47 protein-coding genes and 3 tRNA genes (1 of these 50 running past the window's edge) are annotated in these 57671 nt (G+C 36.9%); 27 read left to right on the top strand and 23 right to left on the bottom strand.

Annotated elements, in window-relative coordinates:
• From IC610_RS17940 to IC610_RS17925, 4 genes are all read right to left on the bottom strand, one after another.
• Positions 1 to 4088, bottom strand: partial view of a GEVED domain-containing protein gene (locus tag IC610_RS17940; protein WP_191738066.1) — the 5' portion only. Its footprint begins 970 nt before the window's first position; the window shows 4088 of its 5058 coding nt (coding positions 1–4088); its start codon is at positions 4086 to 4088; the stop codon falls past the left edge of the window.
• Positions 4089 to 4420: 332 nt separating this feature from the next.
• A complete protein-coding gene (locus tag IC610_RS17935) occupies positions 4421 to 5041 on the bottom strand; it encodes a hypothetical protein (protein WP_191738065.1) in 621 nt (206 codons plus the stop codon).
• A gap of 854 nt (positions 5042 to 5895) precedes the next feature.
• Complete coding sequence (locus IC610_RS17930; RefSeq protein ID WP_191738064.1) at positions 5896 to 6384, bottom strand: Hcp family type VI secretion system effector; 489 nt, start codon at positions 6382 to 6384, stop codon at positions 5896 to 5898.
• A gap of 279 nt (positions 6385 to 6663) precedes the next feature.
• Positions 6664 to 9417, bottom strand: coding sequence for a fibronectin type III domain-containing protein (locus IC610_RS17925; RefSeq protein ID WP_191738063.1), 2754 nt, complete (start codon positions 9415 to 9417; stop codon positions 6664 to 6666).
• Positions 9418 to 9722: 305 nt separating this feature from the next.
• On the opposite strand from IC610_RS17925, the gene rimP reads away from it, so the two are divergent.
• The 11 genes from rimP to pckA all read left to right on the top strand — a co-directional run bounded on the left by rimP (position 9723) and on the right by pckA (position 28246).
• Entirely contained in the window at positions 9723 to 10190 is a 468-nt protein-coding gene (gene rimP / locus IC610_RS17920; RefSeq protein WP_191738062.1) for a ribosome assembly cofactor RimP, read from the top strand.
• Between the two features lie 70 nt (positions 10191 to 10260).
• Positions 10261 to 11496 carry a transcription termination factor NusA gene (gene nusA, locus IC610_RS17915; protein WP_191738061.1) on the top strand — a complete coding sequence of 412 codons (1236 nt, stop codon included), beginning with the start codon at positions 10261 to 10263 and terminating at the stop codon, positions 11494 to 11496.
• Between the two features lie 73 nt (positions 11497 to 11569).
• Positions 11570 to 14557, top strand: coding sequence for a translation initiation factor IF-2 (infB, locus tag IC610_RS17910; RefSeq protein WP_191738060.1), 2988 nt, complete (start codon positions 11570 to 11572; stop codon positions 14555 to 14557).
• Between the two features lie 306 nt (positions 14558 to 14863).
• Positions 14864 to 17722 carry a SusC/RagA family TonB-linked outer membrane protein gene (locus tag IC610_RS17905; protein ID WP_191738059.1) on the top strand — a complete coding sequence of 953 codons (2859 nt, stop codon included), beginning with the start codon at positions 14864 to 14866 and terminating at the stop codon, positions 17720 to 17722.
• Between the two features lie 66 nt (positions 17723 to 17788).
• Positions 17789 to 19285: a RagB/SusD family nutrient uptake outer membrane protein gene (locus tag IC610_RS17900; protein WP_191738058.1), complete on the top strand. Its 1497-nt coding sequence runs from the start codon at positions 17789 to 17791 to the stop codon at positions 19283 to 19285.
• A 124-nt stretch (positions 19286 to 19409) separates the two neighbouring features.
• On the top strand, positions 19410 to 21338 hold the full coding sequence (locus IC610_RS17895; protein WP_191738057.1) for a putative porin: 1929 nt from the start codon (positions 19410 to 19412) through the stop codon (positions 21336 to 21338).
• 11 nt (positions 21339 to 21349) lie between these two features.
• The gene (gene bshC / locus IC610_RS17890; protein ID WP_191738056.1) at positions 21350 to 22936 is read left to right on the top strand and encodes a bacillithiol biosynthesis cysteine-adding enzyme BshC; all 1587 of its coding nucleotides are present in this window, start codon (positions 21350 to 21352) and stop codon (positions 22934 to 22936) included.
• Positions 22937 to 22976: 40 nt separating this feature from the next.
• The gene (locus IC610_RS17885) at positions 22977 to 24674 is read left to right on the top strand and encodes an amino acid ABC transporter substrate-binding protein (protein WP_191738055.1); all 1698 of its coding nucleotides are present in this window, start codon (positions 22977 to 22979) and stop codon (positions 24672 to 24674) included.
• A gap of 35 nt (positions 24675 to 24709) precedes the next feature.
• A complete protein-coding gene (fabD, locus tag IC610_RS17880) occupies positions 24710 to 25585 on the top strand; it encodes an ACP S-malonyltransferase (protein ID WP_191738054.1) in 876 nt (291 codons plus the stop codon).
• Between the two features lie 12 nt (positions 25586 to 25597).
• Positions 25598 to 26500, top strand: coding sequence for a GYDIA family GHMP kinase (locus tag IC610_RS17875; protein ID WP_191738053.1), 903 nt, complete (start codon positions 25598 to 25600; stop codon positions 26498 to 26500).
• Between the two features lie 129 nt (positions 26501 to 26629).
• The gene (gene pckA, locus IC610_RS17870) at positions 26630 to 28246 is read left to right on the top strand and encodes a phosphoenolpyruvate carboxykinase (ATP) (RefSeq protein WP_191738052.1); all 1617 of its coding nucleotides are present in this window, start codon (positions 26630 to 26632) and stop codon (positions 28244 to 28246) included.
• 45 nt (positions 28247 to 28291) lie between these two features.
• Here the strand turns inward: pckA and IC610_RS17865 are convergent, their stop codons facing one another.
• A complete protein-coding gene (locus IC610_RS17865) occupies positions 28292 to 29134 on the bottom strand; it encodes a hypothetical protein (protein ID WP_191738051.1) in 843 nt (280 codons plus the stop codon).
• 8 nt (positions 29135 to 29142) lie between these two features.
• Entirely contained in the window at positions 29143 to 29562 is a 420-nt protein-coding gene (locus IC610_RS17860) for a type II 3-dehydroquinate dehydratase (RefSeq protein WP_191738050.1), read from the bottom strand.
• Between the two features lie 198 nt (positions 29563 to 29760).
• Between IC610_RS17860 and IC610_RS17855 the strand changes: the two genes are divergently transcribed.
• The 4 genes from IC610_RS17855 to IC610_RS17840 all read left to right on the top strand — a co-directional run bounded on the left by IC610_RS17855 (position 29761) and on the right by IC610_RS17840 (position 32052).
• Positions 29761 to 30123, top strand: coding sequence for a hypothetical protein (locus IC610_RS17855; protein ID WP_191738049.1), 363 nt, complete (start codon positions 29761 to 29763; stop codon positions 30121 to 30123).
• 217 nt (positions 30124 to 30340) lie between these two features.
• Entirely contained in the window at positions 30341 to 30616 is a 276-nt protein-coding gene (locus IC610_RS17850) for a YHS domain-containing protein (protein WP_191738048.1), read from the top strand.
• Complete coding sequence (locus tag IC610_RS17845) at positions 30603 to 31289, top strand: SCO family protein (protein ID WP_191738047.1); 687 nt, start codon at positions 30603 to 30605, stop codon at positions 31287 to 31289. Before IC610_RS17850 ends, IC610_RS17845 begins: the two co-directional genes overlap by 14 nt.
• A gap of 88 nt (positions 31290 to 31377) precedes the next feature.
• Entirely contained in the window at positions 31378 to 32052 is a 675-nt protein-coding gene (locus IC610_RS17840; protein ID WP_191738046.1) for a superoxide dismutase, read from the top strand.
• A 112-nt stretch (positions 32053 to 32164) separates the two neighbouring features.
• On the opposite strand, the gene IC610_RS17835 is transcribed toward IC610_RS17840, so the two are convergent.
• The 6 genes from IC610_RS17835 to IC610_RS17810 form a co-directional block, all read right to left on the bottom strand.
• Positions 32165 to 32236, bottom strand: a tRNA-Glu gene (locus tag IC610_RS17835).
• Positions 32237 to 32339: 103 nt separating this feature from the next.
• Positions 32340 to 32411, bottom strand: a tRNA-Glu gene (locus IC610_RS17830).
• Positions 32412 to 32421: 10 nt separating this feature from the next.
• The gene (gene rpsT, locus IC610_RS17825) at positions 32422 to 32676 is read right to left on the bottom strand and encodes a 30S ribosomal protein S20 (RefSeq protein ID WP_056035301.1); all 255 of its coding nucleotides are present in this window, start codon (positions 32674 to 32676) and stop codon (positions 32422 to 32424) included.
• Positions 32677 to 32743: 67 nt separating this feature from the next.
• On the bottom strand, positions 32744 to 33064 hold the full coding sequence (locus IC610_RS17820) for a hypothetical protein (RefSeq protein WP_191738045.1): 321 nt from the start codon (positions 33062 to 33064) through the stop codon (positions 32744 to 32746).
• Positions 33065 to 33077: 13 nt separating this feature from the next.
• Positions 33078 to 33149: transfer RNA gene (locus IC610_RS17815), tRNA-Glu, on the bottom strand.
• A gap of 54 nt (positions 33150 to 33203) precedes the next feature.
• The gene (locus tag IC610_RS17810; RefSeq protein WP_191738044.1) at positions 33204 to 34493 is read right to left on the bottom strand and encodes an N-acetylmuramoyl-L-alanine amidase family protein; all 1290 of its coding nucleotides are present in this window, start codon (positions 34491 to 34493) and stop codon (positions 33204 to 33206) included.
• A gap of 54 nt (positions 34494 to 34547) precedes the next feature.
• Here IC610_RS17810 and IC610_RS17805 point away from each other — a divergent pair, with 54 nt between their 5' ends.
• The 3 genes from IC610_RS17805 to IC610_RS17795 all read left to right on the top strand — a co-directional run bounded on the left by IC610_RS17805 (position 34548) and on the right by IC610_RS17795 (position 38103).
• On the top strand, positions 34548 to 37169 hold the full coding sequence (locus IC610_RS17805; RefSeq protein ID WP_191738043.1) for a putative LPS assembly protein LptD: 2622 nt from the start codon (positions 34548 to 34550) through the stop codon (positions 37167 to 37169).
• A gap of 113 nt (positions 37170 to 37282) precedes the next feature.
• The gene (locus IC610_RS17800) at positions 37283 to 37663 is read left to right on the top strand and encodes a RidA family protein (protein ID WP_056074412.1); all 381 of its coding nucleotides are present in this window, start codon (positions 37283 to 37285) and stop codon (positions 37661 to 37663) included.
• On the top strand, positions 37663 to 38103 hold the full coding sequence (locus tag IC610_RS17795) for a hypothetical protein (protein ID WP_191738042.1): 441 nt from the start codon (positions 37663 to 37665) through the stop codon (positions 38101 to 38103). Before IC610_RS17800 ends, IC610_RS17795 begins: the two co-directional genes overlap by 1 nt.
• Before the next feature lie 66 nt (positions 38104 to 38169).
• Here the strand turns inward: IC610_RS17795 and IC610_RS17790 are convergent, their stop codons facing one another.
• Entirely contained in the window at positions 38170 to 39693 is a 1524-nt protein-coding gene (locus IC610_RS17790; protein WP_056074408.1) for a trypsin-like peptidase domain-containing protein, read from the bottom strand.
• Between the two features lie 327 nt (positions 39694 to 40020).
• Between IC610_RS17790 and trhO the strand changes: the two genes are divergently transcribed.
• Positions 40021 to 41385 carry an oxygen-dependent tRNA uridine(34) hydroxylase TrhO gene (gene trhO / locus IC610_RS17785; RefSeq protein ID WP_191738041.1) on the top strand — a complete coding sequence of 455 codons (1365 nt, stop codon included), beginning with the start codon at positions 40021 to 40023 and terminating at the stop codon, positions 41383 to 41385.
• Between the two features lie 4 nt (positions 41386 to 41389).
• Positions 41390 to 41965, top strand: a complete 576-nt coding sequence (locus IC610_RS17780) for a 5-formyltetrahydrofolate cyclo-ligase (protein ID WP_191738040.1) — start codon at positions 41390 to 41392, stop codon at positions 41963 to 41965.
• Here the strand turns inward: IC610_RS17780 and IC610_RS17775 are convergent.
• Both IC610_RS17775 and IC610_RS17770 read right to left on the bottom strand, forming a co-directional pair.
• Entirely contained in the window at positions 41914 to 42495 is a 582-nt protein-coding gene (locus tag IC610_RS17775; protein ID WP_191738039.1) for a hypothetical protein, read from the bottom strand. The two genes, IC610_RS17780 and IC610_RS17775, sit on opposite strands and share 52 nt — an antisense overlap.
• Complete coding sequence (locus IC610_RS17770; RefSeq protein WP_191738038.1) at positions 42479 to 43648, bottom strand: hypothetical protein; 1170 nt, start codon at positions 43646 to 43648, stop codon at positions 42479 to 42481. The genes IC610_RS17775 and IC610_RS17770 overlap by 17 nt, the downstream gene beginning before the upstream one ends.
• Positions 43649 to 43830: 182 nt before the next feature.
• Between IC610_RS17770 and IC610_RS17765 the strand changes: the two genes are divergently transcribed.
• Positions 43831 to 44061, top strand: coding sequence for a hypothetical protein (locus tag IC610_RS17765; RefSeq protein WP_056074397.1), 231 nt, complete (start codon positions 43831 to 43833; stop codon positions 44059 to 44061).
• 76 nt (positions 44062 to 44137) lie between these two features.
• Here the strand turns inward: IC610_RS17765 and IC610_RS17760 are convergent, their stop codons facing one another.
• On the bottom strand, positions 44138 to 44905 hold the full coding sequence (locus IC610_RS17760; RefSeq protein ID WP_191738037.1) for a TrmH family RNA methyltransferase: 768 nt from the start codon (positions 44903 to 44905) through the stop codon (positions 44138 to 44140).
• Positions 44906 to 45069: 164 nt separating this feature from the next.
• On the opposite strand from IC610_RS17760, the gene IC610_RS17755 reads away from it, so the two are divergent.
• A complete protein-coding gene (locus tag IC610_RS17755; RefSeq protein WP_191738036.1) occupies positions 45070 to 45807 on the top strand; it encodes a trypsin-like serine protease in 738 nt (245 codons plus the stop codon).
• A gap of 21 nt (positions 45808 to 45828) precedes the next feature.
• Here the strand turns inward: IC610_RS17755 and IC610_RS17750 are convergent, their stop codons facing one another.
• From IC610_RS17750 to IC610_RS17720, 7 genes are all read right to left on the bottom strand, one after another.
• Positions 45829 to 47205, bottom strand: a complete 1377-nt coding sequence (locus tag IC610_RS17750) for a DNA recombination protein RmuC (protein WP_191738035.1) — start codon at positions 47203 to 47205, stop codon at positions 45829 to 45831.
• Positions 47206 to 47290: 85 nt separating this feature from the next.
• Positions 47291 to 47749: a hypothetical protein gene (locus tag IC610_RS17745; RefSeq protein WP_191738034.1), complete on the bottom strand. Its 459-nt coding sequence runs from the start codon at positions 47747 to 47749 to the stop codon at positions 47291 to 47293.
• Between the two features lie 2 nt (positions 47750 to 47751).
• Complete coding sequence (locus tag IC610_RS17740) at positions 47752 to 48507, bottom strand: DUF5995 family protein (RefSeq protein WP_191738033.1); 756 nt, start codon at positions 48505 to 48507, stop codon at positions 47752 to 47754.
• A gap of 56 nt (positions 48508 to 48563) precedes the next feature.
• Positions 48564 to 48770 (bottom strand): hypothetical protein, encoded by a 207-nt coding sequence (locus IC610_RS17735; protein WP_191738032.1) that lies wholly within the window; start codon positions 48768 to 48770, stop codon positions 48564 to 48566.
• Positions 48771 to 49037: 267 nt separating this feature from the next.
• Entirely contained in the window at positions 49038 to 49379 is a 342-nt protein-coding gene (locus IC610_RS17730; RefSeq protein WP_191738031.1) for a YciI family protein, read from the bottom strand.
• A 308-nt stretch (positions 49380 to 49687) separates the two neighbouring features.
• Positions 49688 to 50866, bottom strand: a complete 1179-nt coding sequence (gene pncB / locus IC610_RS17725) for a nicotinate phosphoribosyltransferase (RefSeq protein ID WP_191738030.1) — start codon at positions 50864 to 50866, stop codon at positions 49688 to 49690.
• Positions 50867 to 50960: 94 nt separating this feature from the next.
• The gene (locus IC610_RS17720) at positions 50961 to 51437 is read right to left on the bottom strand and encodes a Dps family protein (protein WP_191738029.1); all 477 of its coding nucleotides are present in this window, start codon (positions 51435 to 51437) and stop codon (positions 50961 to 50963) included.
• Between the two features lie 106 nt (positions 51438 to 51543).
• Between IC610_RS17720 and IC610_RS17715 the strand changes: the two genes are divergently transcribed.
• From IC610_RS17715 to rpsJ, 5 genes are all read left to right on the top strand, one after another.
• Positions 51544 to 53127, top strand: coding sequence for a glycosyltransferase family 39 protein (locus tag IC610_RS17715; protein ID WP_191738028.1), 1584 nt, complete (start codon positions 51544 to 51546; stop codon positions 53125 to 53127).
• A gap of 111 nt (positions 53128 to 53238) precedes the next feature.
• A complete protein-coding gene (rpsL, locus tag IC610_RS17710) occupies positions 53239 to 53652 on the top strand; it encodes a 30S ribosomal protein S12 (RefSeq protein ID WP_027383325.1) in 414 nt (137 codons plus the stop codon).
• 23 nt (positions 53653 to 53675) lie between these two features.
• Positions 53676 to 54152 carry a 30S ribosomal protein S7 gene (gene rpsG, locus IC610_RS17705; RefSeq protein WP_034962875.1) on the top strand — a complete coding sequence of 159 codons (477 nt, stop codon included), beginning with the start codon at positions 53676 to 53678 and terminating at the stop codon, positions 54150 to 54152.
• Between the two features lie 6 nt (positions 54153 to 54158).
• Positions 54159 to 56276 carry an elongation factor G gene (gene fusA, locus IC610_RS17700; RefSeq protein WP_191738027.1) on the top strand — a complete coding sequence of 706 codons (2118 nt, stop codon included), beginning with the start codon at positions 54159 to 54161 and terminating at the stop codon, positions 56274 to 56276.
• A 17-nt stretch (positions 56277 to 56293) separates the two neighbouring features.
• A complete protein-coding gene (gene rpsJ, locus IC610_RS17695; RefSeq protein ID WP_002661363.1) occupies positions 56294 to 56599 on the top strand; it encodes a 30S ribosomal protein S10 in 306 nt (101 codons plus the stop codon).
• The last annotated feature ends 1072 nt before the right edge of the window (positions 56600 to 57671 follow it).

Here is a 57671-nt window from a genome sequence, read left to right as displayed (position 1 = left end):
AATGTTGCTTTGGTGATATCCAAAATCGTTGTAACAGATGGGTCTTCTCCACCACTATACGGGACAACCTTTGTAAATTGCACCGCTTTGTTTGTTTCCACAATTTCAGCTGTATTCACATTCTGAATATAGTTATAGGTATCACCTGCATTTAATGTTGACATCACAGCGCCGTTAACTTTTATAAGCGTATTATTCTGGGTCGCCGTAATTATCATTTTCCCTTGGTGAGCTGAACTTTTTGTTAAAAATTTAGTTCCCAAAAGCCGATCAGGTAAAAGGTATTCCAACGTGTTATCACATGTACTTCCAGGACTGTTTGCACACGAAACTGCCACCATTACACCTACATTTTGGCTGGATGTGATTGTGTAACCATTTATATCCACAGTACCTCCTTGATTAAAAACATAGTTTTGTCCGTCATTCAAGGTGAAGGACGCAATTGTTGCACCTGCTTTATTTTTCACAGTCACTGCATTATTATTTACAGCGCTAATAATCGTAAGACCGGTGTTATTCTGAGCATTGCCAGTATAATAGTGCGTGTTAACGGTGTATTTTGTTCCCCATACTGATTTTGGGTAAACTACAGCTATATCCTGTGCAAAGTAAGGGTCTCCAAAAATTTCCTGTAAAATAGAGACAGGAGCAGAAGATGTAAGGGACACATACTTTCCGCTTGTTACCTGATTTAAAGGCCAATTGGGTACCTGCGAACTGCTTAAAGTAATGGGTAAAATTCCTGATACTGGTATGGTTGCTGTGGTAGCAGAACCATTGTACGGGGTATAAGTTACAACTGTACCAGCAACTCCTGTTACATATATTACCCACTTTTCTGCTGTAGTACCTTGGTAATTGACTGTATTATACAGTCTGAAAGCAGAATCATTAAAAGAAACGGGGCCTTCAGTGCTATTGAGAATCCCGTCATTATCCGAATCCAGATCATTTACATCTTTTACTCCATCTCCATCCGAATCCAGATTAGGATCCACTACTACTGGTGATGGAAGTGGTACCGGATAATCCTCAATCTCACCATTAGGATAGACCGTACCATGATTTCCTGTGCTTAAGCCATCTCCGATGGAGCGCTCATCAAATAATGGTGTTGCTGTATTATCTGTGAGGGTTGCCGTAGTAAATCGAAGTCTCATGTAGCTGCGTGCAGCTGATGTGTCAAAATAATATGGTGAAGCCCAGGTAAGGGCAACTGTTTGAGCTCCTGTAGTTCCTGTAACTGTAGCTGAGGTGTATTCGGAGGTGGAAAAACGGCCATCTCCGTCCATATCAATCCAGCCGTGTAGTGTCGCAGTTCCTGCTGCCGTTTTATAAACATTTACATTCACACTGTAGCTGGTCGTATTACTGTTGAATTGAGGCAATATTCCACTGATTCCATCTTCATCTGCTCCATCACCGTTTGTACCTCCATTATCTGCGCCCGGTACTACTGCATTCTTTCCGGATTCAATATCAAATGTACTTCCCAGATAAAGTGTAGCATCAGGAAGATGTCTGGCCGGTGTGATGGTAATATTATTATTAAACTCAAATGTATTCGGGGCATCTCCAAAATCAAAAACAGCATTTACAGACAGACGGTAATCCTCAACTTCCCCATTGCCAGGAGCTGTGCTGTAAGCACCTGTAGATAAACCATCTCCAATAGCCCTTTCATCATAGAAAGCTGTAACAGAATTGTCTGCCAAAGCGATATTAGTAATTCTCAAACGTAAGTACACATTTGAACTTGAAATCAGTCCTGTCTGTGCGGCAGTCCAGGATAAATTTACAGTGGTGGAATTATTGGGAACACTGATTGAAACAGCTTCTCCAACTTCAAATACACCATTGTTATTAAGATCAAGCCATCCGTGTAATGTACCTGTTGCTCCGGAAGTATTTCTAACACTGACAGGTAGAGTGAAAACTGAAGCAGGTGTTATGGTATACGATGCCGGGTTTATACCATCCTCGTCGGTACCGTCGCCATTACTTCCATTATTATCAGTTCCGGTAGCCACGCTTTGTACTGTACTTTCTACATCTGCAGTTGCACCAAGGCCTAATGCACCACCCGGTAACTGACGTGCCGGAACCAAAATACCTGCCGGCTGGTCGTAAGAAACAGGTGTATCGCCAAAATCATACACCGGAATGACGGCAACTCTATAGTCTTCAATTTCTCCTATTCCGGGAGCTGATCCATAGATACCGCTATTCAGACCATCTCCAATAGCTCTTTCATCATAATTTGCTGTAACACTATTGTCAGCCAATGCGGCAGAACTCATTCTAAGCCTCATGTACAGGTTTGTACCAATAGCATTTACGGTAGATGTTGCAGGCCACGTTAATGTAGCCGAAGCAGCATTATTGGGAACATTTGTAGTAACAGCTTCTGTACTTTCAAAAATGCCATTGTTATTAAAGTCAATCCATCCGTATAATATTTTTGGAGAACCTGTGGTATTGGTCACCAATATATTTACTGAATATGGTGTGTTTGGGGTAATAGGATTGGGCACGGTATTTATCCCGTCTTCATCATCCCCATCACCATTACTTCCGTTGTTATCTGCTCCGGCTGTAACATTCAGTGGATTGCTTTCAATGTCCATGGTTGTGCCCAGCATTAATGTTGTATTTCCCAATTGACGTGCAGATACCAATGTTCCGGCTGGCTGGTCGTAAGACAAAGGAGCATCTCCAAATTCATATGTATTAACCACATCAATCTGATAATCTTCAACCTCTCCCGTAGAATATGAACCTGCATCTGCAGAACTGTTGCTGGCAGCTGCACCGTTTCCGATACTTCTCTCATCTAAAGTGGAATCAGAGGTATTATCCAGCAGGCTGACCGTAGATAACCTGAGTCTCATATAGAGTTTCGTTGCTCCCGCGGAAATCAAAGAAGTCTGAGCAGGAGTAAATGTCACCGTCTGATTAGTGGTTCCTATTGAAGCAGGAATATTGACAGTTTGTACTTCTCCTGATTCAAATTTTCCATCTCCATCAAAATCAATCCAGGCATATAAATATCTTGAGGTGGCTGACGGATTAGTAACGGGAACTGAAATAGCATAAGGTAGCCCTTTTCTGATAGGATTTGATGCAGGTGTGAAAGCATCTTCATCTGTGCCATCACCATTATTACCGTTATTATCGGCTCCTGAAGGTACATTTGCAGGACTAAATTCAAGATCAGGGGCTATGCTTCCCAAAGATAATCCGGAAAGAAGAGAATGGTTAGCCGGAATAAAAACATTGTCTTTGCTGGTGTCATAGCTCACCGGTGTATCTCCGAAGTCATGAATTGGAGTTGTAATTCCTGCCCAGCTTGTTGCAATATTTAACCCATCCAACTGAAGGGTGGGGGCATTGGCAGCAGTACCTTGCCAAAGGACTACATAACTAAATGAATTATTATCGTTTCCGCTACCAGCTCCTGTGGTGGTATAAGAAACATCTGGTGTAGATGGCTCTGCAGCGGTAGCAGGATTTACGTACAATTTAACCAAATCGTTTGTTGTACCGGATACAAATTCATACTTCAAAACGACAAGTAAATTGGTGTTGAAAGGTCTTACAGTAGATTCATAGACTACAGTTCCGACTCCGGCAACCTTTTGAATACCAAAACTAAATCCTGAACCGTTGGATTTAATATAGAGGGCAGCATTAGTATTATTTAATGTTAAAAAATAGTCGCCTGTAGCATTTGCTGTTGTAACATTTACCGTGGCACTGGCGTATAATGCCTGTGTAGTTGCGTTTAAAGCGGTACTGGTAAATATACGGTAAACATCCTGTCCCGTATTAGACAGTTGAGTTTTATTTCCAATCCCATTTCCAATGGTGTTTGGATATAATAAATTTCCGGAAGATACAGATACTGCAGGTGTTCCAGTGCTTAGCTGAATCCAGTTAGCAGATGTAAGTGCTGTTCCGTTAGGGTAATTAAAACTCTCCGTTAAAAGGTTTTGCCCCATCATCTGAGGCACTCCGTAGAGTACCATCCACAATCCCAGCAAAAGCCGGATTTTTTTGTGTGGAAAATTGTAAAGGTTTTTCATCTTTTTTTTAATGTTAGTTAAATCTTAAATTTTAGTTCGGATTTTAGAAGTCAATATTTACGTTATTTAGTATCTGTGTTAATTACTAGGCTTCATCTTTACAAAGCACGCAGGTTTTTAAACTGGTAATAATATTGTATGCATCGTTCTTTAGAGTAACCTTGGCCTATTTGTTTTGCCTTTTCTATTGCACTATAAATTACCACGTCGAATTGATGGTCTTAAAACAATGAGAAAGGATGTGTGTCTACATTTATGTAGTTATGTGCTGGGAAATATCTGATTTCCCTTTGCTGTAAAATATACAGCAGTGATTTTTAATAATAAGGAATCTATGAAAATGCAGGAGGTGGCCTTACAGAATAAGACTCAGAATAGATCTTACCTGTGAAATGCGTAAGACCGTTTGGTATTTTCATTTTAGAGGAATCTAAAACATAAGTATGAAGGTAAGTAAAACCGATCTTAAGAAAATGTTTAAAAACCGGATTCTGTGTTTGGGCAAAAGCAGTGCTGTGATGCTGATGAGCACAGAAAGCGTAATCTGATTCAGATCCTGAAGTGAATGTTTCCTCATTTTTCGGCAGCTTGTGAGCCACTTCTTGTTTTGCGGGCTCAGCTTCTGCCTTTTTATGCTTTAGTTTTGCAGTTGTTTTGCTTTTGGAGGTAATGCGTTTTTCAGCATTACTGATTTTTACAATCTCAAAATTGTTTTCTGAGTATTCTGAAACTGTTGCACCTGACGTAACGTATATTTTGGCTTGCTCTAAGTTTTCAGTCTTGTTTTCTGTGACGATTTGTGCACCGCCGTTAACGTGAATAACGTTATCGTCTGAAAGATTCCTGGCACTGTGAAAATTAAAAAAACACAGAAGTGAAATACTCAAAGTTTTTATCCAGACAGATAAAAACTTTGAGTTGATGCTCTCATCATTTGTGTTGTTTATTTTCATGGGTGAATATCAAATTGATATGCAAATGAATAACACCTAAATAGATCAGGCAAAAATGGCGTACACTATCATTACCCCATTTTGTGTTAATGTATTGTTTACCAGTGATTAAACATTGAGGTCTCTCCTTTTTTGAAAAATTCCTTTTTTGAAAAATCAATTCAGTTTGTTGACGAAACAGTCACAAAGTATTTTTTCGAAAGGGATGTTTTTGGGTCAGATTTCGGTAGAGATTGACTTGTTTAGTGATAAAAATTTGGTAAATGATTTATAGAAAAATCCTTCAAAAAAGTATTTCGAAAATGAATTGAATACATTAAAAAGTGATGAAAGAAAATGTTTTTTTGCAATTTAAACTTTCTGCTGTATAGTTTTTTGATAACCAATTTTTTGACGGAAAAAGATTTTGCTACACATGTTTTTTTTAATAACCCGAGTCCTTAGTATTGAAATGTTCAGGCCTGCAAATTATCTCTCGCCGGACAAATTTCTGACAGGATTCCTTATTTTTTTGGATTTAATTTAAAAGAGCTGATTATTATGGACATGTGAAATTTTTATTTCAGCGAACCAGCTGAAGTTTGGCTGTCCTAAATCACCACATTTTGCTTAGTGTTGGAGTGCAGAATAAAAAATAACGATGCTGAAGTGATCTGTTTTTTGTCTTAAAACCTGCCCATTTTTTACTTCGGCTTGAAAGGCATGGTAAAGGCATGGTAAAGGCATGATAAAGGCATGATAAAGGCACCATAATACCACTGTAATTTTTGCTGAAAAAAAACAGAATCAAAACAGATGATGATAAGAACTGGAGATTTGCGTACAGAATTTTCCTCTCCTTATATAAGGTCAGTTCACCAATCATCCATTGCTGTGATAGAGCCGTCCATCCAGGTCCACTCAATTTTCTGATATGTAAATGAGATCTCTTCGAACTCTGTAAAAATGGCTAATTCAGGATTTTTGTTATTCAGCATCCTGAATTTTATATCCGAAATGCTGGCGTTGGTCAGCCTGATTGTATAATGTTGTTTTTCTTTTCCGATGCCGGCTGAGGCTGAGGTCTGCGGCGTCCAGAATTGAAGTTCAAACTCAGTTATAGCTTCATTATTTACCAGAGCATTATACAGCAGAGGACTGGCTTTGTCGGTTTCTTTGGTAATAATAAATGGTTTATGCATTCTCCTTCCTTTGGCGAGACCTGTCGCGGCGTCCCGTGGAGAACTGAGGTCGTGGCTCACGGCAATCACCTGAATCTTGTTTTCTTTGCCTTTTTGTGTTACAGATCCTTTGATGTCTCCCTGTTTCTGTCCTTTCAGTTTTAAATATGCATTTAGTGCCATGGTTATGATTTTAGTTTAGTTAAAATTAATCATAATTCTGATTTTCTGCAAAAAAATCAGGACTTATTTTACTGTAATTATTTCTTTTCTAAATGATTAGGCTTTGCGGCAACTGTTCTCAAAATAAGATCAACTGAAAAAAAATCCGCCCTGCAAAATTTACTGCAAAGCGGATTGATATTGATTTAATGATTTAATGAATCAGATATGTTTTAAATCTGAATTGAATTCAGCAATTGCTGAAAATAATATTATTTTAAATACGGACTATACTTTTGACTACTCCACAATCAGTTTTAAAGTAAATAATTTTCTGGTATGAACTTTCACGAAGTAAACGCCTTTCGGTAGATTTTCATTGACTAAAGTAAATTTCTGATCGTTCACATTTTTCGTTTCGTACAAAAGCTGTCTTGCAGCGGACAAAAGCTGAATTTTTTCGATAGGATAGTCGCTTTTAATGAAAGTAGGCTGTCCCGGCTTTGAAGGATTCGGATAAAGGATCACATTCTTTTCGGTGGAGCTGTGAGCTTCGTTTGTTCCCAAATTAGCGTTGATGACCTGAAAAGAAACTCTGTTTGAAACTTCTGTGTAGGAATCATTGGTAAACATCACCATGTAATAATTTCCGGTAGTTGTCGGTACACCGTTTACGTTTCCTGTGATGGTTTTGTTGCCCTGTGTAACGCCGTCAAAATAAGTATAAGACGTAAACTGATCGTTTGGAGTCTGTACAGATTGTGGGTAAATTCCCAGCCAGTCTTTGATGATTCCCGGAGAATCGGTCCATGAAGCGGTGATGTTTTCTCCTAAAGTATAGACAGGTTTGTTGATCCAGAGATCAGTAACAATATCTCCAACTTTAAAGAAAACTTTTTCTCCGATCTGCGTGTAGCCGTCTTCCAGAAGGTAAGTTGCGTAGTAATATCCTTTCGGCAATCCTGTGAAATTCTTAGTTCCTGCAGCGGTGGTTACATAGCTCCAGGTTGCAGATGGATTGGCTGATCCAGGAACCTGTCCCATTTTATAGATTCCGATCCAGTCATTCGTCAAATTCGGTCCGTTGGAGTAATTTACCACTACTGTTCCGCCTACCGGATAAGAATCTGCGGTAGTTTGAAGAACTACTTTTGGTCCAACGTAGAAACTTTTTCTTCCTGTAATTTCTGTATATCCGTTATTGGCAAAGAAACCTGCAAAATATTGTCCTTTTGTAGCAAGACCAGTATTGAAATTGGCTGTTCCGGAAGTCTGTCCGTTGGTGTATTTATATCCCTGAGATGTTACTGCGGATGGATTTTGTCCTTTTTTATAAATTCCTACCCAGTCCTGCTGATTTCCGGGACCGTCGGTGTAAGTGGCAAGGATGGCTTCATTCTGCAGATATTCTGTTTTATTTAAAGTTAAAGCAGGATTCGAAACAACACTTCCGGTTACTTCAAAAGATTTCACATCACTCCAGTCGCTCCATTCAAGATTACGGTCTCTGTATCTTACTTTTACATAATAAATCCCGTTGGTAATAGAGTTGGCCGCAATGGTGGCTTTCGTAATATCTACACCTGCATTCTGGTTTTTGGTGACATCAGGGTTTCCGTTTCCGTCTTTCCCGTACCAGTTTTCAAAATCACGGTAGAATTCTTTGTCAATCACAGAGAAATCAGCCGTTTTACTGATAAGAAACTGTGTCGTATTAAGTAATTCTGGAGTAGTGGTAGCAAAAGCGCTTCCGTTCAAAGTAAGTGGGAGTGTCACTGGTGCTGTAAACGTATTGGTGACAGATGGTTTAGACGGTTTAGCCTGATTTTTATATCTGTGAAAGCTGTCGACAGTCACGCTGTTTTTCTGCTGGTAAATACTTCCTATGGAATAACTTTCAATATCCATCTTTCCGGTGTTTACGTCAACTTCGATAATTTGGTAAGTCCAGTCTGTCAAAGTTTTTTGTACATCGTCAAAATCCTGCTCGTTAGACATTCCCCAATATTGATCCCACGCAGTTCCACCAGAAATAATCTGGTAATTGGGAGAATTTTTCAGTTGACCTCTGTGATAAAGGTGGTGGTGAGCGCCGATGTGCATTACATATTTATCTGAAGCTGTTAACATTGGTACGGCTGTATTTCTCACCCATGTAGAAATATCTCCTACATATTGTTCTGCCTGGTAAGGTCTGTGGCTTAAAGAAATAATCCACTGAACTGTGCTGTCAGTCGCTGCGGCTGCAAGAATCTGTTGAAGCCACTGTTGTTGTGCAGATCCGGTGTGTTCTGAGCATAAACTTACAAACAAAACATTTCCGGCCTGTTGGGCATAATAATTTTCATTTCCTGAACTGATATTTTTATAACTCAGCTCGTCAATGAAAAAATGTGCGTAGTAAGAACTCATTCCTAAAGTTCCATACGTTTCATGATTACCAACAGTGGTTTGAATCGGAAGATAAGGCGAAAGTTTTTGGTTTTTCTTGAAGTGTACATTTTCATAATGATCAAGTGTACCGACATCCACCTGATCTCCCACCATGAAAGTAAGAGCAATATTGTCTGAAGGATCATTATTTGCTCCAAATCTTTCTTTAATCTTTTTGTAGGCATGGAGGTTTAAAGAATCGTATCTCGGCTCGTTCTTTAACTGGTTGTCTCCCATAATCAGGAATCTGATTTTTCCGTTGGCAGTTACAGCCTGTCCCGGAAGTGGAAGCGTACGGAAATTGTACACTGCAGATTCAGAGGTTCCTGTTTTGGTTTTGTAATAATATTTTGTGTTGGGTTGCAGGTTGGTAATTTTCGCGGTGTGATAATAATAATTGTTGCTGTATCCGGTATCTGTAAAGATATTTGTGGTTCCGGTAACAGTAACGTTGAGGTTGGTGGGTGAAGTTCCGTAGAAAACCGTTGTCTCATTGTTGGAAGACGTTTTCCAGTTTACAATCATTGAATTGGGGGTGGGGTTTTGAAGATACGGAACTATGGTTTGCCCAAAGCATAAGCTTGTGACAAAGCAGCACAGCAGCAGTAGATAATGTTTCATAAAAGCGGTTTTAGGATTTAATTTTTGATTGGCCAAAACTACCATCCTGAGATTACGGCACTGTTACAAAGCTGTTAAATGATATTTAATTAAAGTGATGATTTTTGGCAAATGGCTTTTTTATTATGAATTTTAAATTAAATTTGAGGAAACGGCTGATATCTCGCTACATATATCATTCTGATAATTAGACTTATTTGTATTTTCTTAAAAAATATCTTATATTTGCACAAGATTTACGGGAAAAAATGGAAAGGCTTCGAAAAGAAAGCCTTTTTTCGTACTGTAAACCAGTAGTATAACGTATGGAGTTTAGAAAAAAAATTGAAGACTTATTAAATGAATTTCTCGCAACAAGAGAAGATCTTTTTTTAATAGATTTAAAAATCTCAACAGGAGACGATATCACGGTAATCCTGGATGGAGACAACGGAGTTTCGGTGCAGGACTGCCTGGATGCAAGCCGCGCGATTGAATTTAACATGGACCGTGAAGAGCACGATTTCAGCCTTCAGGTAATGTCTGCGGGATTGAGCGAGCCCTTGGTAACGCCAAGACAGTTTCAGAAAAACATTGGAAGAGAAATCGAAGTGATGTTTGAAAATTCTGAAAAAACTGAAGGTGAACTGGCAAAGGTAGACGGTGAAAAAATTACATTGATTCTCCGTTACAGAAAACCGAAAGAGGTAGGTAAGGGCAAAGTGGATGCAGTGGAAGAAAAAGAAATTCTTTACACTGAAATCAAAAAAGCACTGGTAGTAATTAAATTTTAACTAAAAAGGTGAACGGTTATTGATTTAAAAGAAAAATAATCATTCATCATTTATCAATTATAATACAGATATGGATAATATAGCGTTGATTGAATCCTTTGGTGATTTTAAAGACGAAAAAGGGATCAGTAAGATTGATCTTATGGCAATTATTGAGGATGCTCTGAAGACTCTTTTGAGAAAAAGATATGATTCTGATGATCATTTTGATGTAATTGTAAATCCTGATAAGGGAGATTTTCAAATCTTTTTGAATAAAACAATCGTGGAAGACGAAATGTCTGAAGATGATGATCTTGAAATTGAAATTTCTGAAGCAAAGAAAATTGACCCTACATTCGAGGTAGGCGAAGATTTTACAATGGAAATTCCTGTAGCTCAGCTTGGAAGAAGAAATATTTTAACTTTGAAGCAGATTTTGGCAACAAAACTGCAGGAGCACAACAACGCCATGTTGTATGAGCAGTTCAGAGACCGTATCGGGGAAATCGTGATTGGTGAAATTCACCATATCCGTCACAAGCACGTTATTCTTCTGGATGATGAAGAAAATGAGTTTATCCTTCCAAAAGAAAATCAGATTCCTTCAGATTTCTTTAAAAAAGGAGAAAGCATCAGAGCTATTGTTGAAAGTGTTGATTTTAAAGGTTCTAAACCGCAAATTATCATTTCAAGAACAGCACCTAAATTTTTGGAGAAATTACTTGAACTGGAAATTCCTGAAATCCAGGACGGAACAATCATGCTGAAAAAGGTTGTGAGAATTCCAGGTGAAAAAGCAAAAATCGCCGTAGATGCCTACGACGACAGAATAGATCCGGTAGGAGCGTGTGTTGGTGTAAAAGGTTCTAGAATTCACGGAGTTGTAAGAGAATTGAGAAACGAAAACATCGACGTTATCCAATGGGCAAAAAATCCTGAGCTTTTGGTAAAAAGAGCGCTAGGGAATGTAATTATCAATAAAATAGACATCAACGAAGAAACCAATTATGCATTGGTTTATACACCGGTGGAAGAAATTTCTAAGGTGATTGGTAAGCAGGGACAAAACATCAGATTAGCTTCTTGGCTGAGTGGCTTCGAAATTGATGTGTACAGAGAGGCCAGTGAAGATGATGACGTAGAATTGAAAGAATTTGATGACGATATCGAAGCATGGGTATTGGAAGAATTCAGGAAAGTGGGTCTTACCACGGCAAAATCGGTATTGGATAAAGATACATCGACTTTACTGAATATGGTAGATCTTGAAGAGGAAACAATTGAAGATGTGAAGAGAGTTCTGAAAGAAGAATTTGAAGACTGATCATGAGTTGATATCCTGATAAAAAGTAGAAAGTACTTTAATTTTAAAAATTAGAAAACAGTAAAAATATTAGATGCCAAAAATTAGATTAAATAAAGCGGTAAAGGAATTCAATATTTCAACATCCAGATTAGTAGAGTTTTTACAGTCGAAGGGTATTGAGGTTGAAGCCAATCCTAACGCTCAATTAGAAGAAGCGGCATATTCTGCATTGGAAGCTGAGTTTGCCAAAGACGGCGAGCAGAGAAAGGCTTCCCATGAGGTGGTGATCACCAAAGTTCCGGAAGAAAAACTGGAAATCGAGGAAAAGAAAACCCCTGAAGTAATAAGAGCTAAATCAAACAGACCTGAAACTAAAATTTTAGGTAAAATAGATCTGGAAGGTAAAAAGCCAGAGCCGGAAGCTGTGACTCCGGAACCACAAAAAGTGGAAGAAAAGGTTGAAGAACCTGTGCAGCAAAAAGAAACTCCTGAGCCGAAAGCGGTTCCGGAAAAACAGGAATTTAAAGTTCTTGATAAAATTGATCTTTCACAAATAGAGTCAAGAAACAGACCGGCTAAAAAAGAACAGCCTAAACAGGAAGAAAAGAAAGCAGTTGAAAAACCGGCTGAGCCTGTAAAGGAAACTCCAAAACCTGTTGAAGTGAAGGCGGAAGTGAAACCCGTGGAAACAAAGCCTGCAGAAGTGAAGCAGGAAGGAACAAAAACTGAAACTCCTGCTGAACCGGAATCTCAAAAAATTGAAACCGTTTATCAAAAACTTGACGGACCTAAAATCGTTGGTGAAAAAATTGACTTAACTCAGTTTGCACCAAAAACAGGTCCGGGAGCCAAGAAAAAACGTAAGAGAATAGAAAAACCAGGCGGTCCTAATCAAAATACAGGAAACAACCAGCAAGGTGGAAATAATCAGGGTGGACAAAACCGTCCTCAAGGTCAGAATGGTCCTGGAGGAAGCCGTCCGCCAGGTCAGGGTGGCTATCAGGGTAACCGTCCAGGCGGTCCGGGTCAGGGTGGTCAGAACCGTCCGGGTGGCCCTCAGGGTAACCGTCCTCCAGGACAAGGTGGAAACCGTCCAGGCGGTCCGGGTCAGGGTGGCGGAAACCGTTTCGGAAACAACAACAGACCGGGTCAGAGAACCATGCCTGTTGAGTTAACAGACGAGCAGGTTAAAAACCAGATCAAGGAAACTCTTGAAAAATTAACCAATAAAGGAGGTAAATCTAAATCTGCTAAACACAGAAAAGATAAAAGATCTTACCGTAGAGAACAGGATAATCTTCAGCAGGAAGCCGATGCAAGAGACACTTCATTAAAAGTTACTGAATTCATCACAGTAGGTGAATTGGCAAGTTTGATGGACGTGAGTGCAACTGAAGTAATTTCAGCTTGTTTCTCTCTTGGAGTAATGGTTACCATGAACCAAAGATTAGAAGCTGATACATTATTATTGGTGGCAGACGAATTTGGTTATAAAATTGAATTCTCGGATGCTGATCTTGAAGATACAGAAGCTGATGATGAAGTCGATTCAGAAGATACTCTTGTTTCAAGAGCTCCAATCGTAACGGTGATGGGTCACGTAGATCACGGTAAAACTTCATTACTGGATTACATAAGAAAAACCAACGTTATCGCTGGTGAATCTGGAGGAATCACCCAACACATCGGAGCTTACAATGTGAAACTGGAAAATGGTCAGAGAATTACATTCTTAGATACACCGGGTCACGAAGCGTTTACCGCGATGAGAGCAAGAGGTGCACAGGTTACCGATATTGCAATTATTGTGATCGCTGCTGATGATGACGTGATGCCACAGACGAAGGAAGCAATTTCTCACGCACAGGCTGCAGGTGTACCAATGATTATTGCAATTAACAAGGTAGATAAGCCAAATGCAAACCCTGATAACATCCGTCAGCAACTTTCCGGAATGAATATTTTGGTGGAAGAATGGGGTGGAAATGTTCAGGCACAGGAAATTTCTGCTAAAATGGGTAACAATATGGATGTCCTTTTAGAGAAAGTTTTACTTCAGGCTGAAATGCTTGAATTGAAAGCTAATCCTGAGCGTTCAGCAAACGGAGTTGTAATTGAGGCATCTTTAGATAAAGGTAGAGGTTACGTAGCAACAATGTTAGTACAGACCGGAACTTTAAAAGTTGGAGACTATGTAGTAGCAGGTAAAAACCACGGTAAAGTGAAAGCTTTACTTGATGAAAGAGGGAAAAATCTTGAAGAAGCAGGTCCATCTATTCCGGCAACAATCTTAGGTCTTGACGGAGCGCCTACAGCTGGTGACAAGTTCAGAGTTTATGCCGACGAAAGTGAAGGTAAAGCTATTGCTAACAAGAGAGAACAGCTACAAAGGGAACTTTCTATCAGAACCAAGAAACATACGACACTTGAAGAATTGGGTAGACGTATTGCTTTAGGAGAATTCAAGGAATTGAATATTATACTTAAAGGTGACGTGGATGGTTCAGTGGAAGCACTTTCTGATCAGTTACAAAGATTATCTACAGAAGAAATCAGCGTGAAAATCCTTCATTCAGGTGTTGGACAGATCACTGAATCTGATATCAACTTAGCGGCAGCATCAGATGCTATTATCATCGGATTCAACGTAAGAGCTGGAGCAAATGCTAAAGAACTTGCAGACCGTGAAGAAATTGAAATCAGAACGTATTCTATTATCTACAAAGCTATCGATGAAGTAAAAGAAGCGATGGAGGGAATGCTTTCTCCGGAAATTCAGGAGCAGGTGATTGGTAACGTAGAAATCAGAGAAGTCTTCAAAATTTCTAAGGTTGGAACTATTGCAGGTTGTATGGTTCTTACCGGAAAAGTAACGAGACAGTCTAAGGTAAGATTGCTGAGAGACGGTATCGTGAAATTTGACGGCGAACTTGAAAGTTTAAAACGTTTCAAGGACGACGTAAGAGAAGTGACAAAAGGCTACGAATGTGGATTAAACCTTAAAGGTTACAACGACATTGAGCAAAATGATATTCTTGAAGTATACGAAGAGGTAGCAGTGAAGAAAAAGCTGAAATAAGCTATTCATCGCATAAATAAATGATAGACCGCAATCTTAGGATTGCGGTCTTTTTTTGAATTGAACCTAATTTAGAATAATTCTTGATAATAAAAATATGTTTAGTTAAAAACTGTTAATGTTTTTTAGCAGTTGTATGATGTTAAAAATTATTCAATCTGATTGGTTTTTTGTTAAATATTTCACACTAATCAACTTAAATGCTTGTTTAAATTGTTTAAAATTATTAATTATCACTAAATAATGAATTTTTTCTGTAAATAATTTTTAACATATTTGCAGGGTTAAATATTAAAATTTGTTAATATGAATGTGAAATTAAAAGTATTGAGTGCTGGTGTAATTTTTTTTATGGCAAGCTCAATGCAAGCTCAGAAAAAAAATGATACCTTAGGTACAGAGCAGAAGATTGAGGAAGTGGTTATTTTGGGATATAGTAAAACCACAACTAAAGCTAGAACGACGGCAGCTTCAACAACTGTCAGTGCAGAAAATTTTGAAAATCGTCCTAACATTTCATTTTTAAGTTCGCTACAGGGAGCAGCTCCGGGGGTACAAATTAACCAAGCTTCAGGTTCACCTGGTTCTGGTAGAACAAACGTACTTATCCGTGGTCTTTCATCATTATCAGCTGCCAATGACCCTTTGTACATTATTGATGGTCTTGCAACATCTGGTTCGGAATTTAGAAACCTGAATGCTAACGATATTGAATCTGCGAGTGTTTTAAGAGATGCGGCAGCTACATCTATTTATGGAAGTAGAGCTGCAGGTGGAGTTATTATTATTACTACCAAAAGCGGTAAGTATAAAAGCCCATTAAAGTTTTCTTATGATGCTCAAACGTCTTTTTCAAGTTATCCGGATACGAAGTATAATCCTGCTAATGCAAAGCAATATCTACAGGTACAGAAAAATTTTGCAGCGGGAGGTTTAGGTACTACTCTTACACAAGATCAAATTAATAACTACGCTATCGATACTGACTGGAATAGAGAATTTTTCCGTGTTGGCGTAACTCAACAGCATAACGTAGGAATTACCGTAGGAGGCGAAAATGCCAGATTCTTCTCTTCATTAGGATATCTTAATAGTGAGGGAGCTATAAAATCTACAGATTTCCAAAGATTTACATTTAGAAATAATCTTAATGGAAAATCTAAAGATGGAAGATTTGAGTATGGTGTAAATTTAGGATTAGGTTATTCCAAAAGAAACCAGCTGGATGAGGAAGAAAACTCAGCAAACGTAGGTTCTAATTCATTGCAAAATGTCTTGTTCGGGGGTATTTTGAGTGATCCTTCTATGAGGCCATATTATTTTATTAATGGTCAGGATATGTATAATCAGTTAGGTGGTAATAGTGCTGCATTTAGACCATACATCCTATATGACAATATCAGAGGCGGGGTTAGAAATAGATATACGCAAACAAGTGTTACGTCCAATGTTAACGCTAAGTACAAATTAACACCATGGTTATCTGTAGGTAACAGAACCGGTCTTGAATTCAAAGAAAATGACAGGATATTCGCAAGAGATCCTGTTGGATATCTTTCAGTGGTAGTAGCCGCAAATGCGGGTATACAGTATGGTGGATCAGAAGTACAGGGTAATATAAAAGATTTTACTTTTAACTCGGTTACAGATGTGACCTTTAATAAGACTTTTGGAAGGCACTCGGTTACAGCTTCTGTATTTTTTGATTATTTGAAAGCTCACTACATGTCTAAATCATATACGCAAAATGGTTTAAATCCTCTGAATTGGTCTTTTGGTGCGGGTACAGGTTATATACCTTTCAATCAGGCTACTCCCACAATTTATAACCCAGCAGTAAGTGCTTTAAAAATTAATGCAGGTACATTGGCTTATGTTGCTACTTTAGATTATGATTATGATGGTAAATATGGTGTAAGTGGTACTGTAAGAAGAGATGGTTCTTATCGTTTTTCTTCAGAAAATAGATGGGATAATTTTTACGCGGTTGCTGCCAGATGGAATATCGATCAGGAAGATTTTATGGCAGATTCTAGCTTTAGACTGTTAAAACTTAGAGTATCTCGTGGAACGCAAGGTAACCAAAATGTGAGCCAAGCTGCAAATAATACTAACTTGTTGTTTTTAGATGCCAACTTAGCAAGTACTATTAATAATTCTAACACCGGTTACCAGAATCTACCAGGATATGCTTTATCTGTGCTGGGAAATAATGGCTTAAGATGGGAGCAGATCACACAGACAAATTTTGGTTTAGATTATAATTACAAAAATATTATTGAAGGTACTGTAGACTTGTATGAAAAAACAACATCTGATATGTATACTGATATAAGTTTATCCGGACCAGTTGGGCAGCAAACGTTGAAAGGTAATTTTGGTAAAATGAAAAATAGAGGTATTGAAGCGTTAATTAGAGCGAATATACTGAATAAGGCAGATTACAAATTATCAGTGTACGTAAATGGTTCTTACAACAGAAACAAAATTATCACAATGCAGAATGAAAATTTATCTGGTGATAACGTAAATGCTATAGGCGGTGTTGCTGCACAATGGAATCTGTATCACTATGTAGGAGTAAATTCTGCAACTGGTGAACAACAATTCTTAGATACAAACGGAAATATTACGGAAGCGCCAACGTCAAATGATAGAAAACTTACTGGCAAATCTATATACGCTCCATATACCGGAGGATTTGGTCTAAATGGTAATTATCATGGTTTCTTTGCTGATGTAATGTTTACATTTCAGGCAGGAGCTTGGTCGTATGATAACTTGTATTCTTGGATGATGAATCCCACCTATGCAGCTAATGGTTTGAATGTTTCAAGCGACCTGTTAAATTCTTGGACGCCTACGAATACAAATACAGATATTCCAAATATGAAAGCAGTCAATATTGGAAGTTCTGGTTCGTCTGACAGATTTTTGTACAAAACAGATTTTATAAGACTGAAAAATGTTTCTATAGGATATGCTTTTACAAAACAGCAGTTACAAAATTTACCAATCAAAGGTCTGAAAATTTTTGCGCAAGCAGAAAATCTTCTTACGTGGACAGATTGGAAAGGGTTTGATCCAGAGCCTGTAAGAACATATTCATTAGGTATCTATCCAAATTCAAAGACAATTTCAGTAGGTGCTAACGTTGAATTTTAAAAAAGTAAAAAAATGAAAAAAATAATATTTAGTTCGGTTGTTGGTTTAGGTCTATTGTCTACAACAATGTTTTTAAATAGTTGTCAGGATTCAGTTGAGTTAGAACAACCGGGAATCATTACAGATGATGTATTGTTTACCAGTGCTACAAACCTTAATTCTTATCTTGTAGGTTCCGTTTATGCAAGTATGGAACCTAGTTATGAAATGTATTTAACAGCAGTTCTTACCGACGAAGTAAAACCAGGAAGAGGCAGTGGTGGACAGGAGTTTCAGCTCCACAGACTTTTTTTAGATAATACAGATCCTTATACAAGATCAATCTGGTATCAAAATTATAGAGTAATTAACAGGGTAAACAGACTTTTGGAAGGTGCAGCAAATTTTACACCTCCAGCAACAGATGTAGCTTTATATAACAGGGTTATTGCTCAGGCAAGAGCGATTAGAGCGTATAGCTATTTGCAGTTAGAGACCTATTTCTCACCAGATATGGCAAATCCTTCTGCTCTGGGAGTTATTATCTCCACATCTGTAGCAGAATCAACAGACAGAACGCCAAGATCCACTAATCAGCAGGTTTATGATGTTATAAATGCTGATTTAGATTACGCTAGAAGTATTCTTACCTACTCATCAGACAGGTATTATGTTGATAGAGGATTTGTTAACGCCGTGTCAGCAAGATTTAATTTGTACAGAGGAAACACAGTTTTAGCTAGACAGTATGCTCAAGATGTAATTACTAACTGTGGATATGGTCTTGCGTTAGCAACGCCGATTACTACAGCAAGTAGTGGTGCGATTGGTAGTCCAACCTGGAATGCAGCATTTTATGCTACAGCTTCTTCATTTAATCCTTATAGAAATATGTGGACAGATAATGCGAGAGGCGAATCAATTTTTTCTTTAAACAGATTGGTTAATGGTGTGGGAGTAGCTGTAGGTACATATTATAATACAAATGCATCAAATTATAGTGGAGTAAATATGTGGAACTGGGGTAGAAATCTTTTTAATTTATTCTATAAAGATGGAGATATAAGAAGATATTCTTATGTAGATCCATCATCGGTTGTAGATAATAACTACATGACCAGTCCAGATCCTAGAAACAGCGACGTATTGGTTGTTGATAAATACCCAGGTAAAACCAGTACTACAACAAGAAATGATTTGAAAATATTCAGACTTTCTGAGATGTATTTTATTTTAGCAGAAAGTGCTGTGCCTGCTGATCTTACACTAGCTGCAAGTTATGTACAATCAGTAAGAGCTGCCAGAAACTATTTAGGAACTGCTACTACGCCTGTTTATACAAGTGCACAAGTTGCTTATGCGGATATCTTGAAAGAAAGAAGAATCGAATTGGCATTGGAAGGTCATAGATACATAGATTTGAAACGTCTTGCCATAAAAGCAGGTGTTACCATGGATAGAAATCAAACAGATGATATCGTTACGGTTTCAAATTTAGCAAATGGTAGCCACAAGTATACATTGCCAATTCCTCTTGCTGAGATAACAGCAAATCCTAATGCGCAACAAAACCCTGGTTACTAAAGAATCATATTTTTGAATTATTTTTTATACCGCCCTGCAAATTTTTTGCAGGGTTTTTTATTGCGCTTTATTTCTTATTTTTGCCTCGTCAATCTTATTCAGAAAAGTTTTGATTTTAAATTCAATGAAATACCTATTTCTCTTAATTATATTTTTTGGTGTAAACCTGCATGCTCAGATTGTGAGGGACACTTTGGTAGGAAAGACCGATTCAGACACTATTATTGTGGACTCAGGAAAAAAAGACTCTCTTGAGATCTTCAAACCTACCATCAACGATTATCTCATCCAAAAGCAGTTTGGAGAGAAAAAAATCTTTGATACAATCATGACCGCCGACAAAACCTATATTTTTTCACAATACAACAACCGCGATAATTTTGGTAAAGTACAGTTTTCAAACATTGGGGCTGGATTTAATCCATTGTCTTATGAAGTGATGGCTGAGCAGAATCTTTCGCTTGTGCCTACCAATAAAGCCTACAATCTTTTAGGTGCGGATGATGTTTTGTATTACGATGTAAAAACGCCGACAGCATCATTCATTTATCATAACGCCATGCGAAATGGTGCTGCGCTTCGTTCTACTTACACGCAGAATATCGGGAAACAATTCAATTTTGCTTTAGAATATTCAGGATTAAGATCTCAGGGAATTTACAGAAATTATCTTGCTTCCAATAACAACACCATTTTTTCGGGTCATTATATCTCAAAAAGTGGTAAGTACGAATTGTTTGCACATTACCTTCATCAGAATGTCAACAATCAGGAAAACGGTGGAATCGTGGATGACAACCTTTTTCAGGCGGGAGATTCAGATTACAGCAACAAATGGAATGCACAGGTCAATCTGCAGAATTCAAGTTCGCAGTTTTCATACAGAAGATATTATCTGAGCCATCAGTTTTCGCCTTTCAATTCGGAGAAATTTCCGTTCAGCATAAGACATACACTCTCACATCAGGGTAACAAATATTACTATACCCAAGGAGGTGCAGATCCTTTCTGGTATGATCTTCCGGCGCAGCTGGTGAACAGTTTTCCTGCTTCCACCAAAAAATATTCTGACAATTTCAGCAATACTGTAAGTCTGGTTTTTGATAATACCAAATTTAAATTGGATGCCGGACTTCGTTATCAGATGCTGAAGTTTGGTTTAAATGAAATTAATCTTTCTAACCTATCGGTTCCTGCCGAAATGAAAGAAAGCAGAATAGGAGCTGTAGGAAATCTTCAGATTAATCTTTTTGATAAATTTGACCTGAAATCATTTCTGGAATTCTCCAACGGAAGCCAGTTTGGAAGCTATCTGAAAACGACAAACAATGTGAAATTTGAACCCATCAAAGACTATTTTGTAGATGCCCATGTCAATTTTCAGACAGCAACACCTTCATTTAATTATCTCGCAAATACTTCCATTTACAGAAGATTCAATTACCTGATGCAGGATCCGAGGAATCAGGCAATCACAGATATTGGTGGAAGTGTAAATCTGAAATGGTTTAAAACACAGCTCTTTGCCAACTATTTCAGAATCGACAATTATGCCTATTTCAACTCTTCTTCACAGCCGATGCAGAGCGATGCATCAGTGAATGTTACTCAGATTGGAGGCGATGCCACTTTCAGCTACGGTAAATTTCATTTTAATACAAGACTGCAGTTTCAGGATGTTTTATCTAACGGAGATCTTCTGCCTCTGCCATCTTTTATCGGTCGTGGAAATCTTTTCTTCCAGTCCAGAGCATTCAAAAATGCTGCAGAAATTCAGGCCGGCGTTAAGGTATATTATTTTACTAAATTTGCTTCGAGAGAATATTTTCCGATCTTAAACGAATATATTCTTCCGGGGAGCGATTCTTTCTCCATCGGAGGGAAGCCGATTGCTGATGTTTATTTTAATTTAAAGGTGAAAAAAATGTTTTTCTTCATCGAAGGACAGCAGATCGGAAACCTTATCGCGCCCAACACAGCGTACGCTTTTCCACATTATCCGGTATATGATTTCAGACTCAATCTCGGAATCGTCTGGTATTTGTTCAACTAAAAACTAAAAAGTTGAGAACTTTAAAAACATTAGATTTTAAAAATATAGAAAGTATTCCGCAGCTGATTAAAGATTTTGTCGGTAGCCAAATCGAAGGATTTGAAGAATATACTTTTTCAAAAAATAATTTTCAGAAGCAGATTCAAAACAAAAAAGCATCTTTCTCAGATGAGCAGAGACAGATTTTATTTGATGAATTAAATGCACAGCTTTCAGATTTAAAACTTTCAGATCTTCAGAAAAGAAATCTTGATTTAATTAAAAATTCTGAAACTTTCACCATCACAACCGGGCATCAGCTCAATCTTTTTACAGGTCCGGCATTTTTCATATATAAAATTTTACAGACCGTAAAAACGTGTGTCTATCTGAAGGAACACTTTCCGGAGCAGAATTTTGTGCCTGTCTACTGGATGGCTTCGGAAGATCATGATTTTGCTGAGATCAATCACTTCAAAACGAAAAACGGTTTCTACGAAATTAATGAGAAAAGTGGTGGCGTTGTTGGCAAAATCAAACTGACAGACACTCATTTTATTTCAGAGTTTGAAAGTGAGTTTAAAGATCATATTTTTGGAACCGAACTGATTTTAATGCTGAAAGAAGCTTATCAGTCTGGGAAAACTTTAACTGAATCTATTAAAATTTTAGTCAACAGACTTTTTTCAGAATACGGATTACTCATTATTGACGGAGATTCGAAAGCTTTAAAAGCTCAGATGACCGGTATTTTTAAAGATGAAATTTTAAATTCTTCTTTAAATAAAAAATCAAAAGAAAAAGTTGATTTTCTGACAGAAAAATATGGTAAAGTACAGGTAAACCCCCGGGATATCAACCTTTTTTATCTTTCTGAAACCCGAAACAGAATTGATCCTTTTCAGGATAAATTTTTGGTGAATGACACTGAAATTTCTCTTTCCGGAGATGAAATTGTTGCAGAACTGAATAGTTTTCCGGAAAAGTTCAGTCCAAATGCTTTAACGAGACCGGTTTATCAAGAAAAGATTCTTCCCAATCTGGCTTACATCGGCGGAAATGCAGAAATCATGTACTGGCTGGAGCTGAAAGATTATTTTGACTCATTACAAATTCCGTTTCCAATTCTTATTCCTAGAAACTCAATGGTTTTTGTTGACGGAAAAGTATTGGGGAAAATTGATCATTTAGATTTAAATATCGAAGATTTTTTCGGAAATTTCACCAAGGTTATCAACAGAAAAATCCTTGATGATAATGAAATTTTAAAGACTTTGAATGAAAAGGAGAAACTGTTGAAATCTCATTTTGAAAACCTTAAACTTCTTGCTGAAAAAGCCGAAAAGTCCTTTGGAAACATGGTGAAAGGTGAGGAAGTGAGACAGATGAAATCTTTTGACAGGCTCAGAAAAAGATTGTTAAAGGCTGAAAAAATCAAGCAGGGCGAACTTTTAGACAGGCTTGAAACTCTGTTCATGGAAATCAATCCCGCAAAAATCTGGCAGGAAAGAGTGCTTAATTTTAGTGTATTTTTTGCGGATCACGGCACACAATGGATTGAGACGTGCTACAGAGAAATGGATGTGACAGAATCAAAACTAATAATTGTTGCCATTTAATTTTAAAGAAGTATTTTTGTAAACTATTTAAGATCACAGAATGATTAAAAAGCTTTTCGTTTTATCCGGATTAATCGCATTTATTGGGCTTTCTGCACAGAAGACCCATAAAGTCGTAAAAGGTGATACTCCGTACAATGTTGCAAAAAAATACGGCATCACCATTGACGAGTTTTATAAATTAAACCCAAAAACCAAAGACGGATCTCTGGCAATAGGGCAGGTTCTTAATGTGAAATCTTCTTCCGCTACAGCACCGAAAGTTCAGACTTCTGAGCCTAAGGCTAAAGAGTTTGGGAAAATAGTTCTGCAGCCAAAGCAGACCATTTACGGCATTACAAAACAGTACAAAATTTCCGAATCAGATCTCAGAAAACTGAATCCCGATCTTGATTCGCACACAAAAATAGGAGACGAGATTACGCTTCCCTTAGACAGCATTAAAAAGTATGGAGGAACTCAGACAGCCGTTGTTGAACAGCCTGTTACTGTTACTCCTACAAATAACAGAACAAAAATTGACAGCGGAAACGAAAGAACTTCTTCATCTGTTCAAAACGACGAATATGTAACTTACACCGTTGAATCCGGCGACACTGTTTTCTCCATCGTTAACAAATACGGAGTTACAATCGATGAACTTATAGCCCTCAATCCCGATCTGGCAAAAGGTCTGAAAACCGGAATGGTTTTGAAAATCAAAAAGCTTGATCCTGCTTATGTAAAGAAAAACGGAGATGCTTTAAATGTAGTATTGATGCTGCCTTTCGGATACAGTGCAAACGATTCTCAGTACAGAGCCATGGCCTTGGATTTTCTTACAGGTGCTAAATTAGCCATCGAAAGAAATGCAGGAAACGGACAGAAATTGGATGTAAAAATCGTTGACTCAGGAAGTGAAGCTTCGTTCAGAAATTCGCTTACTCAGATCAATCCAAACAATACCGATTTGGTCATTGGGCCGTTCTTTAAATCAAATGTCGTTGATCTTCTTGATTTTACAAAAAATCAAAAAATCCCTGTTGTTTCTCCATTTGCGAATGCTCCGGAACTGCATAATTACAGCAATCTGGTGATTCTTGAAACAAGCGATCAGACTTATGCCGACAAAATTGTTGAAGAAGTAAAAGCGGTGTACTCCAATCAGAAAATTTATATCGTTGCCGACGCCAAGAAAGACAATGCCAATTATCTGAAGGCCGGTTTCGAAAAAACACTGAAAAATGCCACGGTTACTGTTGTAAACTCAGCAGCAGAAATCCAGTTGGATCAGAATATGATGACGGGACAGTCTGCCCCGGTAATCGCCGTACTGGCAAATGATAACGACGCTGTGGGAGAAGCATTTGCAAACAGAGTAATTGCACTTTCCAAAGAAGTTCAGGGTTTGAAAGCATTCAGTATGTATTCAGTGTCAAGCTTCGAAAAGAAAGCTGATGATTTGGTGATGGCAAATCTTGTTTATCTAATGGACAGAAAGATTGATCCTGACGGAAATTTTGAAAAAGAAATTCTTGCAGCTTACAAAGCAAAATACTGTAAAACTCCTGGCAAATATGCGGTAATCGGGTTTGATGTAGTAAATGATATGCTGACGAGAGAAAATAAAAAAGGAGAAATCTTTAAACAGATGAATAAGGTACAGACTCAGCTTGCTACCAAATTTGAGTTTGAAAGAGTGAAAGCCAACGGAGCCTATATCAACAAAGGTTTCAGAGTCATTAGACTTACACCGTAATTTTAGAAACTATTTTATAATATTTAAATAAATACATGAAAGCACTTGTATTTCCTGGGCAGGGTTCACAGTTTGTCGGGATGGGAAAAGAATTATACGATTCCCGAAAAGACATCAAAGACCTGATGGAGTATGCCAACGAAATCCTTGGATTTGATATTGTTTCCATTATGTTTAATGGAGCAGATGAAGATCTTAAGAAAACAGAAGTTACACAACCTTCAATTTTTATACATTCTGTTGCTGCTCTGAAAGCGGTAAACGGTCTTGGCGCCGAAATGGTTGCCGGTCATTCTTTGGGAGAATTCTCAGCCTTGGTTGCCAACGGAGTATTGTCATTTGACGATGGTCTGAAGCTGGTTTCTGAAAGAGCAAAAGCAATGCAGGCGGCTTGTGATGCCAATCCAAGTTCCATGGCAGCGATTTTAGGTTTAGATGATGCTAAAGTGGAAGAAATCTGCGCATCCATCAGCGGAATCGTGGTTCCTGCAAATTACAACTGTCCGGGGCAGTTGGTGATTTCCGGAGAAACTTCTGCGGTTGAGCAAGCTTGTGCAAAATTAAAAGAAGCCGGAGCAAAAAGAGCTTTGCTTCTGCCTGTAAACGGAGCTTTCCATTCACCTTTGATGCAGCCGGCGCAGGAAAGACTGGCGGCAGCAATTGAGAAAACAAAATTCAGAAAAGCAACCATTCCTGTTTATCAGAATATCACAACGACTGCAGTTACTGATCCTGAGCAGATCAAAAATAATCTGATCGCACAGTTGACAGGCCCTGTAAAATGGACTCAGTCTGTACAGAATATGATTAAAGACGGTGCAACCAACTTTGTGGAAGTGGGTCCCGGAAAAACTCTTCAGGGATTAATTAAGAAAATTGACAGCGAAGTAACATCAGCTTCGGCAATTTAAAATTTAAATAAAATGGGCGAGATCTATTCACCGGGAAAGCTGATGCTTACTTCAGAATATTTCGCTGTAGACGGAGCTCTTGTCCTGGCGGTACCTACCAAGCTGGGACAGGAGTTTTTTTTTGATGAAATAGCAGATGCAAAATCGCTCATTTTCTGGGAGGCGTATCATCAGAACAAATTATGGTTAAAAGCTGTCATCAATTATAAAGACTGGCAGATCCTCGATACCAACATTACTTCAAGTGCTGAGTTTATTCTTAAAACGTTAAAAAATGTTCAGAGTCTTTCTGAAATTAAATTTAAAGGCACAGATTCCTACAATTTAAAAACAAATCTTCAGTTTCCCGCAGATTACGGTCTTGGAAGCAGTTCTACTTTAATGAACAACCTTGCTGAATGGTCTGATATTGATCCTTTCAATTTAAATACCATCAGTTTAGGCGGCAGCGGTTACGACATTGCCGTGGCAAAAGCCAAATCGGCGGTTCTCTTTCAGAACAAACCACAAATCCATTTTGAAAAGATAGATTTCAATCCTGAATTTAATAATGAACTGATTTTCATTCACTTAAATCAGAAGCAGGACAGCCGTGCAGCAATTGATCTTTACAGGTCTAAAATTAAGTCTCAGAATTTGGTCGATGAATTTTCTAATCTCACAAAGAATATTTTATTGTGTGATGAATTAGATAATTTTTCTGAACTAATGATGATACATGAACAACGTATTTCTGATTTTATTGGAATTCCGACAGTTAAATCGATTTTCTTTGAAGATTGTGCAAAATTTGTCAAAAGTTTAGGTGCCTGGGGCGGAGATTTTGTGATGAGTGCAAAATTTGACGGCTACAAGGACTATTTTTGGGGCAGAGGTTTTACTACTATTTTCGAATGGAATGATTTAATTGATTGATTTTCAATTTATTAAAAGGTCTGTTTTTTATTTGCCATTTTCGCTTATATGTTTATATTTATCGAAGTTTAACAATTAGTTAATATGAATTGATAAACCAACAAAAAGCAAAAAGAAAATATAAGTAAAATGAAAAACGCTAAAATCATCCAGGATTTAGAAAAATTAGGGATTAAAGGAAATTATCATTTAAGCTACAATCCTTCTTATGAAGAATTGTATCAGGCTGAAGTTTCATCTGAGAACCAAGGTTTTGAAAAAGCTGAACTCACAGAATCTGGTGCTGTCTCTGTACAAACAGGAATTTTTACAGGCCGTTCTCCAAAAGACAGATACATCGTTCAGGATGATATTACGAAAGACACTATTTTCTGGGACGGTAAAGTAAATTTGCCAACTACTCCCGAAATTTTCGAATCTTGTAAAGAATTAGTTTTAACCCAGCTTTCTGATGCCAAAAAAATCTATGTTGTCGATACATTTTGCGGTACCAATGAAGATACAAGACTAAAAGTGAGATTCATTGTTGAAGTAGCTTGGCAGGCACATTTCGTTACGAATATGTTCATCCGTCCTTCTCATTATGATTTAGAAAACTACGGAGAGCCGGATTTCACGGTGATCAATGGTTCTAAAACAACCAATCCGAACTGGGAAGAGCAGGATTTAAATTCTGAAAACTTCGTGATGTTCAATCTTACTGAGAAACTTCAGATCATTGGTGGTACCTGGTACGGCGGAGAAATGAAAAAAGGAATGTTTGCCATGATGAATTATTATCTTCCACTGAAAGGTATGGCGTCGATGCACTGTTCTGCAAACGTAGGTGAGGAAGGAGACGTTGCGTTATTCTTCGGACTTTCAGGAACAGGAAAAACAACTTTGTCTGCAGATCCTAAAAGATATTTGATTGGTGACGACGAGCACGGCTGGGATAACAACGGCGTTTTCAACTATGAAGGCGGATGTTATGCTAAAGTAATCGACCTGTCAGCAGAAAAAGAACCGGATATCTTCAGAGCAATCAAAAGAGATGCTCTTCTTGAAAACGTTGTAGTGAACGACGGAATTGCAGATTACGCAGACGGATCAATCACAGAAAACACGAGAGTTTCTTATCCGATTTACCATATTAATAAAATCGTTTTACCTTCAAAAGCAGGTCACGCAAGTAAGATTGTTTATCTTTCTGCTGATGCTTTCGGAGTTTTGCCTCCGGTTTCTATTTTAGATGAAAATCAGGCTCAGTACCATTTCCTTTGCGGTTACACTTCAAAATTAGCCGGAACAGAAAGAGGAATTACAGAACCGGAACCATCTTTTTCTCCTGCATTTGGCGAAGCATTCTTAACATTACACCCAACAATGTATTCTAAAACACTGATTGGTAAAATGAAAGAACACGGTGCAAAAGCATATTTGGTAAACACAGGATGGAACGGAACCGGAAAGAGAATTTCTTTAAAAGATACAAGGGCAATTATTGATGCGATCATCGACGGATCTATTGAATCTGCGGAAAAAACTACGATTCCGGTTATGAATCTTGAAATTCCAACTTCGTTACCAAGTGTTTCTGAAGGAATTTTAGACCCAAGAAATACTTACAGCGACGTTGCAGAATGGGAAGAGAAAGCAAAAGATCTTGCTGCAAAATATATTAAAAACTTCGAGCAGTACTGCGGTAATGACGAAGCCAAAAAGCTGATTGCTTCTGGTCCTCAATTGCAGGAACAGACCATTTAGAAATAGTGAAATGAAGCCTCATCGATTGATGAGGCTTTTTTATGTCTATAAAAAAAGGCTTGTAGGTAATTTATTTTGAGCGGTTATCTTATCTTCGTCATATCTGAAATCATATGGAAATAAATCAGAATCATCTTTTGTTGAGTGAATAAAGTGTCTTACTTTAGTAAGTTCAATGGCTTCACCAATGCTTAAATCATCCAATTGATCCGAATATTCTTCCTTTGGATGATTTAGATTTATTCTTCCTTGATAATTGTAAATGAAATTTTCTTCGGTTTCAATATCCAGTCTAAAATTTGTTCTCCATTGTGAATTGCTTCCCCATCCGATTGAGAGGTCATGAAAATGTCTGTTTCTGCGCCGCGATGTCCAATAAATTTTTGAATTGTTCACACGGTTAAGATCAAAATTTTCATTATTAAGGAAAACTCTTAATCCCGCACGTTTTATGACTAAATTTTTTAATTTGATTGCCGGAAATAGGCATTCATCGATTTGAAAATTAATTTTGCCCGACTTTGCTTCAATTATTTCACAATCAAAATCATGAAATGAACTTGGAGTTGATACCTGTAATCCAATAAGGGTACAGAATTTTATGTATTCTAAAGATGATAAATCTGGACCATGCCACTCTGATTCATCTGAGTTATTATTGGGCTGTAATCTAAGGGTAAGAATATCAAGCACTCGTGACAAGGCATAAAGTTCCCAAAAATCCTCTTGAGAGAAAATGTGTTTCTCCGCAAAAATTTTTTCGGAAAGTTGTATTATATAATTTTCATAGTCGTTTTTGACTGCCCATATTTTTAGCAGATTTTCGTAAATATATTCACCTTCAAATTCCAGTATTTTAAAGTAAAGATCCTGAATACCTAATTTCATATTGAGAATTATTTCAAATTCAAATTCAGACTCAAAATCGCCAACCGATATCCATCCATCCCAAAACCAGACAAAACCGCATCAGTACAGGCTGCCGTCACAGATTTTTGCCTAAACTCTTCACGCTTGTAAATATTGCTGATGTGAACTTCCACTTTTTGCTTCTGAATATTTTTTAAACAATCCGCAATCGCATAAGAATAATGCGTAAAAGCTCCGGGATTAATAATCAGAGCATCAAAATCATCTTCCTGCAAACGGTTGATGATTTCCCCCTCAATATTGGATTGATAATAAAGGATTTCGTGAGAAGAAAATTCAGATTTCAGCTTTTCCAGATAATCCTCCATAGAAATATGACCGTAGATTTCAGGTTCTCTGGTGCCTAATAAATTGAGATTCGGACCGTTTACAATTAAAACTTTCATTGGATAAATTTAAATAATTTAATTTAAAAATCAATTGCGATTGCAAGTTACCGGTTCTTTAAAAAAAACATCACATACCGCATCCCGGAACTCATACTCCGAATCTCGAATCTCGAAACCCGCACCCGCGACTGACATTCATCATAAATAAACCCTAAAATCAATTTTCTACACTATATTTGTAGTAAAGATTTTTGTTTGAAGTTCTTAGTATCCTTTTTCATCGTGTTTACCATCGCCATTCGTCCCGTTTTGCCGATGATCAACTACGCGATGAATTATGATTATATCGTAAAAAATCTTTGTGAAAAAAGAAACGTAATTGATTCCGATTGTAAAGGAAAATGTTATATTGGAAAAGAACTGGCAAAAACTGAGAAGCAAACTAATAATTCTCAGAATGTGAAAATGGCAGGTTTGGATGTATTTCTTTCAAACGAAATTCTGTCTTTTTCAGATTGTTTAAATCTTGATTTTCAATTGAAAAATCCAAATTCGGACTACCTTAACTTTAACACTTCAGAATATCACTTCAGAATATTCCATCCTCCGTTAGCTTAAATCTATTTAAACTAAATTCTTCGTTGGAGTTCAATATCTCCTCCATAGCATTGAATCTACAGACTAATCTGCATCTTGCTTAAATCGATATGATTTTCTTAAAAAAACTTAACCATTTAAATTTCTTAATGGTTCAGATTTCCAATTCATATTAAATTTAGTTTAAACATTACTCAGTTTTATTCAATCAATTTATTAATTTCAATTTAAAATAAAAATGAAATCAAAATTCTTTTTAACAGCATTTTTGTCTGTTTCTTTAATTGCCTGTGCGCAGGAAACCCCGAAAGTAAAACATAAAGTAAAAAATACCAAATCAAAATCCGCTACCCAGCCTGTGAAGTTTGCCAACGCAACCGATCCGATCTGTGATATGAAAACCGAACCGGATATGAAGCATACTCTTGTTTATAAAAATAAAACGTACGGTTTTTGCAGTGCTTACTGTAAGGACGAGTTTAAGAAAAATCCGGAGAAATATGTCCAAAAATAAGATGGCGGAAAGCAATACAAAAAAGAAGATTATTCTTCCGCTTGTAGTGATCGCACTGTTGTTTTTTGGAATCGGTTTTGGAATAAATTATTTTAAAACCAACCTTTTTACGGTGATGAAAGTTCCTGATTTTAAATTAACAGATCAGAACAATCAGCAGATCACTAATAGAGGTATGATTGGAAAGGTGTATCTGGTAGAGTTTTTCTTCAGCAAATGTCCCACAATCTGTCCGGTGATGAACAGCAATATGAGATTTATCGAAGATCAAATCAGCGACAGTAATTTTGGAATCATCTCAATAAGCATCGATCCTGAAAATGATACGCCTGAACTGTTAAAGCAACATGCCGAAAAAATTGGAGGTAAATCTCCCAACTGGCATTTTCTCACTGGTGATCGGGCGTATATTGGAAATTTAGCCGATCAGTTTGATATTTATGTGGGCGATAAGGAGGATGAAAGCGAAAACCTTAATCACAGCGGTATGATTGCATTGGTAGATAAAGATGGAAATGTGCGTTGCCGTTATGATAAAAACAACAAACCAGTCCTCTATTATTCAGGATTAAATTATGGCGATCCGGAAGGAACAAATCCACAGCTGAACGGGAAATTTCATCCCGACAGAGAAAAACTGATTACAGATATTAAGAAATTATTGAAAGAATAAGAAGTAGGAAGAGGGGAGTTGTAAACTTCGGTTTTCCAGCACTCATCTTCCAGCAAATTATAAAAGTTTAACCTTACATAAAAACGTTATGAAGATTTTTAAAGTAGCTGCATTCACTGCAGTATTTGCGGCGCAGTTTGCGTTTGCACAGTTCAAGCAAACGCCTTTGCCGTACGCTTACAATGCCTTGGAAGGCAATGTAGATGCGGAAACCATGGAAATTCACTATTCAAAACATGCAGCAGCATATGTTGCCAATCTGAATAAAGCCATCGCGGGAACTCCACAGGAGAAGCAGACTTTGTTTGAGATTCTTTCAAAAGCCGGAACTCTACCAATGGCTGTAAGAAATAATGCCGGTGGGCATTACAATCACGAATTATTCTGGACGGTTCTTACGCCACAGAAAGACACCAAACCTTCAGAAAAATTAGCAAAAGCGATTACTTCAACTTTCGGAAGCATGGATGCTTTTAAAGAGAAGATGAGCAAAGCAGGTGCAGACCGTTTCGGTTCTGGTTGGGCCTGGCTTTCTGTAGACAAAGGTGGGAAATTATTTGTTTCTTCGACAGGAAATCAGGATAATCCTCTGATGGACGTTGTGGAAGAAAAAGGAACTCCAATCTTCGGAATAGATGTTTGGGAGCATGCCTATTATTTAAAATATCAAAACAAAAGAGCTGATTATTTAACTGCGATTTGGAACGTAACCAACTGGAAAGAAATCAGCAGAAGATACGATGAAGCTTTAAGCAAAAAATAGTTTTAAAAACCTGAAATTTTAAAACCGCAGTTCAATAATTAACTGCGGTTTTTTATGCCTTACAAGTATTTATCTAAAACAAAAAAACCATTGAAATAAATCAATGGTTTTGTAGCCCGTAGGGGAATCGAACCCCTCTTACCAGAATGAAAATCTGAGGTCCTAACCGATAGACGAACGGGCCATCTACCAGACTGTAAAGAAATAAATATTTACAGGGTTAGTTTTTTGTTTTTATAAGTTTCAACTCTTATTTTATTTGCCCGGTTAGAAGCAATTAAGTTTAGTAGCCCGTAGGGGAATCGAACCCCTCTTACCAGAATGAAAATCTGAGGTCCTAACCGATAGACGAACGGGCCAGCTATATAATTACGCTAATTTATTAACGTGCTTAGTCAATTTGCTCTTCAAGTTAGCTGCCTTATTCTTGTGAATAATGTTTTTCTTAGCTAATTTGTCCAACAAAGCGATAACTTTTGGCAATTGCTCAGTAGCCGCTGCTTTATTTTCTTCGCTTCTCAAAACTTTTAATGCAGTTCTTGCAGTCTTGTGGTAATATCTGTTACGAAGTCTTCTTACTTCGTTTTGTCTGATTCTCTTAAGTGCTGATTTATGATTTGCCATATCGTTCAAATGTGAGTGCAAAAGTATAGACTTTTTTTTTATCTGCCAAATTTATTTTTAAAAATTTTTAATTTTCTTCAGATAAATATTTTCTGAGCTTTTCTCTTGCGATTTCTATTTTTAAATTTTCGTTTTCTTTCTCTATTTTTCTGATTGTGCTTTTAAGCATAATCACTGCATTGTTCCAGTCTCCAGTGGTGTTGGTAAAGGTGAGATTATCGATAATAACCTCAAAAATAATCCTGTCTCCTTCCCGTTTCAGCCTGAAACTTATTTTCTCATCATTGCCTGTAATCCCTTCTTCATTGATTTTTAAATCATAACTTTTTGGGTCTGAGTGGATTTTCTTAAAAAGCAACTTGGCTTCCTGAATTTTAAAATCCGGCATATCTGATAATTTGTAGTCTATAGGAGAATCGAACTCCTGTTGCAAGGATGAAAACCTTGAGTCCTTACCACTAGACGAATAGACCAGATTTTGAGGTTGCAAAAATATATATTAACTTTTACATTTCAAAATTTTTCTTCTATTTATACATCTTTTGGATAGTAGTATTTTTAATTCCTTTGGCTTCCAGATCTTTCTGAAGCTTTACAGCGTCTTCCAAAGAATACTCCTTTCCGTAGGTGTAATAGAATACTCCGTTCATTTTATTTCTTTCTACATCTTTCAGGGTCTGCAAAATATGGGAATTGGCGCTCAGTTTATCTTTTCCTACGTATACTTCAATATTGTAGTATCCGGTGTTTAACTTTTGATTTGGCATAAAACCAACAGCATAAGCGTTTTTGAATCCGGCATCTTTAGCTGTTTTGATGTTTTGATCCTTAATAGAAGCCATGTTGGTTACGCTATAGTAATATTTGTAAACACCGCCTTCTTTCAGAGTTAAAATATAGTTTAAACCATGCAATGCAGGATCGTTTTCATCATACTTCAGAGATGTGGTCATTAATAAAATTCTGAAATCATTTTTTAACGGAACTTCTGCCGGTTTTTCAGGCTCTGGCTTTTTGTTAGATGCTAAGTTTCCGGTTTTTCTGTCATAGGCTTTCTTATAGTCAATAATTGCAAGAAAAATACTTTCAGCAATTTCTTCCTGACCTTTATCCGATGCCAAATAATGACTTTCTTCCGGATGATTGATGAATCCTGTTTCAATTAATACCGACGGCATCGCATTCATTCTGAGAACGTGTAGATTTTTTTGGAATACACCACGTGAAACTCTTTTATCTCTGTTCACAAAATTTTCTTCTACCAAACCTCCAAGAAGTGAGCTCGCTTCAAGATACTTGCTTTGTTGGAGTTTTAAAGCGATAAGAGATTCTGGCGAGGTAGCATTGTAAGTTCCGAAAGTCTGTTTATCCTTTTCATCAAGGTAAATTACGTCATTCTCACGCTTGGCAACCTCAAGATTTTCTCCGTTCTGGTTGGGACCCTGTACAAATGTTTCGGTTCCGTATGCAGTATTTCTGGCTGCGGAATTACAGTGAATAGAAACGAAAAGATCAGCCTTACTTCGGTTGGCAAGGTTGGTACGGTCTGAAAGTGACGGAAATTCATCTATCTTTCTTGTATAAATGATTTTAAAATCTTTATTCTTTTCAAGTTTAGCACCTAATTTTAACGTAATGGCGAGGGTAACATCTTTTTCTGCAATTCTACCGATATCGCTGTAAGATCTGTAGGCTCCATGGTCACTTCCGCCGTGTCCGGCATCCAAAACTATGGTGAATTTTTTTTGAGAAAATGCAATACTGGAGAAAACTACGAACAGAAATGCTAAAATTATTTTAAATTTTGATTGGTACATCTTTCAGTTTTAAAAATTATACTAATTTTGACCCCAAATTATAGCAAACAAAAATTGGACAAAACCGTCTTCAAAAATATATTACAATTTCTTATTATCCTAATTTTTAACAGTTTTTTAGCACAGACAGTGCCTCAAAAATTGCAGAGAAATACGGTAATAAATGATACCATACCGAAAGTGGTAAGTGACACCATCACAAAAAAAGATACAATAGTTCTGCCAAAAGAGTCTTTGGAAGATGTACTGCGTACAAAAGCCGATTCCAAAAGGAGAGATGTTCCGAAGAAAATGATTTATCTCGTACAGAATGCGCAGGTGAAGTATCAGGATATGCAGATTGATGCAGATTATATCTCGATTGATGAGGAGAAAAATATTATCTACGCGAGAGGAAAACTGGATTCTCTAGGGAAAATAACAGAGCTGGCTCAGGTTGACCAGGCAGGAAAGAAATATGAAGTGGAAAGCTTCAGCTACAATACCAAAACAAGAGAAGCTATTGCCTACAACGCAAGAACCGAGGAAAGCGAAGGTCTGATTGTGGCCATTAAAACCAAAAAGTACAACGACTCTGTCTTCGTAATGCGCCATGCGGAGTTTACAACTGATAAATATTATATCGATAAAAAAGACAAGCGGCCCGATTACCATCTTTTGGCTTCACACATCAAAATGCAGAAAGGAAAAAGCAATTCTACCTTAATTGTAGGTCCTGCACAAATGTATATAGAAGATGTGCCAACGCCTTTGGTAATGCCGTTTGCTATTCTTCCGTTTTCAGATAAACGTTCTGCGGGGATTTTGATTCCAAGTTTCGGGGAAAGGGAAGATGTTGGATTTTTCTTAAATGGTTTGGGGTATTACCAGCCCATTGGCGAGCATTTTGACCTTCGGGTTTTGGCTGATATTTATACAAAAGGAAGCTGGAATTTAAGACCGGAAATGAATTATATCAAGAAATACCGTTACAACGGAAATTTCGCCGCAGATATTGGTAATACAGTCCGCGGAATTAAAGGACTTGATAATTACAGCAAAACAGGAACCTACAGAATCGCGTGGAGACATACTCAGGATACCAAAGCTAATCCGTTTCTAACGTTTTCTGCTTCAGTGGATGTTACCAGCCAGACGTTCTACAACAATACGGTGAACAATAATTATATTATGGATCAGAGCGTGCTCAGAACCCAGCAGAATTCTACGCTCACGCTTACCAAAAGATTTTTAACATTACCGATCACGATTACCGGAACGGCTTCCTACAATCAGAACTTCGCGACAGGATTGGCGGATCTCCGTCTTCCACAGATGAATATTGCCATCAACCAGTTTTATTTATTCGGATCCAAAACCGGAGTGAGGCAGGGTTTACTGGAGAATATCACCGTAAATACAGGGATTAACCTTACCAACTCTGTAAGCACTGAAGAAGGCGAGCTTTTCACCAAAGCCATGTGGGATAAACTGCAGACCGGTGTGAGAAACAATATTGCTTTGGGAACCAATACAACGATTGCCAAATATTTTACCTTCAGTTTAGGAGCCAATATTGATAATGCTTTAACTACAAAAACCCTTACAAGAGCATATGATCCCATTGAAAATAAAGTGGTTGATCAGGTGAATAAAAGAGTTGCAGGATATTCTACGTTCAGCACAAGTGCTTCATTGCAAACTACGCTTTACGGGATGCTAAACTTTAAAAAAGGTGGAGCAGTAGAGGCAATCCGTCACATGATGATGCCGAGTTTGAGCTTTTCTTATTCTCCGGATTTTGGTGCGCCGGGCTTTGGATATTTCAGAAATTATTATGATGCAGCAGGTGCTTTGACGCCTTACTCAATTTTTGATATGGGAATTGTCGGAAGTCCTGTATCAGGCGAGGTAGGAGCGATGGGATACAATATTTCGAATAATATCGAGATGAAAATTAAATCTAAAAGTGATTCTACAGGCGTAAAAAAGATTAAAATATTTGAATCACTCAATATTAATGGTAACTATAATTTCTTAGCCAAATCTCATCCATTTTCAATCATCAACGTAACGGGACAGACTTCTCTTTTCGATAGTAAATTAAGCATCAATACAAGTCTTGCGATTGAACCTTATAAAATTTTGTTCGTTCCTGGTACAGATACCGGCATCAGAACAGAAGATTTCGGGTCTTTCAGTGTACAGGGTTTCAATGTGCAAATGTCTTATCCTTTAAGCAGTGAGATTTTTCAGGACAAAAATGAGAAAAAGGATCTTTCTAAAATTTACAATAAAAAAGGTGAGATCCGTAATGAAAATTATTATTTTGATGATGACAACTATGCCCACTTCGAGCAAACGTGGAGTCTGAATGTGAATGCAAGTTATGCTTACACAAGAAATTTAACAAGAGAAGGCACAAGAATTGCCTCCGTAGGTTTAGACGGAAATATGAAGCTTACACCATTTTGGAATGTTACCGGAAGCACGCACTACGACATGATTACAGGTAAATTAGCTTACACAAGAATCGGTTTTGCAAGAGATCAGCGAAGTTTTACAATTAATTTCAACTGGGTTCCTTTTGGCCAGTATAAAGTGTATGACTTCTTTATCGGAATTAAAGCAAATATTTTAAGTGACGCTCTTAAGTACAAAGACAGAAGTTTTACGCAGCCAAATGCTCCGTTTTAAGATCATCATTTAATTAAAATAGAAATTTTATATTTGCAGCCAAATTAAAATCACGGATTGACAGATTTTAAAGCAGAATTTAATTCTTCAAAATATTTGAAATATATCTAATAATGAAAACAATTATCAACACAGAAAATGCTCCGGCAGCTATCGGACCTTACTCTCAGGCAAATTTTGCCAACGGAGTTCTTTATATTTCAGGTCAGATTCCGGTAGATCCTTCAACGGGTAAGCTGGTAGAGGGAATCGAAAAGGAAACACATCAGGTAATGAAAAATCTTGAAGCAATCCTTACTGAAGCAGGTATGACTTTTAAAAATGTTGTGAAAGCTACCATTTTCCTAAAAAGCATGGATGATTTTGCTGTAATGAATGATATTTACGCATCGTATCTTGACGCAGAAAGCTATCCGGCGAGAGAAACTGTACAGGTTTCATGTCTGCCAAAAAATGTTGATATCGAAATCTCAATGATTGCACATCAGGATTAATGAATTTTCTAAGAAATACATTAGCGGTTCTGGTAGGTCTTGCAATTGCAGGGCTTATGATTACTCTTGGGATAAGAGCATTTCCGCAATGGGTTACTTTCGATGCTTTTGCTCCGTTTGAGCACTGGCAGCGCTTTCTGGAAAGCATGAAGGGCGAGGATGCCTTTTTCGGTTTTCTTCTTTTTATTTCAGGTTTGGGGACCACGATCGGAGGTGTTGTTACGGCCATGATAGTGAAGTACGCAAAAGTGGCTTACGCAATCTTAATTGGTTTTATTATGCTCTTTATTGCGATGCTGGATATCATCATCTTTCCGTACCATCCTACATTTTATAAGATAAGTATATTTCTTACCTTTTTTCCTTTTGCCTGGCTCGGGGGAAAAATTGTTTCAGTGATTTACGAACGAAAAAATAAAAGACTTAAACTTAAATCATAAAAAAATTGCCGCTTCAGTAATGAAGCGGCAATTTTTTATTTAGTTCCAAATTGATTTAAGATTGATTTAAGGCATTTTAAATCCTTTGGTGTATATCCTTCCATATTCGTCTACAAATTTCACCTGTACGTTACCTTTGTAGTTGTTAAGAATTTTTTCTACATCACCCTGCGAGTTTACCGGCTTGCCATTGATTTCGATGATAATGTAATTATCTACAATTCCGATTTTTGCCATTTCTCCACCTTCGATTACGCCTTTCGCAACAACACCGCTGTTAAGTCCGTAATCAGTTTTGAATCTGTCGCTCAGCTCGCTAAAGTCTGATCCTATTTTTTCACTCACACTCAGATCTGCTTTCGTTCTGGTAGAAGTACCTCCTTTCTGATCTTTTAGTGTAACCGTAGTTGTATTTTCTTTACCGTTTCTCAGATAGGTCAGCTGCACTTTATCACCAGGTCTTCTGCTGCCCACAGCTGCAGAAAGATCTGCAAAATCTGTTATAGTGTATGAATCTACTTTTGTGATAATATCTCCTTTTTTCACACCTCCGTCTTCAGCACCGCTGTTTTCAGAGAACCCTGTTACATACATTCCGTTTCCGGCTTTCAGGCTGGTTTTCTGTTCTTTGTTGTAGGCTGCTACCAACTGATCATTAGATAAGTCTAAAGTCATCACTCCAAGGAAACCTCTTTGTACAATACCGAATTTTTTGATATCCTCAACAATCTTTCTGGCAAGATTTGCAGGTACCGCAAACCCGTATCCCTGATAATATCCTGTAGTAGACTGAATCGCAGAATTGATTCCGATAAGTTCTCCGCTTGCATTCACAAGAGCTCCACCTGAGTTTCCGGGATTAATCGCTGCGTCGGTCTGGATAAAGCTTTCAATAGGATTGCTTGCTTTCCCCTGAGAGCCCAGAATACCAATTCCTCTGCCTTTTGCTGAAACAATACCTGCAGTAACTGTCGAATTTAAACCTAAAGGATTTCCTACTGCCAACACCCACTGTCCAACTTCAATATTATCTGAATTGGCAAAGTTCAGGAACGGAAGTCCTTTTTCTTCGATTTTTAATAATGAAATATCTGTATTCGGGTCAGTTCCCACCAAAGTTGCGATGTACGCTTTTTTATTGCTTAAAACCACTTCAAGCTTGTTGGCTCCTGCCACAACGTGGTTGTTTGAAATAATATATCCATCCGGAGAAATGATCACACCAGATCCCATTCCTGATGGCATATTATCCGGTGCCTGCTGCCTTTGTCCGCGCTGATTTCTTCCACCCATAGGGTCGCCGAAAAAGAAATCCCACATATCCTGCTCAGAAGCTCTGCTGGATGCTTTATTTTGATAATTTTTAATGCTCACTACCGCAGGCACAGTAGCCTTGGCCGCTTTGGTGAAATCGTCGCCTACGGCTGCGGTATTCATTCCGACAAAAGATGTGTTGCCTGATTTTGTGAAGTAAGATTGGTCTGTCATGCCGGTGCCGTCATTAAAATACTGCTGAACACCAACTGTGGTAGCTCCGGAGATAACTCCCACTACTGCAAAAGGTAATAGTTTTTTTAAAGTACTCTTCATTGTATATCTTCTTTGATTTATAATTAATAAGTTATTTTTATGTAAACAAATTTAATGCTAAATAAGTAATCAATTCATTTAAAGTGTTTCAGTTTTAACTAAAATTTAACTGCATTTATAGCATTTTAAAGTTTAAGTTGTAATTTGAGTCTTGCTTTAACTAAACTTAAAAATTTATTAAAGTCAAATTGTCATATTTTAGATGTCAGACATCTGCCTAAAGTTAAATCCTGCGTTGTAAAATCTGTCACACGGTAATTCTGGCATTATTAAATTGATTTAAATGCTTATATTTGCAAAAATTTTCTCACTTAAAACGTTTATAGCATGCAACTGTACAACACCTTAAGCGCAGAAGAAAGAGCTAAGTTAATCGATGAAGCTGGTAAGGACCGTCTTACATTGTCTTTCTATGCGTATGCCAAAATTCAGGATCCCCAAAAATTCCGCAACGACCTTTTTATCGCCTGGAACGCACTTGATGCATTAGGACGTATTTACGTTGCCCATGAAGGAATAAACGCTCAGATGAGTGTGCCGGCAGACAATTTTGAAGCTTTTAAAGATACGCTCGAAGCATACGATTTCATGAGAGGGATCAGATTAAATGTTGCGGTAGTGCATGATAACCATTCATTTTTAAAGTTAACCATTAAAGTTCGGAATAAAATTGTTGCCGACGGTTTGAATGATGAAACCTTTGATGTTACCAATAAAGGTATTCATCTGAAAGCTCAGGAATTCAATGATATGCTTGAAGATCCGAACACGATCGTGGTCGATTTCAGAAATCATTATGAGAGTGAAGTGGGGCATTTTGAAGGTGCCATCACTCCGGATGTAGAAAATTTCAGGGAAAGTTTGCCGATTATCAATGGTCAGCTTCAGGATTTTAAAGAAGATAAAAACCTTTTGATGTACTGTACCGGAGGAATCCGCTGTGAAAAGGCGAGTGCTTATTTTAAACATCAGGGTTTTAAAAATGTTTTCCAGCTTGAAGGTGGAATCATTGAATATGCAAGACAGATCAAGGAAGAAGGCGTTGAAAGTAAATTCATCGGAAAAAACTTTGTTTTTGATCACCGTCTGGGCGAAAGAATTACGGACGACATTATTTCCCAGTGTCACCAGTGCGGAAAGCCCTGTGATAATCACACCAACTGTGCCAATGATGCCTGTCATCTGCTGTTTATCCAGTGTGATGAATGTAAAGCTGCAATGGAGAATACGTGCTCAACGGAATGTCTTGAAACTATTCATTTGCCTTGGGAAGAGCAGGTCGCCAAAAGAAAAGGACTGAAAGTCGGGAACAAAGTATTCAGAAAAGGAAAATCTGATGCACTCAAATTTAAAAGTTCAGGTGATCTGTCTACACAAACTTTAGGGAAAGCCGAAAGCAAAGATATCCGTCAAAAAATTAAGATTAAAAAAACCTTGATCGGGAAAGCGGAACATTACTATTCAAAATCAAAAATCGCTCAGTTTTTACTGGAAAAGGAACTTTCAGTTGGAGACAAAATATTAATTTCCGGACCTACAACAGGAGAACAGCAGGTTGCAGTTACAGAAATTTATGTTGATGGAAATTCTTGCCAAACTGCAAAAGCAGGAGATCAGATTACTTTTGAACTTCCGTTCAGAGTAAGATTATCGGATAAAATCTACAGAATTTTAGAATCTGAAAAGGCTTAAACTGATGCTGAAAGCTGAACTTAGAAAGAAGTATTTAAACAAAAGAAAAGCCTTGTCAAATGATGAGGCTTTCGTGTTTTCTGAAAAGATATTTACAAATTTTGTCGATTATTTTAAACCTGAATCCGGACAGAAAATTCACATTTTCATTCCGATTGAAAAGTTTAATGAAATCAATACTCATATTTTTATTGATTATTTTTTAACCCGAAATATCAGAGTTTTTGTACCTAAAATTGTGGATATGAAGTTGATTTCAGTTGAGATTTTTAGCGAAACTCAATTTGAAATCAACAATTGGGGAATTTCCGAACCTGTTTCTATTGAAGATTCAGGAATTTCAGATTTTGATTTTGTTATCACACCCTTGCTTTACTGCGATGTAAAAGGAAACAGAGTAGGTTACGGCAAAGGTTTCTATGACAGTTTTTTTGAAAGTATATCTGAAGATTCAAAAAAAATCGGAGTTAATTATTTTAACCCCGATGAATGTATTGATGATGTCTGGAAAGACGATATTCCTTTAGATTATTTGGTTACACCAACCGATGTGCTGTCTTTTAAGGGAGGTTTTGAGTAAAAATTGAGAAAGTAAAACTTAAATTCTTTATTCTTCTGTTCCGGTTTTGAAACCAAAGTGTATTGAGCGTTTCTCTCAAAAATCCCGATAGATTTGTTTTTAGAATCGAGATATTCCACATTAAATTTAGCAAAATCCAGGGTGTCCTGATCCTTGATTTGTTTGAAAACATTGATGTTGCTCACTTTTATTTTCTTCACCTGCAGACTTTCAAGCTCTTTAAACATTCCCTGAAACGTTGTAGAATCTGATTTTTCAAAGTACTTTTCGATTTTGGCGTAGATGGCTTTGTCGATCTCTGTTTTTTTATTTCCGGAAAGATATAGAGTCGAAAGATCCAGAACGTCCTGTACTTTCTGCATGGTGATGGCATTGATTGCCTGTGCGCTGTCCATCTTCACAGAAATATTCTCAGTGTTTCTAAGCTTCTCAAGGTCGCTTACGGTAGGGGTTTCATCTTTTTTCTTGCAGGCAATCGCTGTGATGCCAAGAAGTATCGTCAAAAACAAAAAGTTAGGGATTATTTTCATTGTTTGAGATTTTAAATTTTATAGATACAATTTTTCCTTTGTTATCCTTTTTCATTTCGATAACATTAAGGTTTTTAAGGGATGTTGTCGGTGTGGTTACGAGGGTGATGTAATCTTCTTTGTCAAGAGCTTCCAGACCGTAGATGTCGCTGTCATACACCTGAGTAATCACAGCGGCATTGCTGATCAGGTTTTCGAGCTGTTTTCTTTTCTGCTGTATCAGTTGCTCAGAATTTTCACCTTTAATGTCTTTGATGGAGAAATAGTAGAGTGCCATTTTATAGTCGTCTGGTTTCAGCTCAATGGTTTCTTCCTTTGGGGCGTTTTCAAGGTTTCTGTTGACTTCCAGGTTCTCATACACTGCCGAGCTGATCTGCATTTTTATTGCTTTATCCTTCGATGCATACACGAATTTTTCACCTGGCTTTATTCTGTAGAGAATAGGAGATTCATTTTCCTTGATAACTTTTATTTCAATATCACTCTGTACGCCCTGATTTCGGTCGGCGTCAGTAAAATGATACGTATAAGTTTTCTGAAAAATTTCATCTTTAAATCCTAAAAGTCCCAGTAGTATCACGAAAACGGAGCTTGCTGCAATCCATGCAGTTCTTTGGTAGCTTTTTTTTGCTGGTGTAAAACGTTTATTTTCTGTTACCTCATTATTTTGCGGAATTTCTTCAACTGATTGATTATCAATATCCGATTTTTGTAAATCACTCAAAACAGGCTCGGTTTTCACCGTAGAAACAGTATTTTCCTGATTTTCCTCGAGGTTGACTGAAGCCGACACCGTTTTTTCTAATTCCTTCAGGTCACTTTCGCTTAAATCTTCCTCATCCTTCAGTAATTCTCCGACAAAAAGATTCTGTTTTTTGAAATCGTACCATGAGTCGAAACCCGCATAAATACTCAACAAATTAAGCATGTCGATTCTCGGAAGTTTGGTGACTGGAGAAGATTTAAAATAAGTGTAAAAAGATTTTTCACTGATGTTTCCCTTCGCCTTTTTTCGCAGATCTTCCTGAAAGTAGATGATATCAATACCTTTCCATTTTGATATTTCATCAAATGAAGGGGTATATTCGGTTAAATACTGAGCCTGAACCGATTTTTTCAGTTGCTCAAAGTGTAATAAATCCAGATCAGTCAATTTTTAAAATATATTTAAAGTATTGATTTTCAATTAAGTTTAATTGTAAAATTGTTTTACAAAGTTATTACAATTGTTTTTCATAAACAAATTTTTCATCTGCTATACCTTTGTCTTGTTCAAATAACGGAACAGAAAAGAGATTTTAAAAAACAATATTAACAAATTAAATTTAATTTATTATGAAAAAGTCATTATTCGTAGCTGCTATCGCTGCTATTTCATTAGTTGCTTGTAAAAAAGGAGATGCTACTGAAACTAACAAAGATTCAATCGAAGCTAACAAAGATTCAGCTGTTGAAGCTATCGATTCTGCTGCTTCTGCAGGTAAAGATTCAGTTAAAGCTACTGCTGATTCAGCTAAAGCTGCTGTTGATTCTACAGCTAAAGTTGCTGCTCCAGCTGCTCACTAATCAGTTACGAACTGAAAATAAAAGAACCGTTTCGCTCAGCGAGACGGTTTTTTTGTGCTCATTATTAAGATTTATATTATGACTTCTTTTGTTTTAATGTTTCGTAGCATGTAATCGCCACGGCGTTACTCAAATTTAAAGAATCAATGCTTCCACTCATCGGAATTAAAGTATTTTGACCTTTCCCATTCCAGAACTCACTTAAACCGGAATGCTCTGTGCCAAACAGGACCGCTGAGCGCTTGGTGAAATCTTTTTTATACAAGTCATCAGATGATTCATCCATAATCGTGGTATAAATGCTGAAATCGTTTTCCTGGAGAAATTTATAAACATCATTATTTTCTGCCTGAAAGATTTCCATTCCGAAAAGACAGCCAACGCTTGAACGGATGACATTTGGATTGTAAAAATCTGTTTTTCCGTCGGCGACAATCAAAGCATCAATACCGAAAGCTTCGCAACTTCTTAGAATTGCTCCCAAATTTCCCGGTTTTTCCACACCCTCTACAATAATTACAGTCGAATCTTCTTTAGGTTTAAAATCATTTAAATCTGATTCTTTGGTTTTATAAACTCCAATTATTCCTTCGGAAGTTCCGCGGTAAGCAATTTTTTCATAAACCTTATCATTGACCAAATGTGTTTTTTCATTCGGAAGATTCCCTTTAAAAATGTTTTCACAAATATAAAATTCCACTGGCTCAAAATTGTATTTCAAAGCTCTTTCGTTTTCCTGTTGACCTTCCACGACAAAAACATCAGCCTTTTTTCTGAATCTGTTGTCCGTTAAAAGTTTGGTAATGTGTTTAATTTTCTCGTTTTGAAAACTCTCGATAATCATGATTGCTCAGTTATGAATGATAATTGATGCAAAAATAAGATTTTAAAAGTTACTCGCCTGTCATCATCAGTAAATTAGTATTTGTTTTAGGTTGAGTTTTAATACGGACGGAAAATTCATAAGCAGTATAACGTAAATTGTTTAAATTAGCTAAAACTTGTGGTATGAAAATCATTAATATTTTGGCAATCGTTATTTTCTCATTGTACAGTTGTCAAAATGCAACTTCAAAAAAGGTATTTAAGGAGATTTCATTGGTAAATAAAATTGATTTTAATGATGATAAATTAAATCAGCCACGGTTTGCGTGTGGATTTTTGATGCAATATAATAATGAAACCTTTGCTGTTACGGCCAAGCATTTATTGCAGATAATAAAACCAAAAGAAATGAAAACTTTAGCATTTGAAAATCACATCAAAAGTTGGTCATTTTATGTATTGGATAAGAAAGATAAAACCGTTACAACGAATTCTCTTTTAAATAAAAATGAATCTGAAAATTTGAATGACAAATCGTCATACAGTAACGATTGGCTTGTTTTCTCAGTTAAACAAAATAATTCAGATGTCGAAGTATTAGAAATAAGGGATAAGCCGCTTCTTGTCGGCGAGAAATTGTATGTTGTTGGTTGGACCAGAACAATGGAAGATGGCCCACAAAGAGTTTATGAATTTGAGTATTACAAAACCATCAATAACAGAATGTTGCTTAAGGATGTTGTTGTTCCGGAAAAATTCGGCGGCTTAAGTGGTGCTCCTGTAGTTGACGAATATGGGAAATTAGTTGGGATTGTCTCTGGTGGTACAGAAGATCCGGATACAAAGAAAAAGTATTTTTCGCCATGTACTTTGGATAACCTGTTGTCCTTTTTAGATCAATATCAAAAGCGGAAAAAATAGTTTTACGAGTTTTTATTTATATCATTCAATGGAAAGCTGTTTAAATTCATCGTTATCGGAGCTGTCTATCAAACTTTGTGGAAGTTCTTTTTTGTTTTTGATTCCCAAAGATTTCAATTTCTGAGTTTGAGAAATCAGATTATCATTACCTGTTGAAAGCTGTTTGAATGCATCATTGTAAACATTTTTAGCCTGATCCAGATTCTTCCCAACTTTTTCTAAATTTTCTACGAAACCGGCAAATTTATCATATAGTTTTGCGCCACGTTCCGCAATTTCCAAAGAATTTCGGTTTTGGTATTCCCGTTTCCAAAGATCAGAAATTAGTTTTAAAGAAGTAATTAGATTGCTTGGATTTAAAAGTAAAATCCGTCTGTCGTAGGCAAAATTCCACAGGTTTTGGTCGGCTTGCATGGCTGCGATGTAAGCCGGCTCGCTCGGGATAAACATCATGACAAAATCTAAAGATTTTCCGTAATCGTCGTATGCTTTTTGACTGAGTTGATTGATGTGATTCTTTATGGAAGATAAATGCTGATTGATTTTAATCTGATAAATTTCAGGATCTGTTTCATCAACCAATTCTGTGAAAGCGGTCAGAGAAACTTTAGAATCTATGATTACATTTCTTTCATCCGGATATTTTACAACGGCATCCGGACGCATTTTTTTACCCGAAAATTCTGAAAATAGGGCTTTGTTATCTTCGTCTCTAAGCTCATGTTCCAGAAAATATTCTCTACCTTTTACCAATCCGGATTTTTCCAGAATACTTTCCAGAATCATTTCTCCCCAGTTTCCCTGAGTTTTGCTTTCGCCCTTTAATGCTTTTGTCAGTCTTTTGGCGTCTTCAGAAATCTGCTGGTTGAGTAACGCGAGTTCTTTTACCCGCTCTCCAAGTGAAAAACGTTCCTTATTTTCCTTTTCGTACGCTTCGTTGACCTTATTTTTTAAGTCATTAATTTTTTCCTGAAAAGGTTCAAGAATATTTTTAAGATTATTTTGATTTAAAGCAGTAAACTTTTCTGTTTTCTCCTCTAAAATTTTATTAGCCAAATTTTCAAACTGAAGTTTTCCTTCTTCCTGAATTTTTTTTGTTTCTTCTTTTTGAGTTTTCAGAAAAGTATTTTCGGCAGAAGTTTTTGCAAATTCGTTTTTTAAATCATTCAAAAGGTCAGCCTGTTGAAGATTATTTTCTTTTTCAATTTGAATAATTTGTTCTAAATCATGAATTTTAAGATTCAAATTTTCTAAATCTGCATTAGATTTAATATTTAAATGATTGAGTTCATCAAAAGAATTTCGTGAAACCATCGAAGATTTCAGATAAAAATAAATGATTATTGAGCTTAAAATTCCTCCAATAAAACAGCCGATGATCAGGTAAGTGATTTCCATTTTTCAAAATTACAAAACTATGAGCTGATGAAGAAAAATTTATATGTTACAAATTGACAGGTTTTAAATCAGTTAGATTTAAAAATTAAGGAATAAAATAAAAATAGAAGAACGCTCCCAAAAGCACCCCAAATATTAAGGTGCTACAAGATGTCAATAACAAGAAGGAACAAAATTTGAAGTCAAAGTCTCTTAATGATTTCTCTTTTTCTGCCTTGTCGTATTTTTTATTTTCTGTAAATCTACAAATGCTTATGATGTGTGTTAATGAATCTGAAGAAAAATATAAATGAAATATTGAGCAAGCTGTTGATATTATTAAATAAAATAAACTGCCATACAACATACTGCTTAATTTGTGAAAGTTGTCAACTAAGCATATATTGTTAGTAGGTGGATCAAAGATAATCTTCTTTAATAAAAATCCCATTATTCCGATGCAGATTAAAGATATTCTTGTTAGTTCTTTAGAAAATGCTTGGTATCTATCTAAAATTTCTACATCAGCTTTGTATAACTCTTCGTTTAACTTGTAATTTCTCATGATCATATGGTTTTTGTTTTCTCTAATATCTCAATATTTTTCACCACATCACTGCTTTCGCATTTCTTAAGCTCTTTTGCCAAATTGGAAGAAAGTAATTTAGGATAAAGAATTTGTGAAGCGACTTTTGCAGCTGCATAATCTACAATTCCGACGACGTTTTCTTTTAAAAAGTTGGGTGTGTTGGAAGAAATTACAGCCGTAGCCCATGATGTATCTCTAGCTTTTGAAATTGCAAAATCTAAAACTGCATTATCTTTTCCGTTGGATAATTTGTCGATTAAATTCACGGGATAACAAATTTTATTTAGAGAATCTTGTACGTTTTGATTAATTGAAGCAATCACAGAATTGATCCTTTCAAAATCGGTTTTCAGCGGATTGATTTTTCTGTAAGGCATTATCGACGCGGCGGAGATTCCCAAATCTAGATTGATATGCGCATTCATGCCTAAAAATATGTGTTGAAGAATTAAAAGGTCTTTGTTTTTGGTGGCTTCAAAAGCTAAAAACCATGCGTTGGTGCATTTTTTTCCTTTAGAATAGTTTTCCCAGGCATCTAGATATCTTGTTGCAAAAGCGATGTCGAGCAAAGTCATTCTTGGGTTGTCTTCAAACTTTTTCTGCTGAATTCCTTTTAAAACCTGTGCGGTCATAATTCTGTAGGTACAGGCAAAATATCCGATTGTGCTTTTATTTTCTTTGCTCCAGATGATGATTTCGTCTAATTTTTTCAGGACTTCTTCGATGGTTTTCATATTGGTTTAGTTTTAAATAAAGATAGGAAAAAGCCAGCGGTTTTGTGAGGTTGTATTTATTTTAATATTTTATATTCATATAAAAATTGACAGTCTTTTCCTAAATATCCAAACATTCCCCATTTTTCGTTGTTATAATACTTCATGTTTAGAAGCAAAAATTCATGATTTTCGGTTTTAATACGGATGTTGCTTGACAATGGCACTTTTTCAAATGGAAAATTAAACTGGATTCTATCTTCAGAATTGTTTGCGATTTCCATTGAATCAACTTTCTTTTAATTTTGAATCAAATACAGTTTTATATTTCGCACACTTTTAGTCATAACACTGTCAGAAATTTCTATAGTGGGTTGATCAAAGATATATTTACTATCTGAACATTCTCTATTGTCAGCCACACTCCGTTCTCTGCTGGTAGAAATCTGATAATAAAAAAATCCTGCAATAATAGAAACGATCAACAGTAAAATTCCAAGAATAATCAGACAGCCTTTCAAATATTTATTCATAAAAATTTTATTGAATTTTTAAGGATTTTCTTTTGCAATTTCATCATGGTGCTTCAGATACAGAGGCAACGCTGCAGAACCGTACCAGGGGAATATTTCATAATTAAAAATTCCGGCAGCTACGGCGGGATCGGTTTTTACCCAGGATTCTGCTTCTTCTTTCGATTTTGTATTGAAGATAAACATACCGCGATAGTCGCGTTGATTTTTCTCTGAAAATGGTCCGGCAACAATCACTTTTCCTTCTTTGGCAAGTTTTCCGATGTTTTCCATGTGGCCTTTCATCAGATTGGCTTTTTTCTCTTTGTCGTCGATTTTTGCTGTTCCGGTGGTGAGCATTACAATCGTGTAGCCTTTCATTCCGTATTGGTCGGAGCCTAAAGAATCGGCGAGTTTTTGATTGTATTTTGAAACGTCTCCTTTTTTTGCTGAGCCGGAACCAAAAAACTGATTGAAAATAATGATAAAAGGGAAAATTTTGATTTCCTATTGTATTTTTTAATTTTTATTGCTGCGAATTGCACGCGCCCCGACCTGAGTGGAGCTCTTTTTATTTGGTGGGGGAGAACCCTGCCAGCGTTTCAAACGCTGGCAGGGTTGAGCGTTGGAAATAAAAAGCGGGAACGGAGGGCGGAAACAGGCGCCCAAATAATATCTAAGCTTAATTTTTAATCTTTTATTCTCAAAAATTCCTTCGCCAGTTCAATCATTTTCGGATCTCCGGTGTATTTTCCGTGTTCGTCGGAAAGTTTTACTGTTGGAATCCATTCTTTGTTTAAAGATTGAACTCCGATTAATTTCATTACAATATTCATTGGTTTTAAACCTACATCATTAGTTAGATTCGTACCGATTCCGAAAGAAACGCCTATTTTTCCTCTGCAGTAGTTTGTGATTTCCTCTACTTTTTCGAGATTCAGATTGTCGGAAAAAATAATGTATTTAAACAGGGGATTGATTCCGTGGCGTTGATAGTGTGCGATTGTTTTGTCGGCAAATTCCAAAGGATCTCCACTGTCGTGACGGACACCATCGAACAGTTTTGCAAATTTCTTGTCGAACTGCTCAAAAAAGACGTCCGTTGTGTAAGTGTCTGAAAGTGCAACTCCGAGATCACCTCTGTAAACATCTACCCAGTGCTCGAGCGCGAGCTTGTTGGCCATTTTGAATCCAAATTCGGCACCGTGGAACATGAACCATTCGTGGGCGTGGGTTCCGATTGGTTTTACACCGTATTTCATTGCGAAATGAACATTTGAACTTCCGATAAATGTGGAATCTTTTTTTCGGGTCAAAGCTTCCATTACAAGGTTCTGAACTTTGTAGGAATGTCTTCTGCGCGTCCCGAATTCTGCGAAATTAACTCCTAATTTGTTCAGGGAATCTGCTTTTTCAAGCGTTTTATTCATTACAATTTCATTGGAGTCTCTTTCCAGATGATTCATTTCGTAGTGCAGTTCGCTGATTAAGGCCAGCAAAGGCACTTCCCAGAGAATCGTTCTGTACCAAAGTCCTTCCACGGTTACGGAAAGCTCGTTGTCGGTCTGTACAATTTTTACTTCAGACGGGTCGTAATGATAGCCTTCTAAAAAATCGAGGTAAGGTAAATCTAAGTAAGGGCAGGTTTTAGCTAAAAATCTTTTTTCTTCCCGGGTAAGTTTCAGTTCGGCCATTTTGCTGACCACTTCTTTCAAAGCAACATCGAAACCCTCAGGGAAATGATGTTTTCCGCGGTTGATGAATTCGTATTTTACGGTTTGGCTTGGGAATAATTTTACCACTGCATTCTGCATGGTAATTTTATAGAAATCGTTGTCGAGAATGGAGTTAAACGTCATGTTTTGCATATTGTGTAATTTTAACACAAATTTAAATATTTAAAAATAAAAACCGTCTAAATGTAAGACGATTTTTTAAATTCTCTTGAATTTTGTTCGGTTTTTACTTTCCTAAATAAGAATTGTACATCCATACTTCTTTTTCCTGTTCGGTAATATAGTCGCTCATCTGGGAATTGGTTCCCTCGTCGCCAGCTTCATCGGTAATGTTTAGAAGTTCCCGTTGTAAATCGATCACCACTTTGAATGAGTTTAAAATGATCTCAACACTTTTGTTTCCGTTATTCACTTCTCTGCTTTCTTTGATGGTTGAAACCTGAAGGTAGTCTGAATAGTTGTGTGCCGGAGTTGCTCCTAATGTTAAGATTCTTTCAGCAATTTCGTCAATTTTTAAAACCAGACTGTTGTAGAGTTCCTCAAATTTCGGGTGGAGGGTAAAGAACTGTTCGCCTTTGATGTTCCAGTGGGATCCTCTCGTGTTTTGGTAGAAAACGGAGTAGTTGGCTAAAAGTATATTTAGTTTTTCTGAAATTTTCTGGCAGTCGGCTTCCTGCAAGCCGATGATATTCGCATTTTTCATAATATTAATTTCTAATGACAATTTCAATTGTAAATATTATGCCGAAAAAGGGTGTGGCTGATTGATGATGATTATCTTTGCTATTTTTACAGTAAATCATTTTTAAATGAATATTCCGATAAATCCTGTTAAGACATTTTTAATTTCAATGCTGCTGTTTATGGCAGTTTGCTCAGGATATTATTTTTTATCGCTGACTAAAACAGACGGTCATTATATATATGTAATCGATGATGCTTACATTCATTTGGCAATGGCTAAAAATTTTGCGCTGCACAATGTTTGGGGTGTTACGAAATACAGATTTTCTTCCAGCTCATCTTCGCCGCTGTTTACTTTTATGATTGGGATTTTAATTAAAATTTTTGGCAATAATGATTTGATCCCGCTGCACTTCAATATTGTTTTTTCAGGTGCGGTTATTTTTATTTTAAATAAATTTTACTCAAAATTATTTTCATCAGACTTAAAAATTATTTCGGCTGTTGTTTTCACCTGCTTATTCGTCACACTTCATTTACAGGTACTGATCGGGATGGAACATGTGTTTCAGGTGTTTGTGTTTGCTCTGAATGTTTTTTTCTTTTATCATTTAAATCAGAAAAACTGGGCTAAATACGGCTTTTTCATTTCACTGCTTTTCCTCGGACTGATCAGGTTTGAAAGTATGTTTTACTTTGTAGTTCTGGCATTTCTTTTCTTTTTAATTAAAAATTTCAGGTACGGAATTGCTGTTCTGATTCTTGGATTTCTGCCAATTGCGATATTATGTCTTTTTAATCATTCCCAATCGGGCTATTGGTTTCCGAATTCTGTCGTGGTAAAAGGTACCGCCGTGCATTTTAATTCTAATTTTATCAGGGAAATGATCAGTATCATAGATTACAAACTGATTTCCAGTAACAGTCTTTATAAGATTGGGCTGTTTCCTATTTTAATAAGCGCATGGTTTGTATTTCAAGACCGGAAAAAATCTTTCAGGGATATTCTGAAGCAGAATTTTATGCTCATTGTTTTGTCAGGCACATTTATTCTACACTGTTTATTTGCTGAAACCAAATCGATGTTCAGGTATGAGGCTTATATTATTGTTGGATTTTCCATGGCTGTGTTTGAGCGTATTTCAAGAGATTTTGTTTTCGTAAGTTTTTTTAAGTTTAAAAATGTGCTGATCAGCGGTTTTCTTTTGGCCAATTTCGTTTTAATGATTTACAAATCCTCTGTTTCTCATAAAATGCTGGTTTTCGGGAATAAAAATATTTATGAGCAGCAAATTCAGTCTGCGAAATTTCTTCATACCTATTATAATGATGCAAAAGTAGTTGCTAATGATATCGGAGCTGTAACCTATTTTACGGATATTCATCTATTGGATATCGTAGGATTGGGATCTGCTGAAACCATTCCTTTTAATGGTAATGAAGTTACGTTTGATTACCGGTTTAAAAATTTTCTTACTCAGTATACAAAAGAGAAAAATTTTGACGTTGCCATTATATATGATCATTGGCTGAACGGTCAGATTCCGGATACATGGAAGAAAGCAGCAGATCTTAAAATCAGCGATAACGTAAATACTGCCGGAAGTACAGTTTCTGTTTATTCTATTGACAGCAGAGATTTGGAAACTTTAAAAACGAATATCCGGAATTTCAAATGGAACAAAAATGTTCAGGTGATCATAAAATAGGAAACGTAAGTTTCTGTGAACTAATTTTTAAGAATGTAAATTATTTATTTGCAACTGCTTGCAGATTAAAAAATTATTCATACTTTTGCACCCTAAAATAAAAGCAATTAAATGCCTACTATTCAACAATTAGTTAGAAAAGGAAGAGTCGCACTTACCAAGAAGAGTAAATCGGCTGCCCTTGATTCTTGTCCACAAAGACGAGGTGTATGTACGAGAGTATATACTACCACTCCTAAGAAACCTAACTCTGCACTTAGAAAAGTTGCAAGGGTGAGACTTTCAAACGGTAAAGAAGTTAACGCCTATATCCCAGGTGAAGGACATAATCTTCAAGAGCACTCGATAGTATTGGTACGCGGGGGGAGAGTAAAAGATTTACCAGGAGTAAGATACCACATCGTAAGAGGTGCGTTGGATACTGCTGGAGTAAGCGGAAGAACTCAAAGAAGATCTAAGTACGGAGCTAAGAGACCTAAACCAGGTCAGGCAGCAGCTGCACCGGCTAAAGGAAAGAAAAAATAATCATTAAATAAGGTACAGAAACAATGAGAAAGACAAAAGCGAAAAAAAGACCGTTGTTACCAGATCCAAAGTTTAATGATCAATTGGTAACTAGATTCGTAAACAACTTGATGCTTGACGGTAAGAAGTCAATCGCATTCAAAATATTCTATGATGCATTAGATATCGTAGAAACTAAAAAAGGAGAAACTGAAAAGACTGCCCTTGAAATCTGGAAAGATGCATTAACTAACGTTATGCCTCACGTAGAAGTACGTTCCAGAAGAGTAGGTGGAGCTAACTTCCAGATTCCTATGCCAATCAGAGCTGACAGAAAAATTTCTATGGCTATGAAATGGTTAATCCTTTACTCTAAAAAGAGAAATGATAAGTCAATGGCTTTGAAATTGGCTAACGAAGTGGTAGCTGCTTCAAGAGAAGAAGGTGCTGCTTACAAGAAAAAATCTGATACTCACAAAATGGCGGAAGCTAACAAGGCTTTCTCACACTTTAAATTCTAATTAGAAATGAGTAGAGATCTTAAATTTACAAGAAATATTGGTATTGCTGCGCACATTGATGCCGGTAAAACTACCACTACAGAAAGAATTTTATTCTATACAGGAGTAAATCACAAAATTGGTGAGGTTCACGATGGTGCTTCTACAATGGACTGGATGGAGCAGGAAGCAGAAAGAGGTATTACAATTACTTCTGCTGCAACTACTTGTTCTTGGAATTTCCCAACAGACCAGGGTAAACCGGTAGCTGACACTAAACCTTACCACTTCAACATCATCGATACACCGGGACACGTTGACTTCACAGTAGAAGTAAACAGATCTTTGAGAGTATTGGATGGATTGGTATTCCTTTTCTCTGCAGTAGATGGAGTAGAGCCTCAGTCTGAAACAAACTGGAGACTTGCTGACAACTACAAAGTTGCAAGAATGGGATTCGTAAACAAAATGGACAGACAAGGTGCTGACTTCCTTAACGTGGTAAACCAGGTTAAGACGATGTTAGGATCAAACGCAGTTCCAATCGTTTTACCAATCGGTGCTGAAGAAGATTTCAAAGGTGTTGTAGACTTAATTAAAAACAGAGCGATCATCTGGGATGAAGCTGGACAAGGTGCTACTTTCGAGGTAGTTCCAATTCCGGAAGATATGAAGGATGAAGTTCTTGAATACAGAGAAAAATTAGTAGAAGCTGTTTCTGAATATGACGAAACTTTGATGGAGAAATTCTTCGAAGATCCGGATTCAATTACAGAAGAAGAAATCAATGCTGCATTAAGAGCTGCTACTATCGATCTTTCTATTATCCCAATGACTTGTGGTTCTTCATTCAAAAATAAAGGAGTACAGTTTATGTTGGATGCAGTATGTAAATATTTGCCTTCTCCATTGGATAAAGATGATATCAAAGGTACAGATCCAAGAACTGACGCTGAAATCACAAGAAAACCAGACGTAAAAGAGCCTTTCGCGGCTTTGGCATTTAAGATTGCTACCGATCCTTTCGTAGGAAGACTGGCATTCTTCAGAGCATACTCTGGAAGACTTGATGCAGGTTCTTATATCTTGAACACCCGTTCAGGAGATAAAGAAAGAATCTCAAGAATCTATCAGATGCACGCTAATAAGCAAAATCCTGTAGAATATATTGAAGCAGGAGATATTGGTGCAGCGGTAGGTTTCAAATCTATCAAAACCGGTGATACTATGTGTGATGAGAAAAACCCGATCATTTTAGAATCGATGGTTTTCCCTGATCCGGTAATTGGTATCGCTGTTGAGCCTAAAACTAAAGCTGACCAGGATAAAATGGGTAACGCTTTAGCTAAATTGGCTGAAGAAGATCCTACTTTCACAGTGAGAACTGATGAAGCTTCTGGACAAACGATCATTTCTGGTATGGGTGAGCTTCACCTGGATATCATTGTTGACCGTATGAAGAGAGAATTCAAAGTTGAAGTTAACCAGGGACAACCTCAGGTTGAGTACAAAGAAAATCTTACAAAAGTTGCAAGCCACAGAGAAGTTTACAAAAAGCAGTCAGGTGGTAAAGGTAAATTTGCTGATATTGTATTCGAACTAGGACCAGCTGACGAAGGTAAAATCGGTTTAGAATTCGTTAACGAAATCAAAGGTGGTAACGTTCCTAGAGAATTTGTTCCTGCAATTGAAAAAGGCTTTAAAGCTGCAATGAAAAACGGTCCTTTGGCTGGTTTCGAAGTTGAAGGTATTAAAGTTACTCTTAAAGACGGATCTTTCCACGCGGTGGATTCTGATGCACTTTCTTTTGAATTAGCTGCAAAATTAGGATTTAAAGAAGCGGGACGTGCTGCTAAGCCGGTAATTATGGAGCCTATTATGAAACTGGAAGTTGTAACTCCGGAAGAATATATGGGTAACATCATTGGTGACCTTAACAAGAGAAGAGGTACAATCAGTGGACAGGAAGAGAAGAACGGTGCCGTTGTAATCAAAGGTTCAGTTCCATTATCTGAAATGTTCGGATATGTTACGACTCTAAGAACACTTTCATCAGGAAGAGCTACTTCTTCTATGGAATTAGAGAAGTACCAGGCTACTCCTCAAAACGTTGCTGAAGATATCATTGCTAAAGCAAAAGGTTAATTTTTTAAATCAAAGAAATGTCACAAAGAATCAGAATAAAACTAAAATCTTACGATTACAACTTGGTAGACAAGTCTGCTGAGAAGATCGTAAAAACGGTAAAGGCTACTGGTGCTGTTGTAAACGGACCAATTCCATTGCCAACGAACAAGAGAATCTTCACAGTGTTGAGATCTCCGCACGTAAACAAGAAAGCTAGAGAGCAGTTCCAGTTATCAGCTCACAAGAGATTGATGGATATCTACTCTTCTTCTTCTAAAACTGTTGATGCTCTAATGAAATTAGAACTTCCTTCAGGAGTTGACGTAGAAATTAAAGTGTGATAATTTAGCCAATGGCTATAAGCTAATAGCAATTAGCTTTACACTTTGCAACTATACTAAATCCGTTCTCGCAAGAGAGCGGATTTTTTTTGTAACAGGAAGATCTATTTCATTTAAAATATTATAACATTTTATTTTTCTGTATTTTAGTTTGAAAAACGATTATGAATAATGGAATTTTGATAAAATTAACTAAACTGTTTTATCTCATAAATTGGAGTTAATATAATGTAATAGTAGACTTTTTTTGTAATAGTTGGATAGTTTTAGTTTTGAAACGTTAAACAAATAAAATATTAACGTTTATGAAAAATTACTATCAGTAGCAGCTTTGGGAGTTGCAGGAGTAATGAGTGCAAATGAATCTAAAACGACCAAACAGAGGTTTTAGAAAGTAAAACAGAAGTTTTGAAAGAGGTAATGATCAACAATTAAAATTCCAAATTAACGTAAAGTTAAAAATTTAAAGCTGAATTGGGTTTTCATATGCTACGGTAAAGAGTTTTTAATCTGGATTTACACGATTATGTTAATGAGGATGAATAAAATGCCGATGCAGCATGCTTTACCGATCAGCAACGTAAAGGAATCTTTGTAAAATCAAAAATTTTCCACTTTTCAGAATAGAAAATTCCAACTTACTCCAAAGGAATAAAACGTTTGTATCGAAAAAAAACCGCCGTATTCCATTTCATTCGGTTGGTGTGCCATCTGTTTAGAAAGAACATCCAAAATCACAAAACTCCGCCTGCCGCACAATCTCCCCCGTACACGCTTAGAAAATATATTTCCCTTATCAGGCACTCCGTAGGAGTGCTATCTGTGTAGAAAAGCACATTCCAAAATCACCGCACTCCATCGGAGTGCCATTTGAATCCGAGTTAAAATAATCCTCCATCCCACGATGCGCATCTCAAATCTCAAACATCAAATTTCAAATCTCACCCGCACCCTCCAACCCTCCAACATATTTTCTCTCCACACAATCAGGCTGTTGCTTAATTATGTTAAATAAATATGAATAAAAGTTTGGTGGGGAATGTAAAAGTTTCTACTTTTGCACCACTGAAAA

Origin of the sequence: Chryseobacterium caseinilyticum (assembly GCF_014837145.1) — a bacterium.
Taxonomy (GTDB): Bacteria; Bacteroidota; Bacteroidia; order Flavobacteriales; family Weeksellaceae; genus Chryseobacterium; species Chryseobacterium caseinilyticum.
The sequence above is the reverse complement of the archived record's forward strand: the minus strand, read 5'-3'. Positions and strand labels throughout refer to the sequence as shown.

Coding starts and splice junctions, on each gene's coding strand:
- fusA (WP_191738027.1), top strand. CDS start 54,159: ATGAGTAGAGATCTTAAATTTACAAGAAATATTGGTATTGCTGCGCAC.
- IC610_RS17795 (WP_191738042.1), top strand. CDS start 37,663: ATGAATTTTCTAAGAAATACATTAGCGGTTCTGGTAGGTCTTGCAATT.
- rpsG (WP_034962875.1), top strand. CDS start 53,676: ATGAGAAAGACAAAAGCGAAAAAAAGACCGTTGTTACCAGATCCAAAG.
- IC610_RS17745 (WP_191738034.1), bottom strand. CDS start 47,749: ATGAGAAATTACAAGTTAAACGAAGAGTTATACAAAGCTGATGTAGAA.
- IC610_RS17730 (WP_191738031.1), bottom strand. CDS start 49,379: ATGAAAGGCTACACGATTGTAATGCTCACCACCGGAACAGCAAAAATC.
- rimP (WP_191738062.1), top strand. CDS start 9,723: ATGGAGTTTAGAAAAAAAATTGAAGACTTATTAAATGAATTTCTCGCA.
- IC610_RS17865 (WP_191738051.1), bottom strand. CDS start 29,134: ATGAAATTAGGTATTCAGGATCTTTACTTTAAAATACTGGAATTTGAA.
- IC610_RS17905 (WP_191738059.1), top strand. CDS start 14,864: ATGAATGTGAAATTAAAAGTATTGAGTGCTGGTGTAATTTTTTTTATG.
- IC610_RS17930 (WP_191738064.1), bottom strand. CDS start 6,384: ATGGCACTAAATGCATATTTAAAACTGAAAGGACAGAAACAGGGAGAC.
- rpsT (WP_056035301.1), bottom strand. CDS start 32,676: ATGGCAAATCATAAATCAGCACTTAAGAGAATCAGACAAAACGAAGTA.
- rpsJ (WP_002661363.1), top strand. CDS start 56,294: ATGTCACAAAGAATCAGAATAAAACTAAAATCTTACGATTACAACTTG.
- IC610_RS17850 (WP_191738048.1), top strand. CDS start 30,341: ATGAAATCAAAATTCTTTTTAACAGCATTTTTGTCTGTTTCTTTAATT.
- IC610_RS17735 (WP_191738032.1), bottom strand. CDS start 48,770: ATGGAAATCGCAAACAATTCTGAAGATAGAATCCAGTTTAATTTTCCA.
- IC610_RS17820 (WP_191738045.1), bottom strand. CDS start 33,064: ATGCCGGATTTTAAAATTCAGGAAGCCAAGTTGCTTTTTAAGAAAATC.
- IC610_RS17755 (WP_191738036.1), top strand. CDS start 45,070: ATGAAAATCATTAATATTTTGGCAATCGTTATTTTCTCATTGTACAGT.
- IC610_RS17765 (WP_056074397.1), top strand. CDS start 43,831: ATGAAAAAGTCATTATTCGTAGCTGCTATCGCTGCTATTTCATTAGTT.
- IC610_RS17775 (WP_191738039.1), bottom strand. CDS start 42,495: ATGAAAATAATCCCTAACTTTTTGTTTTTGACGATACTTCTTGGCATC.
- IC610_RS17885 (WP_191738055.1), top strand. CDS start 22,977: ATGATTAAAAAGCTTTTCGTTTTATCCGGATTAATCGCATTTATTGGG.
- IC610_RS17760 (WP_191738037.1), bottom strand. CDS start 44,905: ATGATTATCGAGAGTTTTCAAAACGAGAAAATTAAACACATTACCAAA.
- IC610_RS17750 (WP_191738035.1), bottom strand. CDS start 47,205: ATGGAAATCACTTACCTGATCATCGGCTGTTTTATTGGAGGAATTTTA.
- infB (WP_191738060.1), top strand. CDS start 11,570: ATGCCAAAAATTAGATTAAATAAAGCGGTAAAGGAATTCAATATTTCA.
- IC610_RS17840 (WP_191738046.1), top strand. CDS start 31,378: ATGAAGATTTTTAAAGTAGCTGCATTCACTGCAGTATTTGCGGCGCAG.
- trhO (WP_191738041.1), top strand. CDS start 40,021: ATGCAACTGTACAACACCTTAAGCGCAGAAGAAAGAGCTAAGTTAATC.
- IC610_RS17860 (WP_191738050.1), bottom strand. CDS start 29,562: ATGAAAGTTTTAATTGTAAACGGTCCGAATCTCAATTTATTAGGCACC.
- pncB (WP_191738030.1), bottom strand. CDS start 50,866: ATGCAAAACATGACGTTTAACTCCATTCTCGACAACGATTTCTATAAA.
- fabD (WP_191738054.1), top strand. CDS start 24,710: ATGAAAGCACTTGTATTTCCTGGGCAGGGTTCACAGTTTGTCGGGATG.
- IC610_RS17715 (WP_191738028.1), top strand. CDS start 51,544: ATGAATATTCCGATAAATCCTGTTAAGACATTTTTAATTTCAATGCTG.
- rpsL (WP_027383325.1), top strand. CDS start 53,239: ATGCCTACTATTCAACAATTAGTTAGAAAAGGAAGAGTCGCACTTACC.
- IC610_RS17810 (WP_191738044.1), bottom strand. CDS start 34,493: ATGTACCAATCAAAATTTAAAATAATTTTAGCATTTCTGTTCGTAGTT.
- IC610_RS17895 (WP_191738057.1), top strand. CDS start 19,410: ATGAAATACCTATTTCTCTTAATTATATTTTTTGGTGTAAACCTGCAT.
- IC610_RS17790 (WP_056074408.1), bottom strand. CDS start 39,693: ATGAAGAGTACTTTAAAAAAACTATTACCTTTTGCAGTAGTGGGAGTT.
- IC610_RS17800 (WP_056074412.1), top strand. CDS start 37,283: ATGAAAACAATTATCAACACAGAAAATGCTCCGGCAGCTATCGGACCT.
- pckA (WP_191738052.1), top strand. CDS start 26,630: ATGAAAAACGCTAAAATCATCCAGGATTTAGAAAAATTAGGGATTAAA.
- IC610_RS17740 (WP_191738033.1), bottom strand. CDS start 48,507: ATGAAAACCATCGAAGAAGTCCTGAAAAAATTAGACGAAATCATCATC.
- IC610_RS17780 (WP_191738040.1), top strand. CDS start 41,390: ATGCTGAAAGCTGAACTTAGAAAGAAGTATTTAAACAAAAGAAAAGCC.
- nusA (WP_191738061.1), top strand. CDS start 10,261: ATGGATAATATAGCGTTGATTGAATCCTTTGGTGATTTTAAAGACGAA.
- IC610_RS17875 (WP_191738053.1), top strand. CDS start 25,598: ATGGGCGAGATCTATTCACCGGGAAAGCTGATGCTTACTTCAGAATAT.
- IC610_RS17925 (WP_191738063.1), bottom strand. CDS start 9,417: ATGAAACATTATCTACTGCTGCTGTGCTGCTTTGTCACAAGCTTATGC.
- IC610_RS17935 (WP_191738065.1), bottom strand. CDS start 5,041: ATGAAAATAAACAACACAAATGATGAGAGCATCAACTCAAAGTTTTTA.
- IC610_RS17900 (WP_191738058.1), top strand. CDS start 17,789: ATGTTTTTAAATAGTTGTCAGGATTCAGTTGAGTTAGAACAACCGGGA.
- IC610_RS17845 (WP_191738047.1), top strand. CDS start 30,603: ATGTCCAAAAATAAGATGGCGGAAAGCAATACAAAAAAGAAGATTATT.
- IC610_RS17720 (WP_191738029.1), bottom strand. CDS start 51,437: ATGAAAAATGCGAATATCATCGGCTTGCAGGAAGCCGACTGCCAGAAA.